Source organism: Bradyrhizobium sp. SYSU BS000235, from assembly GCF_049747295.1.
Classification (GTDB): Bacteria; Pseudomonadota; Alphaproteobacteria; order Rhizobiales; family Xanthobacteraceae; genus Afipia.
In genome coordinates, this window is the sequence record NZ_JBMHJM010000001.1 from 3690888 (window position 1) to 3748558 (window position 57671).

51 protein-coding genes (2 of these 51 cut by a window edge) are annotated in these 57671 nt (G+C 60.3%); 33 read left to right on the top strand and 18 right to left on the bottom strand.

The genetic code is table 11. The annotated features are described in order from the left end of the window. The 3 genes in view from ACP0KA_RS17195 to ACP0KA_RS17205 are tightly spaced (at most 35 nt apart) and all read right to left on the bottom strand, a layout consistent with a single transcriptional unit that may run on beyond the window. Nucleotides 1-261: the start of a Gfo/Idh/MocA family protein gene (locus ACP0KA_RS17195; RefSeq protein ID WP_424629947.1), read on the bottom strand. Its footprint begins 729 nt before the window's first position; 261 of the gene's 990 nt are visible here — the first part of the coding sequence; it begins with the start codon at nt 259-261; the stop codon falls past the left edge of the window. 35 nt (nt 262-296) lie between these two features. Then, nucleotides 297-1172, bottom strand: coding sequence for a polysaccharide deacetylase family protein (locus tag ACP0KA_RS17200; protein WP_424629948.1), 876 nt, complete (start codon nt 1170-1172; stop codon nt 297-299). Between the two features lie 24 nt (nt 1173-1196). After that, the gene (locus ACP0KA_RS17205; RefSeq protein ID WP_424629949.1) at nt 1197-2300 is read right to left on the bottom strand and encodes an LLM class flavin-dependent oxidoreductase; all 1104 of its coding nucleotides are present in this window, start codon (nt 2298-2300) and stop codon (nt 1197-1199) included. Between the two features lie 106 nt (nt 2301-2406). On the opposite strand from ACP0KA_RS17205, the gene ACP0KA_RS17210 reads away from it, so the two are divergent. The 12 genes from ACP0KA_RS17210 (at nt 2407) to ACP0KA_RS17265 (ending at nt 15384) form a co-directional block, all read left to right on the top strand. Beyond that, on the top strand, nt 2407-3348 hold the full coding sequence (locus tag ACP0KA_RS17210; protein WP_424629950.1) for a LysR family transcriptional regulator: 942 nt from the start codon (nt 2407-2409) through the stop codon (nt 3346-3348). 298 nt (nt 3349-3646) lie between these two features. Continuing rightward, nucleotides 3647-4528, top strand: a complete 882-nt coding sequence (locus tag ACP0KA_RS17215; protein ID WP_424629951.1) for an FAD binding domain-containing protein — start codon at nt 3647-3649, stop codon at nt 4526-4528. After that, complete coding sequence (locus ACP0KA_RS17220; RefSeq protein ID WP_424629952.1) at nt 4525-5010, top strand: (2Fe-2S)-binding protein; 486 nt, start codon at nt 4525-4527, stop codon at nt 5008-5010. The genes ACP0KA_RS17215 and ACP0KA_RS17220 overlap by 4 nt, the downstream gene beginning before the upstream one ends. Then, the gene (locus tag ACP0KA_RS17225; RefSeq protein ID WP_424629953.1) at nt 5007-7397 is read left to right on the top strand and encodes a xanthine dehydrogenase family protein molybdopterin-binding subunit; all 2391 of its coding nucleotides are present in this window, start codon (nt 5007-5009) and stop codon (nt 7395-7397) included. Before ACP0KA_RS17220 ends, ACP0KA_RS17225 begins: the two co-directional genes overlap by 4 nt. A 46-nt stretch (nt 7398-7443) precedes the next feature. Beyond that, a complete protein-coding gene (locus tag ACP0KA_RS17230; RefSeq protein ID WP_424629954.1) occupies nt 7444-8694 on the top strand; it encodes an ABC transporter substrate-binding protein in 1251 nt (416 codons plus the stop codon). Nucleotides 8695-8745: 51 nt separating this feature from the next. Next, complete coding sequence (locus ACP0KA_RS17235; RefSeq protein ID WP_424629955.1) at nt 8746-9630, top strand: branched-chain amino acid ABC transporter permease; 885 nt, start codon at nt 8746-8748, stop codon at nt 9628-9630. Nucleotides 9631-9645: 15 nt separating this feature from the next. Further along, the gene (locus ACP0KA_RS17240; protein WP_424629956.1) at nt 9646-10632 is read left to right on the top strand and encodes a branched-chain amino acid ABC transporter permease; all 987 of its coding nucleotides are present in this window, start codon (nt 9646-9648) and stop codon (nt 10630-10632) included. Continuing rightward, nucleotides 10629-11399: an ABC transporter ATP-binding protein gene (locus tag ACP0KA_RS17245; RefSeq protein WP_424629957.1), complete on the top strand. Its 771-nt coding sequence runs from the start codon at nt 10629-10631 to the stop codon at nt 11397-11399. Before ACP0KA_RS17240 ends, ACP0KA_RS17245 begins: the two co-directional genes overlap by 4 nt. Before the next feature lie 4 nt (nt 11400-11403). Next, on the top strand, nt 11404-12108 hold the full coding sequence (locus ACP0KA_RS17250; protein ID WP_424629958.1) for an ABC transporter ATP-binding protein: 705 nt from the start codon (nt 11404-11406) through the stop codon (nt 12106-12108). A gap of 229 nt (nt 12109-12337) precedes the next feature. Then, nucleotides 12338-13288: a cyclase family protein gene (locus ACP0KA_RS17255; protein WP_424629959.1), complete on the top strand. Its 951-nt coding sequence runs from the start codon at nt 12338-12340 to the stop codon at nt 13286-13288. 18 nt (nt 13289-13306) lie between these two features. Beyond that, on the top strand, nt 13307-14614 hold the full coding sequence (gene hisD / locus ACP0KA_RS17260; protein ID WP_424629960.1) for a histidinol dehydrogenase: 1308 nt from the start codon (nt 13307-13309) through the stop codon (nt 14612-14614). After that, complete coding sequence (locus tag ACP0KA_RS17265) at nt 14611-15384, top strand: SDR family NAD(P)-dependent oxidoreductase (protein ID WP_424629961.1); 774 nt, start codon at nt 14611-14613, stop codon at nt 15382-15384. The genes hisD and ACP0KA_RS17265 overlap by 4 nt, the downstream gene beginning before the upstream one ends. Nucleotides 15385-15435: 51 nt before the next feature. On the opposite strand, the gene ACP0KA_RS17270 is transcribed toward ACP0KA_RS17265, so the two are convergent. Next, nucleotides 15436-16314 carry a DMT family transporter gene (locus ACP0KA_RS17270; protein WP_424629962.1) on the bottom strand — a complete coding sequence of 293 codons (879 nt, stop codon included), beginning with the start codon at nt 16312-16314 and terminating at the stop codon, nt 15436-15438. 285 nt (nt 16315-16599) lie between these two features. Beyond that, nucleotides 16600-18123, bottom strand: coding sequence for an ABC transporter substrate-binding protein (locus ACP0KA_RS17275; RefSeq protein WP_424631640.1), 1524 nt, complete (start codon nt 18121-18123; stop codon nt 16600-16602). A gap of 497 nt (nt 18124-18620) precedes the next feature. Between ACP0KA_RS17275 and ACP0KA_RS17280 the strand changes: the two genes are divergently transcribed. From ACP0KA_RS17280 to ACP0KA_RS17305, 6 genes are all read left to right on the top strand, one after another. Further along, entirely contained in the window at nt 18621-19751 is a 1131-nt protein-coding gene (locus ACP0KA_RS17280) for a M20/M25/M40 family metallo-hydrolase (protein ID WP_424631641.1), read from the top strand. Between the two features lie 230 nt (nt 19752-19981). Further along, entirely contained in the window at nt 19982-20923 is a 942-nt protein-coding gene (locus tag ACP0KA_RS17285) for an ABC transporter permease (protein WP_424629963.1), read from the top strand. Nucleotides 20924-20928: 5 nt separating this feature from the next. Further along, nucleotides 20929-21816 (top strand): ABC transporter permease, encoded by an 888-nt coding sequence (locus tag ACP0KA_RS17290; RefSeq protein ID WP_424631642.1) that lies wholly within the window; start codon nt 20929-20931, stop codon nt 21814-21816. Nucleotides 21817-21821: 5 nt separating this feature from the next. Beyond that, nucleotides 21822-23498: an ABC transporter ATP-binding protein gene (locus ACP0KA_RS17295; protein WP_424631643.1), complete on the top strand. Its 1677-nt coding sequence runs from the start codon at nt 21822-21824 to the stop codon at nt 23496-23498. An 18-nt stretch (nt 23499-23516) separates the two neighbouring features. After that, on the top strand, nt 23517-25037 hold the full coding sequence (locus ACP0KA_RS17300; RefSeq protein ID WP_424629964.1) for a M81 family metallopeptidase: 1521 nt from the start codon (nt 23517-23519) through the stop codon (nt 25035-25037). 25 nt (nt 25038-25062) lie between these two features. Then, nucleotides 25063-26229, top strand: coding sequence for a M20 aminoacylase family protein (locus ACP0KA_RS17305; protein ID WP_424629965.1), 1167 nt, complete (start codon nt 25063-25065; stop codon nt 26227-26229). A gap of 29 nt (nt 26230-26258) precedes the next feature. Here the strand turns inward: ACP0KA_RS17305 and ACP0KA_RS17310 are convergent, their stop codons facing one another. The 3 genes from ACP0KA_RS17310 to ACP0KA_RS17320 form a co-directional block, all read right to left on the bottom strand. Further along, nucleotides 26259-27116, bottom strand: a complete 858-nt coding sequence (locus ACP0KA_RS17310; protein ID WP_424629966.1) for an alpha/beta hydrolase — start codon at nt 27114-27116, stop codon at nt 26259-26261. Nucleotides 27117-27223: 107 nt separating this feature from the next. Then, nucleotides 27224-28459: an MFS transporter gene (locus ACP0KA_RS17315; protein ID WP_424629967.1), complete on the bottom strand. Its 1236-nt coding sequence runs from the start codon at nt 28457-28459 to the stop codon at nt 27224-27226. An 81-nt stretch (nt 28460-28540) separates the two neighbouring features. After that, entirely contained in the window at nt 28541-29242 is a 702-nt protein-coding gene (locus ACP0KA_RS17320; protein ID WP_424629968.1) for a GntR family transcriptional regulator, read from the bottom strand. Nucleotides 29243-29424: 182 nt separating this feature from the next. Here ACP0KA_RS17320 and ACP0KA_RS17325 point away from each other — a divergent pair, with 182 nt between their 5' ends. From ACP0KA_RS17325 to ACP0KA_RS17335, 3 genes are all read left to right on the top strand, one after another. Continuing rightward, nucleotides 29425-30507, top strand: coding sequence for a tartrate dehydrogenase (locus tag ACP0KA_RS17325; RefSeq protein ID WP_424629969.1), 1083 nt, complete (start codon nt 29425-29427; stop codon nt 30505-30507). A gap of 17 nt (nt 30508-30524) precedes the next feature. Continuing rightward, on the top strand, nt 30525-31514 hold the full coding sequence (locus tag ACP0KA_RS17330; RefSeq protein WP_424629970.1) for a tripartite tricarboxylate transporter substrate binding protein BugD: 990 nt from the start codon (nt 30525-30527) through the stop codon (nt 31512-31514). 101 nt (nt 31515-31615) lie between these two features. Next, on the top strand, nt 31616-32005 hold the full coding sequence (locus ACP0KA_RS17335) for a carboxymuconolactone decarboxylase family protein (RefSeq protein WP_424629971.1): 390 nt from the start codon (nt 31616-31618) through the stop codon (nt 32003-32005). A gap of 65 nt (nt 32006-32070) precedes the next feature. Here ACP0KA_RS17335 and ACP0KA_RS17340 read toward each other — a convergent pair whose 3' ends face one another. From ACP0KA_RS17340 to ACP0KA_RS17360, 5 genes are all read right to left on the bottom strand, one after another. Further along, nucleotides 32071-32778, bottom strand: a complete 708-nt coding sequence (locus tag ACP0KA_RS17340) for an ABC transporter ATP-binding protein (RefSeq protein ID WP_424629972.1) — start codon at nt 32776-32778, stop codon at nt 32071-32073. After that, a complete protein-coding gene (locus ACP0KA_RS17345) occupies nt 32765-33508 on the bottom strand; it encodes an ABC transporter ATP-binding protein (protein ID WP_424629973.1) in 744 nt (247 codons plus the stop codon). Before ACP0KA_RS17345 ends, ACP0KA_RS17340 begins: the two co-directional genes overlap by 14 nt. Then, nucleotides 33505-34434 carry a branched-chain amino acid ABC transporter permease gene (locus ACP0KA_RS17350; protein ID WP_424629974.1) on the bottom strand — a complete coding sequence of 310 codons (930 nt, stop codon included), beginning with the start codon at nt 34432-34434 and terminating at the stop codon, nt 33505-33507. Before ACP0KA_RS17350 ends, ACP0KA_RS17345 begins: the two co-directional genes overlap by 4 nt. Before the next feature lies 1 nt (nt 34435). After that, nucleotides 34436-35290: a branched-chain amino acid ABC transporter permease gene (locus tag ACP0KA_RS17355; protein ID WP_424629975.1), complete on the bottom strand. Its 855-nt coding sequence runs from the start codon at nt 35288-35290 to the stop codon at nt 34436-34438. A gap of 101 nt (nt 35291-35391) precedes the next feature. Beyond that, entirely contained in the window at nt 35392-36612 is a 1221-nt protein-coding gene (locus ACP0KA_RS17360) for an ABC transporter substrate-binding protein (protein ID WP_424629976.1), read from the bottom strand. A 123-nt stretch (nt 36613-36735) separates the two neighbouring features. Between ACP0KA_RS17360 and ACP0KA_RS17365 the strand changes: the two genes are divergently transcribed. The 3 genes from ACP0KA_RS17365 (at nt 36736) to ACP0KA_RS17375 (ending at nt 39924) form a co-directional block, all read left to right on the top strand. Further along, nucleotides 36736-36900, top strand: coding sequence for a hypothetical protein (locus ACP0KA_RS17365; protein ID WP_424629977.1), 165 nt, complete (start codon nt 36736-36738; stop codon nt 36898-36900). Between the two features lie 106 nt (nt 36901-37006). Continuing rightward, nucleotides 37007-38026, top strand: a complete 1020-nt coding sequence (locus ACP0KA_RS17370; protein WP_424629978.1) for a TRAP transporter substrate-binding protein — start codon at nt 37007-37009, stop codon at nt 38024-38026. Between the two features lie 41 nt (nt 38027-38067). Then, entirely contained in the window at nt 38068-39924 is a 1857-nt protein-coding gene (locus ACP0KA_RS17375) for a TRAP transporter large permease subunit (protein ID WP_424631644.1), read from the top strand. Between the two features lie 24 nt (nt 39925-39948). On the opposite strand, the gene ACP0KA_RS17380 is transcribed toward ACP0KA_RS17375, so the two are convergent. After that, a complete protein-coding gene (locus ACP0KA_RS17380; protein WP_424629979.1) occupies nt 39949-41358 on the bottom strand; it encodes a PLP-dependent aminotransferase family protein in 1410 nt (469 codons plus the stop codon). Nucleotides 41359-41504: 146 nt separating this feature from the next. Here ACP0KA_RS17380 and ACP0KA_RS17385 point away from each other — a divergent pair, with 146 nt between their 5' ends. The 3 genes from ACP0KA_RS17385 (at nt 41505) to ACP0KA_RS17395 (ending at nt 45171) form a co-directional block, all read left to right on the top strand. Next, nucleotides 41505-42788, top strand: a complete 1284-nt coding sequence (locus ACP0KA_RS17385; RefSeq protein ID WP_424629980.1) for a hydroxymethylglutaryl-CoA reductase, degradative — start codon at nt 41505-41507, stop codon at nt 42786-42788. A gap of 47 nt (nt 42789-42835) precedes the next feature. Next, a complete protein-coding gene (locus ACP0KA_RS17390) occupies nt 42836-44056 on the top strand; it encodes an ABC transporter substrate-binding protein (RefSeq protein WP_424629981.1) in 1221 nt (406 codons plus the stop codon). A gap of 341 nt (nt 44057-44397) precedes the next feature. After that, nucleotides 44398-45171 (top strand): ferredoxin--NADP reductase, encoded by a 774-nt coding sequence (locus tag ACP0KA_RS17395; protein ID WP_424629982.1) that lies wholly within the window; start codon nt 44398-44400, stop codon nt 45169-45171. Between the two features lie 90 nt (nt 45172-45261). Here ACP0KA_RS17395 and ACP0KA_RS17400 read toward each other — a convergent pair whose 3' ends face one another. After that, nucleotides 45262-48414: a multidrug efflux RND transporter permease subunit gene (locus tag ACP0KA_RS17400; RefSeq protein ID WP_424629983.1), complete on the bottom strand. Its 3153-nt coding sequence runs from the start codon at nt 48412-48414 to the stop codon at nt 45262-45264. Beyond that, nucleotides 48415-49560, bottom strand: coding sequence for an efflux RND transporter periplasmic adaptor subunit (locus ACP0KA_RS17405; protein ID WP_424629984.1), 1146 nt, complete (start codon nt 49558-49560; stop codon nt 48415-48417). A 117-nt stretch (nt 49561-49677) separates the two neighbouring features. On the opposite strand from ACP0KA_RS17405, the gene ACP0KA_RS17410 reads away from it, so the two are divergent. Together ACP0KA_RS17410 and ACP0KA_RS17415 are read left to right on the top strand one after the other, a co-directional pair. Further along, the gene (locus ACP0KA_RS17410) at nt 49678-50169 is read left to right on the top strand and encodes a MarR family winged helix-turn-helix transcriptional regulator (RefSeq protein WP_424629985.1); all 492 of its coding nucleotides are present in this window, start codon (nt 49678-49680) and stop codon (nt 50167-50169) included. 207 nt (nt 50170-50376) lie between these two features. Further along, nucleotides 50377-52002 (top strand): inorganic phosphate transporter, encoded by a 1626-nt coding sequence (locus ACP0KA_RS17415; protein WP_424629986.1) that lies wholly within the window; start codon nt 50377-50379, stop codon nt 52000-52002. Between the two features lie 249 nt (nt 52003-52251). Here the strand turns inward: ACP0KA_RS17415 and ACP0KA_RS17420 are convergent, their stop codons facing one another. After that, complete coding sequence (locus tag ACP0KA_RS17420) at nt 52252-52887, bottom strand: hypothetical protein (RefSeq protein ID WP_424629987.1); 636 nt, start codon at nt 52885-52887, stop codon at nt 52252-52254. 256 nt (nt 52888-53143) lie between these two features. On the opposite strand from ACP0KA_RS17420, the gene ACP0KA_RS17425 reads away from it, so the two are divergent. Continuing rightward, nucleotides 53144-53905 (top strand): hypothetical protein, encoded by a 762-nt coding sequence (locus ACP0KA_RS17425; RefSeq protein WP_424629988.1) that lies wholly within the window; start codon nt 53144-53146, stop codon nt 53903-53905. Nucleotides 53906-53990: 85 nt separating this feature from the next. On the opposite strand, the gene ACP0KA_RS17430 is transcribed toward ACP0KA_RS17425, so the two are convergent. Next, the gene (locus tag ACP0KA_RS17430; RefSeq protein ID WP_424629989.1) at nt 53991-55151 is read right to left on the bottom strand and encodes a patatin-like phospholipase family protein; all 1161 of its coding nucleotides are present in this window, start codon (nt 55149-55151) and stop codon (nt 53991-53993) included. A 282-nt stretch (nt 55152-55433) separates the two neighbouring features. Here ACP0KA_RS17430 and ACP0KA_RS17435 point away from each other — a divergent pair, with 282 nt between their 5' ends. The 3 genes from ACP0KA_RS17435 to ACP0KA_RS17445 form a co-directional block, all read left to right on the top strand. Beyond that, a complete protein-coding gene (locus tag ACP0KA_RS17435; protein ID WP_424629990.1) occupies nt 55434-56216 on the top strand; it encodes a 3-hydroxybutyrate dehydrogenase in 783 nt (260 codons plus the stop codon). Between the two features lie 13 nt (nt 56217-56229). After that, entirely contained in the window at nt 56230-57003 is a 774-nt protein-coding gene (locus ACP0KA_RS17440; RefSeq protein WP_424629991.1) for an acetoacetate decarboxylase, read from the top strand. Between the two features lie 140 nt (nt 57004-57143). After that, a protein-coding gene (locus ACP0KA_RS17445) for a transporter (RefSeq protein ID WP_424629992.1) crosses the window boundary here: on the top strand, nt 57144-57671 show its 5' portion. 474 nt of this gene lie beyond the right edge of the window; only the first 528 of its 1002 coding nucleotides appear in the window; the start codon lies at nt 57144-57146; the stop codon falls past the right edge of the window.

A 57671-nucleotide genomic window follows, 5' to 3' on the forward strand; every position in this document is an offset into this window, starting at 1 on the left:
GTGGCGTCCGGCTTTCGCCGCAGCTTCGATCTGTCCCGCGTGGTGATCTTGCGGGGTGCACAGGATGACAGCCTCGATGTCCTGACGCGCCAGCGCGTCTTCGAAGTTCGGCGCGGTCTCGAGGCCAAGTTCTGCAGCCTTGGCGCGCATCGGTTCGAGAGGATCGATGCCTAGCACAGGCTTGATGACGTCGCTTGAGGCGAGGCTGCGGGCAATGATTTGTCCCCACCAGCCCAGCCCGACGATAGCGGCCCGGATCATGTACTCATACTCCACAGAAAGATTAGAACTTGAGATCAGACCTTGGCCATCTGGCCGCGATACCAATCGCCGATCTCGCTCGCAGTCATCAGCGCAACGCCCTCATGGCTGACGACGTAGTCGAGAAGTTGTTCGAGATACTTGATCCGGTGCGGGACGCCCGTGATGTAGGGGTGGATCGAGATCGCCATCACGCGGGCGTTGTCGTTGCCTTCGAGATAGAGCCGGTCGAACTGATCCATGCTCCGTCGCAGGAATTGATCCGACGGCATGTGGTGCAGGGCATGCACGACGATATCGTTGGTCTCGACGGTATAAGGAATGGTGGTGATCGTGCCGTGCGGCGTCGCGATGTCCTGCGGGAGATCGTCGATCACCCAGTCCGCGACATATTCAACGCCGTTGAGACGCAGCAGATCGAGCGTCTCTTCGGTCTCGGTGAGGCCGGGGCTTTCCCATGACCGTACGGGCTTGCCTGCGAACTTCGCGATGGTATCGATGGCGCGTTTGATGGCGTCGCCCTGATTTTCCACCTTGTGCATGGGGCCCTGCAGGAAGCCGTGTCCCATGAACTCGAAACCCGCCTCCCGGGCGGCCTCCGCGACACGTGGATAGGAGTTGCAGACGTTGCCGTTGATGGCGAGTGTAGTCGGAATGTTTCTGTCGGTCAGCGCCTTCATCTGACGCCAGAAGCCGGCGCGCATTCCGTATTCATGCCACGACCAGTTCGGCACGTCGGGCAGCAGCGGCTGTCCCATCGGCGGACTAAGCACGGTGCGCGGCATGTTGTTTTCGATCCGCCATTCCTCGACATTGAGGATGACCCAGACGGCAAGCTTTTTGCCGCCTGGAAGCGTCAACTTGGGACGATCGATCAGGGCTTGATAGGGAACGCGATCAGAGAGAGCCACGGGAAATTCCTGTTGTTCTTGTCGTTACTCTGCGGCTTTCTGCTGAGGCGAACTGGCATTAACCAGCGGCAGAACCTTTTCTGCCGCCAGAATCATGGATTTGCGTCCAAGATCCCGGTCTTTCCAATCCTTGCCGGCGTAAAGCAGCGTGCCAAATGTGCCGACTTCTTCCTGGAAGGCAAGTATCTGATCTGCGACGCTGTCCGGCGTTCCGTAGATGATCAGCTTTTCGCAGATCATATCCAACGTCACTTCGTCGTCAGGCTGATCGCGGCGCGTCTTGAACAGTTCGATGCGTCCGTTCTTTTTCAGTTTTGTGAACAGCGAGCGGTAGTAGTTCACATAAGGACCATTCGGGTCCAGCGCATAGGCTTTGGCGGTGGCGGCATCGTCCGCCACGAACACGCTTTTGGCGACGCGCCAGTTGGCGGGGTCCGCAGCGCGGTTGCCGCGTTCACAGCCTTCGACATATTTCGGCCAGTGGCTCTTCACCCATGCGGGCATCAGGAAGTTCGCCGAGATCGGGTCCCAGCCGCGGATGGCTGCTTCAGTGACGCCCTTGGAGAAGGGCGCGACGGCGGTGACGACAATCGGGGGATGCGGGCGCTGCAACGGCCGAGGAATGTAGCCCTGGCCGATCTCCGGCATCTGCGTCCGCTCGGTCGACACCGTCCAGTATTTGCCCTGCAGGTTATAGGGCGGCTCGCCCGACCAGATGTTGAGCACGTGATTGATGGCCTCGACGAACATCTCATTGCGGTTGGCATCGAGGTTGCCGAACAGTTCCGCGTCCGACAGCAATCCGCCGGGGCTGATGCCGAAAATGAATCGCCCGTCCAGCATGTGATCGAGCATCGCGATATTGGCGGCGATGGCAGCCGGATGTTGGTTCGGCATGTTCACCGTGCCGGTTCCAAGCTTGATCTGCTTGGTGGCCGCGGCAATCCAGGCGAGGAAGGTCACGCAGGACGTGATGTTCTCGGCTTTGTCGGTGACGTGTTCGCCGACATAGGCCTCGGAGAAACCCAGCTCGTCCGCCAGCAAAAAGGCTTCGCGATCTTCCGCCAGGGTCTGGCGCCAGTCCTTATCGAGAGGGTGGATCGGCATGGTGAAGAAGCCAAGTTTCATAATGTATTTCCCACGGTAAGAGCTTGTTGCCCCAAGACTAGCGATTGTGAGCTATTAGAAAAATGATTATTCCTACTTGTTCGCATTATAAAAGTTGATGGGAAAAATGGTCTCGCTGCGCCAGATCAATTCGTTCGTCGCCGTGTATGAGGAGGGCTCGTTCACCGCCGCGGCCGCGCGGGAAGGGGCGACGCAGTCCGGGATCTCCCAGCACATCAAGCAGCTGGAGTCCGAACTCGCGGTGCTGCTGTTCGAGCGCAATGGGAGAGACGTCGAGCCGACACTGGCGGGCAAGACCTATTATCGTGAATGCGTCGAGGTGCTGAAGAAACTCGAAGCCGCGCACCAAAGCGTCGCCGTCAATCGGATTCACGGTGCTATCCGGGTCGGCCTGATGCCGACCTTTACCCGGTCGATCCTGGCGTCGGCTTTGGACAGGTTTCTCAATTCCGCGCCGGGGTCGGAGATCAGCGTCACCGAGGCCTACTCCGGTGTTCTCACCGACATGATCCTGAAAGGGGACCTGGACTTTGCGGTGGTACCCGCTTTCGAGGGCGCGGTCGGCATATCGCACCGTCTTCTCGCGCGGGATCGGGAGATGCTTGTCCGTGCCAGGAAGGGCAGGCGAAGCCGCCAGGACTTAACGCCGGTGCGGTTGGCTGAAGCCGGGCCGCTGAAGGTGGTGCTTCCGGGCCTCCAGAACACACGCCGCCGCAACATCGAGACCTACTTCGCCACCAACGGCGTCACCGTCGCGCAAAGGCTGGAGCTCGACGCCATGATGGGCACGCTGCAATTTGTCGCAGCGAGCGATTGGGTTGCCATTCTTCCGTTCCTGATGATGGTGTCTGACTTCGACAGTGGTGAGTTCGACGTCAGGCCGCTGGAAGATCCGCCTTTCTTTTCCGAGTTCGTTTTGATTGAACCCGCGCGCAAGGTGATGTCGCCGGCCGCAGCGCTCTTTGCCGACATCCTGAAAACCGAAGCGGAGCAGGCGCAACGGATCTTTCGCGAGCGCTTTGGTGCATCTGGCATGGCCCGAAAGTAGGGTCTTTAAAAAAAAGACCGATGGGTCTCTTTTCATGTTGCAGTGCGACAAATTTCAAATTGGTAATTTGTCGCAGAGCAATCATGCGGATAATTTGCTTTGAATCCCTGCGAGTTGCGCGGTGCGGGCAATGCGGCAAAGCGTTCATTTGTCATTCGTGATTCATTCATCGTGTTGGCGCTTGGAGCCGAAACACGAAATAATCGTTCGATAAACAAGCTTGACCTTTTGAGGCCGGCACCGTCTAATCCGCGCCGAAGCCCTGAGAGTGAAAACGAGGCGAGGGAGGCCTGCCGGAATGAAAGCTGCGGCTTTCAGCTATACGCGTGCATCGAGCGTGACCGACGCTTTGAACTTGCTTGCACAGTATGGCGATGACGCGAAGGTTCTGTCCGGCGGGCAGAGCCTGATGCCGGCATTGAACCTGCGGCTCTCTTCCCCTGCCTGGATTGTCGATATCGGTGCGATCCCGGAATTGCGGGGTGTCTCGGTCGCCGGCCAGATCCTGCGGATCGGCGCGCTGACGCGCCACGTCGACATCCTCAAATCGTCCGAGATTGCTCAGCATGCGCCGCTTCTGAACGAGGCGATGGCGCATGTCGCGCATCCGGCTATTCGCAACAAGGGCACGCTCGGCGGAAATCTGGCGCACGCCGATCCTGCTTCCGAAATGCCCGCCTGCGCCATCGCGCTCGATGCAACGATCGTGGTTCAGGGCCAATCCGGCGAGCGGCGCATCCCTGCAACGGATTTCTTCACCGGGATTTACGAGACGGTTCTTGCGCCCGGTGAGCTGCTGGTCGCAGTCGAGTTGCCAGTGAAACGGCCGCACTCCGCGCACTTCTTTCATGAATACGCACGGCGAAAAGGCGATTACGCCATGGTTGGCCTCGCGGCAGCCGCCGTCCTTGATGGAGATCAATTTGCCGAGCTTCGCCTCGGCTTCTTTGCAGTTGGCGAGAAGCCGTTGTTGGCGACAGCGTCAAAGCATCTCATCGGCAAGCCGGTCACGGCCGCCGTGCTGGCGGAAGCGCAGTCTGCACTCGATGACGAGCTTGATCCGCAGGAGGATCAGCAAGCAACCGCCGGCATGCGCCGTTATCTTGCACGTCAGCTGATGGCGCGATGCGTTGCCGATCTGCTGGGCCGTCCGGAACTCAATGCGGGAACGGCCGCATGACAGCTCCGGTGGCGATCTCGCTCACGGTGAACGGCGAGCGCGTGGATACGCATGTGCTTCCACGGCTCAATCTTGCGGATTTCCTGCGCGAGCAGTTGAGTCTCACGGGCACCCATGTCGGTTGCGAACACGGCGTGTGCGGCGCGTGTACCGTCCGCGTCAACGGCGACATCGTGCGCGCCTGCCTGTTGCTGGCCGTGCAGACTGAGAACGCCACCGTGGAGACCATCGAAGGTTTGTCCGACAGCGGCGAGATTGCAGACCTTCAGGCGGCGTTTCGAGAGCGCAACGCGCTGCAGTGCGGCTACTGCACACCCGGGATGTTGATGGCGGCGCAGGATATCCTGGCGCAGGACCTCGATGCGGATCGCGACCAGATTCGCGAGCATCTGTCGGGCAACTACTGCCGCTGCACCGGCTATCATGCGATTGTCGACGCTGTGGAAGCGACGGCGAAGGCGAGAAAGGAGTTGCGGCGATGAGCAATTCCGATCGCACACCGGGCCTGTCAGTCTTGGACCGTCCGAATTCCTACATCGGCAAGACGGTTCCCCGGCCCAATCTCGAGCGGCTGACACAGGGACGTGGTGAATACGTAACCGACTTGGTGCTTCCGCGGATGGCGCATGTCGTTTATCTGCGTTCTCCCTATGCGCATGCGAAGATCCTCGGCATCGACGCGACTGAAGCAAAGGCGATGCCGGGCGTCATCGCGGTGGTGACCGGCGCGGAACTCGCCAAGGTGATCTCACCGTGGGTTGGTGTCCTGTCGCATCTGAAGGGACTGAAGTCCGCGCCGCAGCACGCCATCGCCATCGATCGTGCGTGCTGGCAGGGTGAGGCGGTGGCCGCCATCATCGCGACAACCCGTGCGCTGGCTGAAGACGCGGCTGAACGGGTCATCGTCGATTACGAAGAACTCGCGCCGGTCACGGACATGCGCACCGCGCTCGATCCCGAGACGCCGGTGATCCATGACGGTCTTGGCGACAATCTCGCCTTCGAGCGCAGCCTCGATGCAGGCGCCGTCGATCAGGCGTTCGCGGATTCGGACGAGGTGATCGAAACGGAGTTCGTCTTCGGTCGCCACACTGGCGTGACGCTCGAACCGCGCGCCGTGCTTGCGGATTGGAATCCCGGCAACGGGCGCCTGACGGTCTATCTCGGCACCCAGGCGCCGCACATGGTGCAGAACCTCGTTGCCAAGCATCTGGAGCTCGACGAAGCTCAGGTTCGAGTGCTCTGTAAGGATGTCGGCGGATCGTTCGGCATCAAGGTCCATATCTATGCCGACGAAATGGCGACCTGCGCGCTGTCGAAATTGCTGCGCCGTCCCATCAAGTTCGTTGCGGACCGCGTTGAGAGCTTCAACACCGACATCCATGCGCGCGATCACGTCTGCAAGGGCCGCATCGGCGTCAGCAAGGATGGCACGATCAACGCATTCGAGATCGATGACCTGACCGGTATCGGTCCGTATTCGATGTATCCGCGCACCAGCGCGATCGAGGCCAATCAGGTCGTCAATCTGGTGGGCGGTCAATATACGACGCCGAACTATCGCGCCCGCACCCGCGTTGTGTTCCAGAACAAGAACGTCACGTGTCAGTATCGCGCCGTCGGTCATCCGATCGCCTGTTCGGTCACCGAAGGGCTGGTGGATCTGGCCGCGCGGCGGATCGGCATGGACCCGATCGAAATTCGCCGCCGCAATTTGATCCGCGACGATGCCTATCCCTGCGGTTCGCCGTCAGGTTTGAAATTCGAGGCGCTCTCACATCACGCATCTCTCGACAAGCTGATATCCATGATGGATTACGGCGCGCTGCGCGCCGAGCAGGCGGAATTGCGCAAGCGCGGCATCTATCGCGGGATCGGAATTGCCAGCTTCATCGAAGTGACCAATCCGAGCGCTGCATTCTACGGTGTCGGTGGCGCGCGGATTTCGTCACAGGATGGCGTTGCAGTCCGGATGGATTCCACCGGCCGCGTCATTTGCCAGACCAGCCTCACCGAGCAGGGCCAGGGTTCGGAATCGCTGACGGCACAGATCGTCGGCAGCGTACTCGGCGTCTCGATGGAGCGTGTGCGCGTTATCCTGGGCGATACCGACAACACACCTTACGGCGGCGGCACCTGGGCCTCGCGCGGCGCGGGCATCGGCGGTGAAGCGGCGCTGCAGGCCGCCAAGGTTTTGCGCAGAAACATTCTCGATGTGGCCGCGGCTATCCTGCAATCGAAGCCCGAAGCACTGGACATCGTCGACAACTCTGTCGTCGATCTCGAGGGTGGCCAGCAGCGCATCGAATTGAACGAACTGGCGCGGATCGTTTACTTCAGGCCCGACACGCTGCCGCCCGGTTTCCAACCTGAAATGATGGCGACGCGTCACTATGTGCCGCGTGACTACGGATTCGCTTTCACCAACGGTATTCAGGCCTCATGGCTCGAAGTTGATGTGCAGTCGGGCTTCGTCAAGTTGCTCAAGCATTGGGTGGTGGAAGATTGCGGCACAGTCATCAACCCACAGCTCGTGGATGAACAAATCCGCGGCGGCGTGGTACAGGGATTGGGCGCCGCGCTCTATGAACACTGCATTTACGACGAGCGCGGGCAGCTGACCAACGCCAACATGGCGGATTACCTGGTGCCGATGGCCGGCGAGATGCCGGATATCGCGGTGGGCCATGTCATTTCCCCTACGCTCGAATCAGAGTTAGGTGCGAAGGGAGCTGGAGAGGCGGGGACGGCTGGCGCTGCTGCGGTGGTGACCAACGGCGTCAACGATGCGCTATCGCCATTCGGCGTCGAAATCACGGAAATCCCGTTGACACCACGGGTCATTCTAACTGCGCTCGGGCGCATCTGAGCGAAGTTTCACAGGACAACAAGCGATCACTTACGGAGGAAGATGTATGACTAAAAGAAACGGTTCTAAGCTTATCTCGCGCCGCCGCCTGCTGACGACCGCCAGCGCCGGTGCTGTCCTTGCGGCATCGCCGTTCCGCATCAATCTGCTTCAGGCGCAGGAAGCCACCATCAAGGTTGGTTTCCCTGTTCCGCTGACGGGCCCATACGGCACCGAAGCGCAGGATCAGGTGCGCGCTGCGGAAGTCGCGATTGCCGAATTCAACGAAAACGGCGGTTTGAAGGGCCGCAAGGCTGAGCTGCTCGTCCGCGACGACAAGCTCAATCCGGGCGAAGCCGCGACCCGCACGCTTGAACTGATCGAAAAGGAAAAGGTCAGCTTCGTCGTCGGCAGCCTCTCGGCCGCCGTGCAGCTCGCGGTGAACAACATCACCAAAGAGCGCAAGGTCATTTTCAATTCGATCAGCCAGTCCGACACCATCAACGAAGCTTCGGACTTCAGCCGCTACACCTTCCATGAAGCGCTCAACCCGCACCTCACCGCAGGCGCGGTTGGCCGCTACGCTTTCCCGAAGTTCGGCAAGAAGGTTGCGTTCCTCACCGCTGACTACGCCTACGGCCACGAAATGGTCCGCGGCTTCCAGGCGGCAGGCAAGGCCTTCGGCGTAGAAACGCTGGTCGACATCCGTCACCCGCTCGGCATGACTGACTTCTCGGCGCTGTTGCCGCGCATCCAGGCACTCAAGCCGGACATTCTCTGCATCAGCAACTTCGGCCGCGACCAGCAGATCGCGCTGAAGCAGGCCACCGACTTCGGCATGAAGAAGTCGATGAAGATCGTCGCGCCGATCCTGCTCTACACCGGCCGCATCGCAGCCGGCGCGCAGGCGTTCGATGGCGTCATCGGCGGTACCTCGTACTATTGGGGGATGGAAGACAAGGTGGCCTCGGCGAAGGCGTTCAACGACCGCTTCCGCAAGATGCACAACGGCAAGGTTCCGTCGGACTACGGTGCACTCGGCTACGGTGGCGTGCGGACGCTGCTGGAAGGCGCGAAGGCGGCCGGCAGCCTCGACGCGGACAAGGTGATCGAAGCGGTGGAAGCCCTGAAGTACGACTACTACAAGGGCCCGCAGTACTATCGCAAATGCGATCACCAGTCGGTGCAGTCCGTCCTCATCATCGAGTCGAAGGCGACCCCGCAAAAGGGCGATGCCGACGTGTTCAACGTTATCGAGACCGAAGCTCCGAACGACGCCAATCTGCGTTCGTGCGAAGAGCTGGGTCACAAAGCCTAAAGCTGAAAAACGCGCGTCCCTTGCGGACGCGCGTTCCATTTGGAGATATCTATGGCCGGCCTGAGTTTTGATCTTATTGCACTGCAGCTGTTCACGGGGGTGGCGCTTGGTGCGATCTACGTGCTGTTTGCGATCGGCTTGTCGCTGATCTTCGGCATGTTGACCGTGGTGAACTTCGCACACGGTGCGTTTTATATGGTCGGAGCTTACGTCGGCCTTTTCCTCCTTTCTATGGGAGGTAATTTCTGGCTCTGTCTCGTCGGCGTTCCGCTGATCGTCGGCACCATCGGCCTCGTGGTCGAACGATTCCTGATCCGGCCGTTGTATGGACGGGGGATCGACTATCCTTTGCTGCTGACGTTCGGTCTCAGCTACGTGATGGTGGAGCTTGTACGTATCGCATTCGGCAAGACCGGTTATCCGTTCGATACTCCGGAATTGCTGCAAGGTGCCGTCAATATCGGCATCGGTTATTTCCCGCTTTATCGCTTGTTCGTCATCGGCGTGGCGGTGGCGGTGCTTCTCGGGCTCTGGCTGTTCCTTGAGCGCACCAGCTTCGGCCTCATCATCCGCGCCGGCGCCCGCGATCCGCAGATCGTGCGCGTGCTGGGCGTTAACGTTTCGCGGGTCTGGCTGTTCGTTTTCGGAATTGGCACCGGCATCGCGGGATTGGCGGGACTGCTCGCGGCGCCGCTGCAGGGTGTTATTCCGGAGATGGGATCGACCATTTTGGCTGAAGCCTTCGTCGTCACCGTGGTTGGCGGCATGGGTTCGATCGGTGGTGCGGTGATCGCAGGCCTTCTGGTGGGCGTGGTCGTCAGCATGACCTCGCTCTTCGCACCGGAAATGGCCAAGGTTTCAATCTTTGCCTTGATGGCAATTGTTCTCCTCATTCGTCCGCAAGGCTTTTTCGGCCGCGCCGGCCTGATGAGCTGAGGCGAGTATCTGACAATGAACGACGTCTCTCAGACTTTGACGCAGCCCGGCGCCGCGCAGGCCAACTGGTTCGAGTTCGCCAAGCGCCACCGCTCGCTGCTGGCCAGCATTTTTGTGCTGATCTTTCCGCTGATCATGCCATTCACCGCCTTGGCGGTGAACATCCTGATCTATGGGCTCTATGCGCTCGGCTTCAATCTGCTGTTCGGTTATCTGGGCCTGCTGTCGTTTGGGCACGCGGCTCTGTTCGGAACGGGGGCGTATCTCTGCGGCATCGCGATCGTGCACTTCGCGCTGCCATGGTACCTGGCTATCGTCATCGGTGTTCTCGGTGGCATCGTGATGGCCGCAGTCATCGGTGGCCTGGCCATTCGCACCCGCGGCATTTACTTCGCCATGGTGACGATGGCGCTTTCGCAGTGCGTTTACTACTTGTTCTACCAAGCGGTGGACTGGACCGGCGGTGAAAACGGCCTGCGCGGCATCAACGTGCGCGACATCAACATATTCGGGCTGAAGTTCGACTTTATCGACCCGATGACACGTTATTATGTCGTCGCGGCATTCGTCATTCTCGCCTTCTTCGTGCTGTCGCGCATTCTGGCGTCGCCATTCGGCGCCGTGATCGAGGCTGTGCGCGAAAACGAGGCGAGGGCACGAGCGTCAGGTTACAATGTGACGTTGACCCGTCTCGTGACCTTCATTCTGTCAGGCGCATTCTGCGGTCTTGCGGGCGCTCTGGCGGCCTTGCACCTCTCCATCGTTCCAATCGAGATCATGCACTACGAGACGTCGGGTATGGCCGTGATGATGTCACTGTTGGGTGGCATGGGCACGTTCTTCGGTCCGTTCGTCGGCGCTGCGGTGTACCTGCTTTTGGAAAACCTGGTCTCGCTGTGGACCGTGCATTGGCAGTTGATCGTCGGCGCGATCTTCGTGATCTGCGTCCTGTTCTTCCCAGCCGGAATCTGGGGAACCATTTTGAAGCGGATGAAGCAATGACGGCCTCGGCAAATCAGTCCTCGCAGGTGATCCTGCGAACCAACGGCGTGAGCAAGTCGTTCGGCAAGTTCAAGGCTCTGTCCAACGTCTCCGCGGAGTTCAACCGTGGAGCGATCACCTCGATCATTGGCCCGAACGGTGCCGGCAAGAGCACCTATTTCAACGTGTTGTCGGGTGCCTTTGCTCCGTCAGCCGGAAGGGTCGAATTCGAAGGGCGTGACGTGACCAACGTCCCACAGCATCAGTTCGCGCATATGGGCATCGCCAAGTCGTTCCAGATCACGAACGTCTTTCCGCTTCTGACGACGCGGGAAAACGTCCGCGTCGGTCTGCAGGCGTTTGTCTCGCGCTTCGACATGTGGCGCCCGCGCGCGAAGTTACCCGGGCTGGTCGAGAAGGCCGACGAACTGCTTGCGCTGGTCGGTCTTTGGGATCGGCGCGAACGGCTCGCCAAGGAACTGGCGCACGGCGAACAGCGTGCATTGGAAATCGGGATGGCGCTGGCCGCCAACCCTCGGCTGTTGCTGCTGGATGAGCCGACGGCGGGCATGAGCCCCGAAGAGACGCGCGTGATGATGGATCTCATCGTCAAGCTCGCAAAGGAGCGGACCGTCATTCTGGTGGAGCACAAAATGAAACTGGTGATGGGAATCAGTGATCGCATCCTGGTTCTTCATCACGGGGAATTGCTTGCGCAAGGTACACCGGCCGAAGTACGTCAGAACGACCAGGTCAAGCGCGTCTATCTTGGCCAGCGGGAGCATTGAAGCAATGTTGCGCGTCGAAAACCTCAATGCCTGGTACGGTGCCAGCCATGTGCTCCAGGACATCAGCTTCGAAGTCAAACAGGGCGAGATCGTCTGTCTGATCGGCCGCAACGGTGCCGGCAAGACCACGACATTGCGCTCCATCATCGGCCTGCTCGACAAGACGAGCGGGAAGGTGGAGTTCAAAGGACAGCAGGTGCTGGGCCAGCCCGCCCACATTCGCTTTGGTCTCGGACTTGCATACGTGCCCGAAGAGCGCCGCATCGTACAGGGACTGACCGTGCGCGAGAACCTGCGCCTCGGTCTTGTCGCTTCGCCTGACAAGAAGAACGAAGCCCGGTTGATCGATGAGATCGCGGAAATCTTCCCGCGCCTGAAGGAGCGTCTCGATCAGGAAGCGGTCACGATGTCCGGCGGCGAGCAACAGATGCTGGCTATTGCACGCGCCACGATCGCGAAGCCAAGCCTCATCATGCTCGACGAACCGTCGGAAGGCATCATGCCGGTGCTTGTCGATGAAATGTTCGAGCTGTTCCGCAAGATGAAGTCGCAGGGCACGACCATTCTTCTGGTGGAACAGAACGTCGAATTGGCGCTCGGTATCGCCGACCGCGCCTATGTGCTGGATCAGGGCTCTATCGTTCACCATGACACCGCGACCGCGTTGCTTGCCGACGAGGAAGTCAAGGAGCGCTACTGCTCGGTCTGATAAAAAGGGGCGGTTAGTGTCCCGATTCCGAAGTTCGCCTCGTTTCGCATCAGTTTCGTTTGCGAACTTCGGAATCGAAGGACACTAGCGGTTATTAATCTAGTGTGGCTTGGGTTCAGAAGTCCGCATGCCAGACTCGCCGCAGGAATGATGCGGACTTCTGAACCGCCACACTAGCGCCGCCTTGCGCCGTTTAAGTTATCGTTCGATAAATACAGAAGGATCGAAAATGAAAGTCGACAGAGCTGCAATCTATGAGGCCGCCAAGAAGCTCTCCAACTGGGGACGCTGGGGCGCGGATGACCAGATCGGAACGCTCAACAATGTGTCGCCGGAAGACGTCATCAACGCTGGTAAGCTGATCAAGAAGGGCAAGGTGTTCGCCCTCGGCCTCGATCTGAAGCAGCCGATCCAGTCCGGTCTGTTCGGCGGCCGCTGGAATCCGATCCACACCATGCTGGCGACCGGCACCGACGCCGCAGCCGGCAACCAGGACGTTCCATCGCCATATCTGCGTTACGCGGATGATGCGATCAACATGCCTTGCCAGGCATCGACCCAATGGGACGCGCTCTGCCATATCTTCCTCGACGACAAGATGTATAATGGCTACGACGCGAAGCTGGTCGATGCGCGCGGCGCCAAGAAGCTCGGTATCGAGCACGTCCGCAACAAGATGGCCGGCCGCGGTGTCCTCTTGGACATCGCACGCTTCAAGGGCGTCGAGTCGCTCGATGACGGTTACGCGATCACCAATGCCGACCTCGATGCCTGCGCCAAGCAGCAGGGCGTCGAAATCCGCAAGGGCGACTTCGTCATCGTCCGCACCGGCCATCAGGAGCGTTGCCTGAAGAAGAAGGACTGGAGCGGGTATGCCGGCGGCGATGCGCCGGGTCTCGGCTTCGAGACCTGCTACTGGATCCGCGAACACGACATCGCCGCGATCTGCTCGGACACTTGGGGCTGCGAAGTTCGTCCGAACGAAACCAACGAAGCCAACCAGCCATGGCACTGGGTCGTAATTCCTGCAATCGGCATCTCAATGGGTGAAATCTTCTACCTTAAGGAGCTCGCCGAAGACTGCGCCCAGGATAAGGTCTACGAATTCTTCTTTACGGCTCCGCCGCTGCACCTGCCGGGTGCTGCCGGTTCGCCGATCAATCCTCAGGCCATCAAGTAATCGCGGAGAACAACAACAATGGCGAAATTTCTGAAGCGCGGCCGCGACGCCGCACAGCGGGCCGAGGACGACACCAAAGTCCGCAACACAGTGGAAGGCATTCTTGCCGACATTGAAAAGCGCGGCGATGCCGTGGTGCGCGAACTCTCGGTCAAGTTCGACCAGTGGGACCGCAAGGACTATCGGCTCACCGACGCCGAGATCAAGGACTGCGTGTCCCAGCTCTCGCAGCGGAACATCGACGACATCAAGTTCGCGCAGGAGCAGGTGCGTAACTTCGCGCAGCACCAGCGCGAGTCCATGAAGGACATCGAGGTTGAGACGCTGCCGGGCGTCGTGCTCGGCCACAAGAACATTCCGGTCAACTCCGTCGGCTGCTACGTCCCGGGCGGCAAGTATCCGCTGCTCGCGTCGGCGCATATGTCGGTGATCACCGCGAAGGTGGCGGGTGTTCCACGCATCATCACCTGTGCACCTCCGTTCCAGGGCAAGGCGGCCCCGGCCATCGTCGCCGCCCAGCATCTTGCCGGTGCCGACGTGATCTACTGTCTCGGCGGCATCCAGGCGGTCGGCGCGATGGCGCTCGGCACCGAGACGATCGCGCCGGTCGACATGCTTGTCGGCCCGGGCAATGCCTTCGTCGCTGAAGCCAAGCGTCAGCTCTATGGCCGCGTCGGTATCGACCTGTTCGCAGGACCGACCGAAACGCTGGTGATCGCGGACGAGACCGTGGACGGCGAAATGTGTGCGACGGATCTGCTGGGGCAGGCTGAACACGGCGCCAACTCTCCGGCAATCCTGCTGACCAACTCCGAGAAGCTCGCGCGCGACACCATGGCCGAGATCGAGCGGTTGCTGAAGATCCTGCCGACCGGTGCGACCGCCGCCAAGGCGTGGGAAGATTACGGCGAAGTCATCGTCTGCGATTCCGAAGAGGAGATGGTGAAGGAAGCCGACCGCATTGCCTCCGAGCACGTGCAGGTCATGACCCGCGATCCGGATTACTTCTTGAAGAACATGACCAACTACGGTGCATTGTTCCTCGGACCGCGTACAAACGTCGCTTACGGCGACAAGGTCATCGGCACCAACCACACGCTGCCGACCAACAAGGCGGCGCGTTACACCGGCGGTCTCTGGGTCGGCAAGTTCCTCAAGACCGTGACCTATCAGCGCGTGTTGACCGACGAGGCGTCCGCCAAGATCGGTGAATACTGCTCGCGGCTCTGCATGCTCGAAGGTTTCGCCGGCCATGCCGAGCAGGCCAACGTTCGCGTGCGCCGCTATGGTGGACGCAACGTGCCATACGCGAGCGCCGCAGAATGAGCGTACAGCCGCTACCGAAAACGCCGGCCTTCCGGCTCGACGGGCGGCGCGCTCTTGTCACGGGGGCGGGCCGGGGAATCGGTTTCGCCGCCGCGGCGGCGCTGGCGGAGGCGGGGGCGCATGTCACGCTTTGCGCCCGCACGGCCAACGAAATTGAGGAAGGGTCCGCGGCCTTGCGGGCCAAGAACTTCTCGTCCGACACGCTTGCACTCGACGTCACTGACGTCGCGGCGTTCCGCGCGGCGATCGACAGACGCGAAGCTTACGATATCTTCCTCAACAACGCCGGCACCAACAAGCCGAATCCCTTCACCGACGTGCCGGTGGAGGATTTCGATCTGGTCATGAACCTCAACGTTCGCGCGGCTTACTTCGCGGCACAGTCGATCGCCCGGCGGATGATCGCCGCCGGAAAACCCGGATCGATCATTAATATGTCCTCACAGATGGGGCACGTTGGCGGCGTGAACCGGTCGCTCTATTGCGCATCCAAATGGGCGATGGAGGGATTCTCGAAGGCCATGGCGATTGACCTTGCGCCGAAAGGTATCCGCGTCAACACGCTGGCCCCGACTTTCATCGAAACGCCGATGACAAAGCCGTTTTTCGAGAACGTAGCGTTCAAGGAAAGCGTTCTGTCGAAGATCAAGCTCGGGCGTCTTGGCACCGTTGAGGATCTGATGGGGGCGATCGTCTTCCTTGCCAGCGATGCGTCGTCATTGATGACGGGATCGTCGCTGGTGATGGACGGCGGCTGGACCGCCGACTGATAACATTGGAGCTTCGGTTCTGATCGGATCAGAACCGAAGCTCTCAATTTTTCACGCCTTGGCGTTCGCTAGAGGCGTACGCGTTTTCTTCAGGTTGAGCAGGTTGCCGGTCAGGATGAGCGCTGCACCAGCGACGGTGGCGAGGTCGATCCGCTCTGCGTAGAGCAGCCATCCGACTGTCGCGCTCAGCGGAACGCGCAGGAAATCCATCGGCACGACCACGGTGGCATCCGCAAAGCGCATCGCCTGCGCCATGCAATAGTGTGAATAGCTGCCGAAGAATGCAATCACGAGGATCCACGGCCAAAGATGAGCCGAAGGCCAATGCCACGTATAGAGGGCGGGCAGCAGGCCGATAGCCGATTGGATAATCAACATCCAGAACGTGATGGCGACACCGGAGTCGGTTCGGGTCAGTGATTTGATCATAACGACGGATGCGCCGAAGCCGACCGCCACGACGAGCATCAGCAATTGACCTGGATTGACCTGTGCGGTGCCGGGCTGGACGATGATCACCACGCCGACCAATCCAAGAGCGATGGCAAGAATCTTGAACGCATTCAGGCGCTCGCCGATGAAGGAGACCGCAAGCAGAGCGGTCCAGATCGGCATGGTGAATTCGATGGCGACCACCTGCGCGAGCGGAATGAGCGTCAATGCCAGAAACCAGCCGTACTGTGCGGCGTAGTGCACCGTGTTGCGGCTGATATGCAGCAGCGGGCGTGCCGTCTTCATGGCCGCAAAACCGCCATTCCACCGGATCAGCGGGTAGAGCATGACAAGGCCGATAGTCGAGCGCATCTCCATAAGTTGGAAAACAGAGAGCTCACGCGTGATCGCGCGGCCGGCAACCATCAGAACCAGCATCGACAGAAGCCAGCCGGACATCCAGGCAGCCGCCTTCACGTTGGAAGGAGGCAATGTCACGATTTGAGTCAATGGCGCACCTGTAACGTGGCGCACCGTAGAACGGACTGCGCAAACAGCGCGGCGATTGCTCCATCGGAGCAAAGCGGGAGAGCCACGCAGTATCTCGATAGAGCGCTGAACATATCCGTCGCCGATAGTCGGGCCCACATCAGGACCAATGGGTGAACGTTCAGGCCCTTCCGAAACGGAAACAGGCCCCTCATTGCTGAGGGGCCTGCTTACGAAATGTGCATGTTCTCCGCAACCGGAGGTTTTTCGTATCAGCTATCGCTTTTGAAGCGATCAGTCGGCCTTGTCGATGTTCCAGAACACCGGCGTCGCAGGGCCATCCAGCACGCCAGTCAGCTCCTTTCGCCAGGCGGAAGGTGTGACGTACTGACCCAGCGGCAGGTAGAACACCTGATCGTAGGTGTATTTCTGGATTTCGACGGCCAGCTTTTTCTGCTCTTCAGGCGACGTCGAACGGGCAAACGCATCGCGCATCTGCTCCATTTTGGCGTCTTCCGGCCAGCCGAACCAGCCGCCGTTCTTGCCCTTGCCGTTGAGGGTCACGTGAGCGATCGGATTCAGGATTTCCGGTCCGGCCCAGTTCGTGAAGAACATATTCCAGCCGCCGTCCTTCGGTGGCTTCTGGCTCGCGCGACGGGTCACAACAGTTTGCCAATCGGTCGACTGCAGGTCGACCTTGAAGCCGGCCTCGCGCAGCAACTGAGCGGCCACAATCGGTTGAGCCTTGAGGGTGATGACGTCTGTCGGCCCCATGATGACGACGGGCGTGCCATCGTAACCGGATGCGGCCAACAGCTTCTTAGCTTCCGCCATCCCGTTGCCCTTGACCAGCGATTCTGAGCCGACATCAGTTTCGAACGGACCGCCGCAGCCGAAAACCGCGCCGCAAACCTTGTAGTATTTCGGATTGCCGACAAGCGCGTCGAGCACGTCCTTCTGACGCATCGCCATCAGGGCCGCCCGCCGCACCTTCAAATTGTCGAAGGGCGGATAAAGGAAATTCATCCGGCCAAGAGTCTGGTAGCCGAGATCGCTCAGGACCTTGATCTGGATATCTTTGTCATTTTCGAGCATCGGGAGAAGATCGAAAGATGGATGCTCCATGAAGTCGATGTCGCCGGACTGCAGCGCGTTCATTGCGGTTTGCGCATCGGGCATCGTCACCCATTCGACGCGATCGACCTTGACGACCTTACCGCCCGAGGTCCAGTTCGCGGGCTCCTTGCGTGGAACATAGTCCGTGTTCTTGACATAGACGGCTTTCACGCCGGGCTGGAATTCGGACTGCACGAACTTGAATGGACCGGAGCCGATTTGCTCAGGGATAGCTTGGCCTTTAGGCGTTTCTGCGAGACGCTTCGGCATCATGAACGGAACGAGCGACGATGGCTTGCCGATCGATTCCAGAACGAGACCGTAGGGCTCCTTGAGCTTGAGCGTGATGGTCTTCGCATCGGTCGCCACCAGGCTCGCGGTGAAGTCCATGAGCTTCTGGCCCATGCCGTCGCTTGCGCCCCATCGCTTCAGCGAGGCCACGCAGTCTTCCGCGGTGACGGGTTTTCCGTCATGCCATTTCAGACCGTCGCGAAGCGTAAATGTATAAGTGAGTTTGTCGTCGGAGACTTTCCAGTCCGCCATCTGCGGCTGGATCTTGAAGTTGGAGTCGGTGGCCAGCAGCGTGTCGTAAACCATATAGCCATGGTCACGCGTAATGTACGCCGTGGTAATGAGCGGATCGATCACGCGCAGATCGGAGTGCATGACAGCGGTGATCGTCTTGGTCTTGGCCAGCGCCATTGTTGGAAGCACTGCTGCAGCGGCGAGAAGAACGCCGGGCAGAACCCGTTTGAGCAGCGCTGTGGAAGACCATCCACGCGAATTAACCGCCATCATGTCTCTCCTGACTTTAAACCGATCATCACGCGATGATTGCTTGTGCATTCCGATGGATAATTAGGCGTCGTTCGACGAATTAAACCTTTGTGAGCTTGTTGATTTTTGAGAGTTGCATCAAGTGATCGAGCCGTCAACGTGGTTTTCGTTTTGACTTCACGGCCGAACTTGCATCAGATGCGTTGTCCGCATGTCGTGATGCGGTGAGAACAAGAAACGCTAGTGTCCCGATTCCGAAGTTCGCATTATTTTCGCTGCACCTTCGGTTGCGAACTTCGGAATCGAAGGACACTAGCAAATTATTGATCTAGTGTGGCTTTGGTTCAGAAGTCCGCATTCCAGACTCGCTGCACGAACGACGCGGACTTCTGAACCGCCACACTAGGAAGGAATATCCCTTGATCAATGCCGCTTCACTCCCGTTCGACGTTGAAACGATGTTGCAGGGCCTGCGCCCATGGATCGAATGCGAAAGCCCGACATGGGATGCCGCTGCCGTCGATCGCATGCTCGCACTTGCAGCACGCGACATGGCCATCGCAGGAGCCTCGATCGAATTCATTGCAGGTCGCCAGGGCTTCGGCGGGTGTGTCCGCGCGCGGTTTCCTCATCCACGGCAGGGCGAACCCGGCATTCTGATCGCGGGTCATATGGATACGGTGCATCCGGTCGGCACGCTGCAGAAGCTGCCGTGGCGCCGCGAGGGCAACAAGTGCTACGGGCCCGGCATTCTCGACATGAAGGGCGGCAATTTCATTTCGCTCGAAGCCATTCGCCAACTGCAAAAGGCCGCGGTTGCGACGCCGTTGCCGATTACCGTTCTGTTCACGCCGGATGAAGAAGTCGGTACGCCGAGCACCCGCGACATTATCGAAGCTGAAGCCGCGCGTAACAAGTATGTCCTCGTCCCCGAACCTGCCTTCAAGAACGCCGGTGTGACGACCGGCCGCTATGCGATTGCCCGGTTCAATCTGGAAGCGGTCGGCAAGCCGAGCCATGCGGGCGCCACGCTCGCCGCCGGACGATCGGCCATTCGCGAGATGGCGCGGCAGATCCTGACCATCGACGGCATGACCAGCGAAGATTGCACCTTCAGCGTCGGCATCGTTCACGGCGGACAATGGGTGAACTGCGTGTCGTCGGTTTGTCGTGGCGAAGCGCTCAGCATGGCGAAGCGTCAGGAGGATCTCGACCGCGGCGTCGAGCGCATGCTCGCGCTGTCCGGTACCTCCAACGATGTCACGTTCAACGTGACGCGCGGTGTGACGCGTCCGGTGTGGGAGCCGAGCGCCGGCACCATGGCTCTTTATGAGAAGGCACGTGCGATCGGAAAGTCCCTCGGTCTCGACCTGATCCAGGGCAGCTCGGGCGGTGGTTCCGATGGCAACTTCACCGGTGCGATGGGAATCCCGACTCTCGACAGTCTGGGTGTTCGCGGGGCCGACTACCACACGCTCAACGAACACATCGAGGTCGATAGCCTTGTTGAACGTGGCCGCCTGATGGCCGGTCTTCTGGCCACGCTTGATTAAGCTGGCCGATTAAGGGGAAACCAACAAACCGGCCCGCGGGCCGGTCTGTGCGCCGCATGTCTGGCATCTGCGCCCTACGAAATTGGGGCGCTGGCATGGGTTTTGCTCACAATCTGGCGGAGTTCGCAAATTAAGAGCAGGTGCTAAGGTGAGCGAAGACGGGCAGAGTCAAATTCATTGGCCTTGGCTAATAGCTGTTCCTATTGTGGGCGAATAAACGAAGAGGTCCAATGTTCGGATATCTTGTCCGCCGCGTACTTGCAGCCATCCCCGTCATGGGCGTGGTTGCGGTGTTTGTGTTCCTGTTGTTGCGTCTGACACCAGGAGATCCCGCAGCCATTATCGCCGGCGATAATGCGACAGCCGAACAGCTTGAAAAAATACGCATCTCGCTCGGGTTGAACGAGCCGATCTATACCCAGTTCATCACTTGGATCGGCAAGGTGCTGCATGGCGATTTCGGGGCTTCGCTGATTTCCAACGTCCCCGTGATGACCATGATCAGTCACCGCATCGAGCCGACGATCAGCATCGCGCTGTCGACGATTACGCTTGCGATTATCGTCGCGGTGCCGCTCGGCGTCATTGCCGCGTGGAAGCACGGCACCTGGATCGATCGTTTTGTGATGGGCCTTTCGGTTATCGGATTTTCCGTGCCTGTGTTCGTCGTCGGCTATGTCCTGATTCAGGTTTTTGCCATCGATCTGCGATGGGTGCCGGTGCAGGGTTTCCGCAGCATCACGCGCGGGTTTGGGCCGTTCTTCGAGCGCGCGATCCTGCCGACGCTTGCGCTCTCATTCATCTATATCGCGCTGATCGCGCGCATGACGCGGGCGTCAATGCTGGATGTGCTCGGCGAAGACTATGTGCGGACCGCGCGGGCGAAAGGCATCGCGGAGCGTGCGGTACTGTTGAAGCACGCGCTGCGGAATGCAGCCGTTCCGATCATCACGGTGATCGGCACCGGATTCGCACTTTTGATCTCCGGTGTTGTGGTGACGGAGAGTGTCTTCAATTTACCGGGTATCGGGCGATTGACGGTGGATGCGGTGTTGGCGCGTGACTATCCCGTCATTCAAGCGATGATCCTTTTGACGAGCGGGCTTTACGTTGCGATCAATCTCCTGATCGACGTCGCCTATACAATCCTTGATCCGAGGATCCGTTACTGATGGCGATGGAATCCCTTGAACAGTCCGCGATCGCCTTTGAAACCCGGAAACCGGGCTCAAAGCTCAAGCATTTGACGTCCAACCCCATTATTGCCGTCGCGGCCATCTGTCTGGCAGTGGTGATTGCTTCAGCGATCTTCGCACCATGGCTTGCGCCGCATGATCCGCAGCAGCTTGCGCCTGCGTTGCGGCTGAAGCCGCCCAGCGAGACGTTCCCGCTCGGCACGGATGCGTATGGCCGGGATCTGCTGTCCCGCGTTCTCTACGGCGGCCGGATCTCGCTGGTCATTGGTTTAGGGTCTGCCATCATCAGCATCGCGATCGGCTTGCTGATTGGGCTTGTGTCCGGCTTCTTCAAATGGGTCGACGCCATCGTCATGCGGATCATGGATGGTTTGATGGCGATCCCGAGCATCCTGCTTGCGATTGCAGTGGTCTCGCTGTCGGGGGCAAGCCTCAAGACGGTGATGACTGCAATCGTTATTCCGGAGATTCCGCGCGTCGTCCGTCTTGTGCGCTCCGTGGTTCTCTCTGCCCGCGAGGAGCCCTATGTGGAGGCGGCCATCGCCATGGGATCGAGCCTGCCGAAAATCCTGTGGCGCCATGTGATGCCGAACACCATCGCGCCGCTGATCGTGCAGGGGACTTACATCTGCGCGTCGGCGATCTTGATCGAAGCCATTCTGTCGTTCCTTGGCGCAGGCATCAGCCCCGAAATCGCGACGTGGGGCAACATCATGGCTGAGGGCAGGGCTTACTTTCAAATCAAACCGTCTCTGATCTTCTGGCCGGGATTGCTGTTGTCGATTTCCATCCTGTCCATCAACCTGATTGGTGACGCAACACGCGATGCGCTCGATCCGCGCATGAAGCAGCGGGAGAGCGGCAAGTGAGTGAAGTGTCTGGGACGGGGGACGTCGCTCTCGATATCCGCAACCTCGCTGTCGCACTGGGCAAAAAACCCGGCAGCCGGCGCATTCTCGACGATATTTCGCTGCAGGTGCGCGCCGGCGAGACGGTTTGCCTCGTCGGTGAAAGCGGATCGGGCAAGTCCGTCACCTCTCTGACCACGATGGGTCTGCTGCCGAAGAAAACGCTGTTTCCCGTCGGTGGCAGTATCAAGCTCGCGGGCGAGGAAATTCTCACCGCGAGCGACCGGCGTCTGCGTCATCTGCGCGCGACCACCATGGCGATGATCTTTCAGGAGCCGATGACGGCGCTGAATCCCGTCGTCCACGTCGGCCGCCAGATCGATGAAGTCCTGCGGACGCACACCTCGTTCGGTGCGCGGGAGAGGCGGCGCCGCATTCTGGACATGATGGAGCAGGTGCATTTGCCGGATGTGGAGCGCATCTTTGCATCCTATCCGCATCGGCTGTCCGGCGGTCAGCGCCAGCGCATCATGATTGCGATGGCGCTGATCCTGGAACCCAAGCTGCTCATCGCGGACGAGCCGACGACGGCGTTGGACGTGACGACGCAAAAGCAGATCCTGTCGCTGATCCGCGATCTGCAAAAGGATCACGGCACGGCAGTGCTCTTCATCACCCACGATATGGGCGTGGTTGCCGAGATTGCCGATCAGGTCGCGGTGATGCGGCACGGGCACATTGTCGAAAGCGGGACGCTCAAAGCGATCCTGGAAAAGCCGGCGCAGGATTACACGCGCAATCTCTTGTCCTCAGTGCCGAGTCTCGTTCCGCGTCCGCCGCGTCCGGAAGCCGATGCACCGGTGGTGCTGGATACGACCGAACTCGGGATGGTCTATCGCGAGAAGTCCATGTTCGGCGGCGGTCGTGAGGTCAAGGCGGCACAAGACGTGACGCTGACACTTCGCAAGGGGCGGACGCTGGGTATTGTCGGCGAAAGCGGTTCGGGTAAGTCGACCGTCGCGCGCTGCATCGTCCGGCTGATCGATCCGACATCGGGCGCGGTCCGGCTGATGGGACATGAAATCTCGTTCCTGTCACGCCGTTTGCTGCAGCCGCATCGCAAGCGCATCCAGATGATCTTCCAGGATCCGTATCGCTCGCTCAATCCACGCGTGACGGTCGGCGAAACCATCGCGGAAGGGCCGATCAATTTCGGCACGCCGCGCAAGGATGCGCTGAAGCGGGCCGGGGAGTTGCTCGAATTGGTCGATCTGCCGGCCGATGCCGTGTCGCGCTATCCGCACCAGTTCTCCGGCGGACAACGGCAGCGCATCGCCATTGCGCGCGCGCTGGCGATGGACCCGGACGTGCTGGTGGCTGACGAGGCCGTATCCGCACTCGACGTGTCCGTCCAGGCGCAGGTGCTTGATCTGTTGGACGATGTGCAGAAGCGTCTGGGCATCGCCATTCTGTTCATCACCCATGATCTGCGTGTGGCAGCGCAGATCTGTGACGACGTCATGGTGATGCAACATGGCAAGATCGTCGAACAGGGGCCAGCGGCGGCTATTCTGACCAATCCGCAGCAGGCCTATACGCGACAATTGTTGGAAGCAGCTCCCGGCAGGGACTGGGACTTTGCCAATTTCCGGCCTATTGTCGGCGCTTCCCTGCCGCAAGAACCATCTGCTCCCACGATGTGAATTCAGGCAAATAGAACGATGACCCGCATCGCTATTGGTGGATTTCTCCACGAGACCAATACATTTGCGCCGACGAAGGCGACGTACCAGGATTTCGTAAACGGCGGCGGCTGGCCCGCGATGTCCAGGGGCCCGGAGCTGCTCAAGGCGACGCACAATATCAATGTCGGCATGTCCGGCTTTGTCGCCGAGGCTGAGAAGGCCGGCTGGGAGCTGGTGCCGACCGTTTGGTGCGGTGCAAGTCCTTCGGCGCATGTGCGTGAAGACGCCTATGAGCGTGTCGCGGCGATGATTGTCGATGGCATTGCTGCGGCAGGCGATCTCGACGGCGTCTATCTCGATCTGCATGGCGCGATGGTGACTGAACATCTCGACGACGGCGAGGGCGAAATTCTGGCGCGGGTGCGCCGGGTCATCGGCAAGGATCTGCCGCTGGTGATCAGTCTCGATCTCCACGCCAACGTCACGCCGGCCATGATGGAGCACGCGGATGCGCTGATCGCCTACCGCACCTATCCACATATCGACATGGCCGACACCGGCCGCGCGGCTGCGCGCCATATGGGGTTATTGTTGGGATCGCATCAGCGTTTTGCGAAAGCTTTCCGGCAACTGCCGTTCCTGATTCCGATCAGCTGGCAATGCACCGACATCGAGCCCTGCAAGAGCATCTACCTCAAGCTGGCAGCGCTTGAGTCCGATGATGTGCCGACGCTCTCTTTCGCGCCGGGCTTTCCAGCGGCGGACTTCCCTGATTGCGCACCAGCGATCTTCGCGTACGGAAAAACGCAGGCAGATGCTGATGCGGCGGCCAACACGATTGCAGCGCTCATTGCGTCCCATGAGACGGAATTCGACGGGCGGATTTTTACGCCGGATGAAGGCGTGCGCCACGCCATGAGTGTTGCGGCGCGTGCAACCAAGCCTGTCGTCATTGCCGACACGCAGGACAATCCCGGCGCGGGCGGCGATTCGGATACCACCGGCATGCTGCGCGCGTTGCTTGCCAACGGCGCGACGAAAGCTGCGATCGGCGTCATCGTCGATCCGGTATCGGCGGATGCCGCACACGCGGCGGGGCAGGGTAAGACGATCACGCTCGCATTGGGCGGAAAGTCCGGCATTCCGGGCGATGCGCCGTTTCAAGGTGACTTCGTTGTCGAAACCCTGTCGGATGGCCGCTTCATTGCACCGGGGCCTTATTTCGGCGGCAGCCAGATGGATCTCGGTCCGTCGGCGTGCCTGCGCATTGGTGATGTTCGGGTTGTCGTCGGATCGCGCAAGGCGCAACTTGCCGATCAGGCGATGTTCCGTTTCGTCGGGATCGAGCCGACCGAGCAATCGATCCTCGTCAACAAGAGCTCGGTGCATTTCCGGGCCGACTTTGATCCGATCGCGGAGGAGATCATCGTCTGCGCCGCGCCCGGAGCGATGCCGGCCGACACCGCGGCTTTGCCGTGGACGCGGCTACGCGCGGATATGCGTATCAAGCCGAATGGTCCGACATTCGGTGACTTCAGCAAACCCTCAAAAACTTGAAACTCAAAACTGGATTGCTTAACCCATGCCCAATATCGAATTGATCGACAGCTACGCCGACGAACTCACCGCCATTCGCCGTGACATTCACGCGCATCCTGAGATCGGTTTCGAAGAACATCGGACATCGGGCATCGTGGCCGAGAAGCTTCAGCAGTGGGGCATTGAGGTGCATCGCGGTCTCGGCGGCACCGGTGTTGTCGGCCTGTTGAAGGGCAAGGGCAACGGCACCAAGCGCGTCGGCCTTCGCGCCGACATGGACGCGCTGCCGATGGAAGAGAATACCAACGTGAAATGGCGCTCGACGATTCCGAACCGCTTCCATGGTTGCGGCCATGACGGCCACACCACCATTCTGCTCGGCACCGCGCGTTATCTGGCCGAAACGCGCAATTTCGACGGAACCGTCGCCTTCATCTTCCAGCCGGCGGAAGAAGGTCTCGGCGGCGCCCGCGCCATGCTGAAGGATGGTTTGTTCGAAAAGTTTCCCTGCGATGAAGTGTACGGAATGCACAACGCGCCAGATCTCGATCCTCGTCAGGTTGCGATCTTTCCGGGGCCCGGCATGGCGGGTGCGGATTTCTTCGACATCACCATCACGGGCTATGGCAGCCACGGCGCGATGCCGGAGCGGTCAAAGGACCCGGTTGTGATCGCCATGACGCTGGGGCAAGCGCTGCAGTCGATCGTCAGCCGCAACGTCGATCCGCTGCAGTCGGCGGTGCTGTCGATCACGCAGATCCACGCGGGCTCCGCCTACAACGTGATTCCCAACGAGGCGAAGCTCGCGGGCACCGTGCGTGCGTTCTCGGATCAGGTGCGCAATCAGATCCGTGATCGCATGCGCACCATCGCTGCGGGGATCGCGGCGGCATTCCAGGTCGAAATCAATGTCGATATCCGCGACATCTTCTCGGTGCTGATCAATCACGAAGAGCATTCGGCCGCGGTGGCCGATGTCGCGCGCGAGATCGTCGGCAACGAGAACGTGCTGACCGCCTCGCGGCCCAAGATGGGCAGCGAGGATTTCGCCGACATGCTGCTTGCCGTGCCGGGCGCTTATCTCTGGCTCGGTCACGAAGGCTCCGTGCCTGTGCACAATCCGGGCTTCATTCTCGACGATGCCATCTTGCCGGTGGGCGCCAGCCTGTTCTCGCGGATCATCGAGACCCGGCTGCCGCTCGTGGCTTGATCGATTAACGCTAAACCCGGCGCTCGCGATCAGCGGGCGCCGGTGACCTGTTCCGCCAACTGCCGCGCCAGCGTCGTCATCCGGCCCGACGGTGAACTCAGCGTTTCCATGATCGTGAAGTGGTTCGCGCCCGGGATCTCCTCATAGACGACCGGCAGACCATGCCGGGCGCGATGGGCCGCAAAGTCCGCGGACTGTTTTCGCAGCAGAGGCAGTTCTCCACTTCCAACAACGATAGCGACAGGCTTGTTCGCGCCGCCCGGCTGTTTCATGGGCGAATTACGGTCCGCCATGGCTTTGTCGAGGCGAAGTTTCTCGTTGAGATAAGTGTATTGGATCGGCTCCAGATCGTAGATGCCGCTGATCAGGAGCCCGGCCTTGATGCGTGGATGGGCCAGCATCATGGACGACAGATGTCCGCCGGCCGACCAGCCTGACACGATCATCCGGTCGGGGTCGCCGCCGAGAGCAGTCAGTTCAGTGGCGAGATAATCGATGCTGGTGCGAACTTCGCTGACGATGTCGTCAAGTGTGGCATCGGGGGCAAGAGTATAGCCAACGAAGGCGACATTGATGCCGTGTGCCATCGGGCCTGCGGCGCAGAAGGTGAAAGTCTCTTTCGCGCGCGCCTGCCAGTAACCTCCATGAATAAAGACGAGCGTGGGGCCTTTGGCGCCGGCATTTAGAAAGTCGATGCGGTTGCGCTCGCGTGGGCCGTAGCGAAGATCGAGATGTTGCGGATAGGCCGCCCGCACCTCGGCCGACTGCAATTCCCACCCGGCCAGCATCGCGGGGGAATCCTTGACCGCAAGACTGTTGTTGAAACCGGCGTCGCGATCGTCCTGGGAGAGAGAGCGCCAGTCCGGCGCGTCGATGGGCGCACTCATGAGATCGCTCCAAGCAAGCGTGTGACTTTGTCGGATGATCGCAGTTGCCGCACCTCGCCGCAACGGGTGTCCGATCCCGAAGTTCACCCGATTTTTCCAGCGTGTGTCTACTCGCGCAGCGCAGGGATCACCAGAAACGGGATCATGCCCAGGATGACGCTGACCAGCGAAAAGGTCAGCAGGGCGTCGTAGCTGCCGGTGAGATCATGGATCAGGCCGCCGCACCACGAGCCCAGAGCCGTGCCCAGCCCGCTGCCGATCATGATCGTTCCGAAAATAGTGCCGACGCGCTTGCCGCGAAAGATCTTCATGGCGGTTGCGCTGATCAGCGGACCACGGGAACCGAGCATGCTGCCGAAGCAGACGACGAAGCCGGTCAGCAGCCAGATGTTGGGATGCCGCTGCAGCAGCCAGAGCAGGCCGATGCCGATGATCGAGATGGCATAGCTCAGCAACACCGAACGCCGCCGTCCGATCACGCCATCGAGCCAGGTGACGGAGAGCATGCCGAACAGAACGACAACCCCGCTGAAGCCCCACGCGGTCGCCGCTTGAAGGGGCTCGAACCCGGCGTCCACCAGATAGGCGACAACCTGCGTGGAAATGGAGAACATGCCAACGGAGGTGAAGAAGAATGTCGAGAACAGCGCCCAGAAGGCGTGATGGCGCATGGCGCCGAGCAGCGTCCAGCCTTCGTCGATCAGGTCCTCGGCCACGGTCCTGCGGAGGGTTGGCGACCCGGCGGAGAACAGTTTCCAGGGCAACAGCAGCAGCGGCACCAGTAAGACCAATGTCGTGCAGCCGAAGATTTCGTAGACTTTCTGCCAGCCCAGTCTATCGATCAGCCATTGTGACAGCGGCAACAGGATCAGGACGCCGGCGCCCATGGCTGAATAGACCACGGCCATGGCGGTCGAGAGTTTAGGGCCGAACCAGCGGCCGAGCATGATCGAATTGGATACGTTGCCGAGACAGGCTGCCCCCAATCCGACGCAAATCCCGAGGCTCACCTGAAACTGCCAGAGCCTTTGCGAGTAGGAGGCGGCGAGAAAGGCGCTGCCCAGCAGGAACAGTCCCAATGCATAAACAATGCGTGGGCCGGCATGATCGAACAGCCGCCCGACGAACGGGGCGGCAAGTCCGGTGGTCAGCGCGGCCAGGGAGTAGATCGAAATGACCTGGGCGCGATCCCAGCCGAACCCCTGCGAGATTGGCAGGAGAAATACCGTGAAGGTTTCATTTAAGCCCCGCCCGAGCATGGCGAACACGAAGCATATAGCGAGCACGTAAAGCGCAATGGTGACGTGCTTTTTCGCGTAGCTCTCTTGGGACATCTGATCCATAAGATCATGAACCCCAATTCCGATGCAAAGAGCAGGTGCAGTTTGCGAATGCGCCTATGCAGTCAGGTCGGGCTCGTGCCGTCAGAGATGCTTCATGCCGAATTGCTCCAGCAGGGGCAGCAGTTCGTCGCGGGCTCGCCGCCTGTGGAGTTGGGCATGGTTGCATGCCAGCGCCGCGTCGCCGCTCTTGATGGCTCCGACGATCGATTGATGTTCCTTGATGGATTTGGTCGGCTTGGCCCGCAGCCGGAGCGTCATCATGCGCGCGCGGTGGGACTGGTCCATGATGGTGTGGACGAGCCGGGCGAGGCGCGCATTGCCGCTGCGGTCGATCAGAAGCCGATGGAAGCGGTCATCGGCGCGCGCCCAGACGTCGAGTTCCTCACGCTGCAGGGCTGTCTTCATCTCGGCATTGATGGCTTCGAGTTCGGCAACGATCGGACGCCGCATGTGCGTGTCCATTGCCGCGATCAACTCGGCGGCCATGCCCTCGAGCGCGATGATGACGTCATAGACCTCGCGCATGTCGTCCGGCGACAACGCGAGCACGACGACGCCGCGCTTGGGGAGAATGCGGACCAGCCCTTCTTCCTGCAGCCGGATCAGCGCCTCGTGAACCGGGGTCCGGCTCATGCCGAGCCGCAGCGCGATTTCCTGTTCCGATCCCTGATAGCCGGGCGCAAAAACATTGTCGCGAATGGCGTCCTTCATCGCCCGATAGGCATCGGACACGAGCGAAGGAGTCTTGGGGATCAGCGAATCCGGCGATTTCAAGCGATTCATGCCTCACTCCTACCCGGATGCCGTCAAAGCGTAAATCGCCTGCGCGAGCCCTCGGGCGCTTGACATCCGTACATGCTTCCATGGAAGATCGCGCGCATCAAGGCCGCTGAGGCGGGATCGGGCAAAACCCGTTCTGCCTGACCGCGGGATTTCTGCTCTTTCGACTGATCGGACGGTTCAACGTGAAAACCTATCGAATTGCGGCCATTCCCGGCGATGGCATTGGCTCAGAAGTCATCTCCGCAGGCGTGGAGGCGCTGACCGCCTGCGCCAAGCGCGATGGCGGATTTGCCTTTACCTTCGACCATTTCGATTGGGGATCAGAGCGCTACAAGAAGACCGGTGCGTTCATGCCCGAGAATGGCCGCGACCTGATCAGGAACCACGACGCGATTCTGTTCGGCTCGGCCGGTGCGCCCGATGTGCCGGACCATGTGACGCTGTGGGGATTGCGGCTCGCGATCTGCCAGCCGTTCGACCAGTACGCCAATGTGCGCCCGACGCGCATCCTGCCGGGCATCACTAGCCCGCTTCGTAATGTCTCGGGTCCCGAACTCGACTGGGTCATCGTGCGCGAGAATTCGGAAGGCGAATATGCCGGCGTCGGTGGCCGGGTGCATCGCGGATTGCCCGAAGAGGTTGCGACCGATGTCTCGATGTTTACGCGGGCAGGCGTCGCGCGCGTCATGCGCTTCGCGTTCGGTTTGGCACGTTCGCGTCCACGCAAGTTCCTGACCGTTGTCACCAAGTCCAATGCACAACGGCATGCCATGGTGATGTGGGACGAGATCGCGGCTGAAGTGGCCACCGAATTCCCGGACGTCACCTGGGACAAGATGCTGGTCGACGCCATGACCATGCGCATGACGCTCAAGCCCGAGACGCTGGACACGATCGTCGCCACCAATCTGCATGCCGACATCCTGTCGGATCTTGCTGCGGCATTGGCCGGTTCGCTGGGCATTGCGCCGACCGCCAATCTCAATCCCGAGCGGCAGTTTCCGTCGATGTTCGAGCCGATCCATGGCTCGGCCTTCGACATCATCGGCAAGGGCATTGCCAATCCGATCGGCACATTCTGGTCGAGCGTGATGATGCTGGAACATCTCGGCGAAAAATCCGCCGCCAACCGCCTGATGCGCGTCATCGAACGCGTGACGGCGGACAAATCCCTGCACACGCCGGATCTCGGCGGCAAGGCGCGAACGGCAGACGTCACAAAGGCGGTGTGCGACGCGTTGGCTGGAGACAACCAAGAAAACTAGTTCGGAGGAGGAACGTGATGCGGAAGTGGTTTGTCGGACTCTCACTGACTGTTGCGGCAACGTTGTTATCCGTTGCCAATATCAAGCCGGCAACGGCGGATGACTTCCCGTCGCGTCCTATCACGCTGATCGTGCCGGCTGCCGCCGGTGGACCGACAGACGCCGTGTCCCGCCTGATTGCGGAATCGATGGGACGGACACTCGGCCAGCAGATCGTGGTCGAAAACGTCGGTGGTGCGGGCGGAACGATTGGCATGACGCGCGTCGCGAAGTCGCCAGCCGACGGCTACATGGTGACGGTCTGGCATATCGCGCAGGCGACCGCGCCGTCGCTCTATAATAATCTGCAATACGATGTGATCAGCGATTTCGATTCCATCGGCCGCATCGCCGATGTGCCGATGACGGTGGTCGGCAAGGCTGCCCTTGAAGTCAAGGACGCCAAGGAGCTGATTGCCTGGATCAAGCAGAAAAAGAACGACGTCACCTATGCGCATGCCGGCATCGGCTCGGCCTCGCATCTCTGCGCGCTGATGTTCATGAGCGCCATCGATACCCAGATGACCGGATTGTCGTATCGCGGCACTGGACCGGCAATGACGGACCTTCTCGGTGGTCAATTCGATGTGATGTGCGACCAGACCACGACCACCACGTCGCAGATCAAGGAAAGCAAGATCAAAGGCTATGCGGCGACGACGAAGGAGCGCCTCAAGGTGCTACCCAATTTGCCGACGCTCGATGAAGTCGGCCTGAAGGGCTTCGAAGTGACAGCCTGGCATGCCATGTGGGCGCCGAAAGGATTGCCGCCGGACGTCCACAAGAAGCTGAGCAATGCCCTGCAGGCTGCGTTGAAGGACCCAAAGGTGATCGAGCGTCTGGCGGCGCTTGGTACCGAACCGGTCAAACCGGAGCAGGCGACGCCGGAAGCACTTGCGGCGCATCTCAAGGCCGAAGTGGCCAAATGGGCACCGGTGATCAAGGCGGCGGGTGTCAAGGCAAACTGAGTTGTCATCCAGCAGATCAGCTAGCCGCACCCGCAATTGTCGGGTATGCGGACGGTGTTAAGGTACGGCCCGTCAACAGGGCTCAATGTTTGGAGAACGTCATGAGCGGCGAAAGCGAACAATTTAAAAAAGGTCTGGCTGTCCGACGGGACGTTCTGGGCGCGGAATACGTCGACGGCAGCATCGCCAAGGCCGACGATTTCATGATGGCGTTCCAGAACATCACCACCGAGTGGTGCTGGGGCTATGCCTGGACGCGTCCGGGTCTCGATCTCAAAACGCGCAGCATGCTCAATCTCGCCATGCTGACCGCACTGAGCAAGCCGTCCGAGCTGCGCCTGCACGTCAAGGGCGCTCTGAAGAACGGTGTCACGGTGGAAGAGATCAAGGAAATCCTGCTGCACGCCACCGTGTACAGCGGCATTCCGTCGGGTCTCGAAGCCTTCAAGGCTGCGCACGAAGTGCTGAAGGCCGAAGGCGCCCTGAAGTAAGAGCTGCTTGAGATTATAAAGGCGCGGCGGAAACGCCGCGCCTTATGTTTTGCGTCAGGATGGATTTACACGCCGAGATAAACTTGGCGGATGTGCTCGTCTCCGGCCAGGTCGCTCGACTTGCCCTCACGGATGGTGCGCCCGTGTTCGAGCACGTAAACCCGATCGGTGATGCGCAGTGTCGAGACGGCGTCCTGTTCGACAATCAGGATCGCCGTGCCATCCTTCCTGATCTGCTGGATCGAATCGAAGATCAGCCCCTTCAGCCGCGGCGCGATTCCGACCGACGGCTCGTCGAGCAGCAGCAGTTCGGGACGTCCCATCAATGCGCGCCCGATCGCCACCATCTGCTGTTCGCCGCCTGAGAGCGTGCTCGACTGTTGCCATTGCCGTTCCCGAAGCACGGGGAACAGCGTGAATACACGTTCGAGATCGGCATTGATCTCGGCGGTGTTCTTGCGCAGATAAGCTCCGAGCTGAAGGTTTTTCAGCACCGAGAGTTCGGAGAACAGCTTGCGTCCTTCCGGGCAGTGGCAGATACCGCGCGCCACCACATCGTAGGGCGCGACGCCGTCGAGCGACTGCCCCTTGAACATCAGCGTGCCCTGGGAGGGAATCGAGCGCGAGATGGCCTTCAGCAGCGTGGTCTTGCCCGCGCCGTTGGGACCGAGCACGCCGATTAGTTCGCCTTTCTCGACCTTGATCGAGACGGATTCGATGGCGAGCGCCTTGCCGTAGCTGGCGCGGAGGTTGGACACCTCAAGCAGGGGCATGGGCGTCCTCCGTCTTTCCGATATAGGCTTCGATCACCTTGGGGTTTTTGACGATTTCTGCGGGTGGCGCGATGTCGATGACCTCGCCGAAATTCATCGCAATCACGCGCGAGACCAGCGCCATGAATTCGCGCAGCTTGTGTTCGATCAGCAGGATCGTGAGGTGCTCCTCGCGATGCAGCCGCTTGATCAGTTGCGCAAGCGGTTCAATCTCGCTGCTGCCAAGGCCGGCGAAGGGTTCATCGAGCAGCAACAGATCGGGCCGTGTGGCCAGCGCACGCGCGATTTCGAGCCGGCGAAGGTCGCCGTAAGGCAATGTCTCCACCGGCTCGCGCTCGCGGCCGCCAAGTCCAACCTGTTCAAGCAGGTGCCGCGCCCGCTCTTCCTTGTCTGTATCATTGTGAGCCCGCGGCGAAAGGCATGCCACGAGCACGTTCTCGAGGAGGTTCATGCCGACGAACGGACGCGTCAGCTGAAACGTTCTCGCCATGCCGCGATTGACGACCTTGTACGGTGCGATGCCGGCGATCGGTTCACCGTTGAACTGGACCGTCCCCGAGGTGGGCGACATGAATCCAGTCAGCAGGTTGAACAGCGTGGTTTTGCCGGCGCCGTTGGGGCCGAGAATGCCGGTCAGTTCGCCTTTCTCCAGCGTGAAGGTTACGTTCTTGACGGCGGTGAGGCCGCCGAACCGCTTGGTGACGTCGTTGACTTCGAGAAGCGCTGTCATCGAAAACGCTCCGTCATGCGGCGCCAGAGCGGAGCGATCAGTCCGTTCGGCAGGAAGAACAGGATGAAGATGAGGGTCAGCGTGTAGATCCACAGCCGGTACTCGCCGAACCCGCGCAGCATCTCGGTCAGCAACGTCAGCAGGATCGCGGCCACGGCTGCGCCGTAGATCGAGCCGATGCCGCCGACATAGACCATGATGATGACCGTGATCGATACCACGACGGAGAACAGCGGCGGACTGACCTGGAGCTGGTAGTGCGCGTAGAGGGCGCCGCCGAGCCCCGCGAACGCCGCGCTGATCATTAGCGAGGCGATCTTGTAGAACGTGACGTTGATGCCCGCGGCCTGACAGGTGGCTTCATCGCCGCGGATCGCCCGCAGCAGCAGTCCCCAATGCGAGTGCGCCAGCAGCGTCAGCACGATCACCGTGACGACGAGGATCGCGAGCACAAACCAGTAGTAGTGCAGGGGCGAAGTCATCAGTGGATCGAGCCCGTACAGGCCTTCCTCGCCGCCGGTGTATTCCCAGAAGATCAGGCAAAGCCGCTGCAAAATCGCGGAGGCCGACAGCATCGCCAGCGCGAAATATGGCCCGCGCAGCCGCAGCGTTGGGAAGCCGACGAGCACGCTGAACAATACGGCGATCACAACCGCCATCGGCAGGCTGTACCACGGATTGGCGAACCAGACGGTGGCGAGAAAGCCCGCCGTATAGGCGCCCGCGCCGATGAAAAGCGAGTGTCCAAAGTTTTCGCGGCCGGTCAGGCCGGACATGAAATCCCAGCTCGACGCCCAGATTCCATAGATGACGCAGACGGTGAGGACGCCGGTGAGATAACTGCTCGCGATCAGCACCGGGGCCAGTGCGAGGATCGCCACCACGACGATGCCACCGGCGATATCGATCATTGAAATGGTGCGCATGTCAGAACGCCGCCCGCCGGCCGAGAATTCCGGACGGTCTGATCATGAGAGTGATGACAACCGCGACCAGCGACACCAGCTCGGTCCACGATGTGGAGATGAGATAGGCTACGATGGTCTCGGAATAGCCGAGGATGAGTGATGCGATGATGCTGCCCGGGATCGATCCGAGCCCGCCGACGATGACGATGGCAAAAGCCTTCACCATCGGCAGCAGCCCCATGGTCGGCTGCACGGTGAGGAACGGCGACACCAGAACGCCGGCAAGGGCCGCCGTGCCCGCCGAGATCGCCATCACGATCGAGAAAATGCGGTTGGTCGGAATGCCCATGTACTGCGCGGCTTCCGGGTCCTGCGACACTGCGAGAATGGCTGCGCCGAGCCGGGTGCGTTGAATGAATAGCCATAGGATCAGCAGCACCAGAACACCTGCGACAAGGGCCAGCAATCTTTGGCCACCGATATCGACGCCGCCGATCGAGACTTTGTCGGCCACGAAAGACGGCACGTTGCGGTATTCTGAACCGAAGATGATGAAGAGCGCCTGTTCGACCGCGAGCGAGACCGCCAGCGTGATCATCAGCACCGCGAGCTGCGAACTCCGCAGCGGGCGCACCAGAAACCGCTCCATCACCACGCCGAACAGTGCGACCAGCAGGACCGCGATCGGCGCTGCCAGGAACAGCGGTACGTTGAGCAGGGAGGTCAGCACATAGGCTGCATATGCGCCGAGCGCGTAGAATGAGCCGTGTGCAAGATTGAGGATGCGGGCGACCCCGAAGATGAGGGTGAAGCCCACCGCGAGCATCGCGTAGATCGCGCTCGAAACCGCGCCATAGATCAGAATTTGAAGCATGTCCGCCTGCTGTGCTCGCCCGGCCGGTGAAAACCGGGCATCGAAGCTCAGCGGCCGGTAAGGTGTTTACCGGCCGCGCATGGGCATCGCGACGATTAAGCTCAGTTGCTCATCCAGGGCGGGGGAATCATCTTCCCCGTCTCGGCTTCCTTCGGCCACACGACGACGCGCTGGCCATCCTTCTGCCACTGCACGAACAGCAGGTTTTGCAAGCCGGGGCCCGTCTTCACGTCGTGCATTTCGTCGAACACCATCTTGCCGGCAATGCCGGTGTGATCGGTCTTCTCCAGCTCCTTGATGACGGCGTCCGGCTCGATCGAGTTCGCACGCTTCACCGCATCCGCATAGACATAGACCGCGTCATAGGCGCCCACACCGGTGTAGACTGGAGCGGTGCCGTAGCGCTTCACGAATTCATCCCAGAACGGAATGGTCTTTTCCGTGAGAGCCGCGCGGATCGCGAACAGGCCAACGGTCTCTGCATTGGCCTTGCCGCCGACGCGGGTGAAGAAGTCCGCATCCTGGCTCTTCACGTCGATGCCGCCGATCGGAACGGGCACCTGTGCGTCATGCCACTGCTTGACGAAAATGTCCGAGGACGCATGAGACAGGATCACGATCAGATACTGCGCGCCGCTTTCCTTGACCTTGGCGAACAGCGGCGAGAAGTCGGAGGTGGAGGTGTCGAAGAACTCCGCCATGCGCACATCGGTGCCGCCATCGGTCGCGCCCTTCTTCAGGATCGGAACGAGGTCCTGCACCCACTTGGCGTTCTCGCCGACGATGGCGATCTTGGTGAGCTTCATCTCGCCTTTCAGCTTGCCGTTGATGAAGTCGACCAGCGCACGGGCCTGATGCGCGGCGTTAATCGGGAACGCGCGGAAGATGTACTTATAGTTGTTGTAGTCCGCCTTCACCTTCGCGGTAATCGCGGGCGATGCCGCGCCGACGCCGATGTAGATCGTTTTCGCCGCCGAGATGTGCGGCAACTGGGCGAGGGTGACGCCGCTGGTGTAGCCGCCGATCAGCACGTTCACCTTGTCGTCCGCGGTCAGCTTCTTGATCGCAGCAATGCCCTGTTCCGGGTTCTCGGTCTCGTCCGCGACCACCATCTCGAGCTTGCGTCCAAGCACGCCGCCCTTGCCGTTGATTTCCTCGATGGCGAGTTTGACGGCGTTCTGTGTATCGCGGCCGACCTGAAGCTGGATCGATGTCGGCACGCCGATCTTGATCGGTGCTTGCTGGGCAAATACTGGAGCGCTGGCGAGTGTCCCTGCGCTTACGATACTGGCAGCCGCCAGTAACCTCATAAATGAGTTCATCGACGTTCCTCCCTGAATGCATCTGGGTCGTTGCCCGATGCTTATTATTTGCGTTGACAGACTGCCTAAGGAGCCAAGAGCAAGTCAAGCAAAGATCGGATGAATGCGCCGAGGCGGCGCGTAATGTCGCACGCGTTGCCAGTGCTCCAGGAACGGCTCATCCATTGGGGAAAAATGCTGCGTCGCCACAGTGCGGCGTTTCAAACGCAATCGTTTTCGGGCGACGCCGCAAAGCAGCTGGCCGAGGTGGCTCATTATTATTTCGCTTCCGGCGCATCCAGCGGTTGATTATTACCAGAACAGGTGGTTTGACATGCATCGAAAGACGTTGATGCGCGGCATAGGCTTCTGATCAGGAAGCAACAAGAACAATGCCAATCAGGAGGAAAGCCCTATGACGATCTCACGTAGAACCTTGCTCAAAACCTCGGCAGCGGTCACCGCAATGGCAGGCGTCGGCGCGCCATTCGTGGCGCGTGCCCAGCAGGCCGAGTTCAATTACAAGTTTGCCAACAACCTTCCCGACACGCACCCGATCAACGTCCGGGGCCGGGAGATGGCAGCGGCGATCAAGAAGGAAACCAATGGCCGCGTCGACGTGCAGCTGTTTCCGAGCAGCCAGCTCGGCTCGGATACGGATACGCTGAGCCAGCTCCGTTCGGGCGGCGTGGAGTTCTTCACGCTGTCGGGCCTCATTCTCTCGACGCTGGTTCCGGCTGCCTCAATCAACGGCATCGGTTTCGCGTTCCCGGATTACCCGGCGGTGTGGAAAGCGATGGACGGCGACCTCGGCGCTTACATCCGCGGCCAGATCAGCAAGGCCAACCTCGTGGTGATGGAGAAGATCTGGGACAACGGCTTCCGCCAGACCACATCGTCCACCAAGCCGATCACAACGCCGGAAGATTATAAGGGCTTCAAAATCCGCGTGCCGGTGTCGCCGTTGTGGACCTCGATGTTCAAGGCGTTCGACGCATCGCCGGCCTCGATCAACTTCAATGAAGTCTATTCTGCGTTGCAGACCAAGATCGTCGAAGGGCAGGAGAACCCGCTGGCGCTGATCGCAACGGCCAAGCTTTACGAAGTGCAGAAGTACTGCTCGCTGACCAACCACATGTGGGACGGCTATTGGTTCCTCGCCAACCGCCGTGCATGGGAACGGATCCCGGCGGACATCCGCCCGATCGTTGAGCGGAACATCAATGCGGCCGGCATGAAGGCGCGCGAAGACACCGAGAAGCTCAACGCCAATCTGCAGACAGAGCTGACCACCAAGGGCTTCGTTTTCAACAAGCCGGATCTCAAGCCGTTCCGCGAGAAGCTGCGCCAGGCCGGCTTCTATGCCGAATGGAAGGCGAAATATGGTGAAGAAGCCTGGGCCATCCTCGAAAAGAACGCCGGCAAGCTGACGTAATCGTCATCATGAGCGAAGCCAGACTTGCGGGTGAGGTGGCGATGGGCGGGGACAGCGTTGCTGTTCCCCTGACGTCGCTTGGGCGGATCGAAGGCGTCCTCGGCCTTCTGGTCGAGATTCCGGCAGCGCTGCTAGTGGTCGCCGAGATCGTCATCCTCTTCGCCGGTGTGGTATCGCGCTATGTCTTTCATAGCCCGCTGATCTGGTCCGACGAGCTGGCCTCGATCCTCTTTCTTTGGCTCGCGATGTTCGGCGCGGTGGTTGCGTTCCGCCGCGCGGAGCATATGCGCATGACCGCTGTGGTCGCGAAGTGTTCACCACAGATGCGCGCGTTCTTGGAAGTGGTCGGTACCTGTGCTGCGCTCGCATTTCTGCTGATGATCGCCTTTCCCGCTTACGAATATGCGTATGAGGAAAGCTTCATCACCACGCCTGCGCTGCAGATTTCGAATTCCTGGCGCGCATCTGCGCTGCCGATTGGCATCGGCTTCATGGTGCTGTTCGCTGTGCTGCGGCTCGTCCGCGAGGCGGACAAGAAGCGCCTGCTGATGGCGGTGGTGACCGTCGGAGTCATTGTCACAGCCTTTTGGTTTATGCAGCCGGTGCTGCGGCCGCTCGGCAATCTCAACCTCGTCATCTTCTTTGTCGGGGTCGTCGCGCTGTGTGTCTTCGCCGGTGTGCCGATTGCTTTTGCGTTCGGACTATCGATCTTCAGCTATCTCGTACTGACGACGCATACACCGCCAATGGTGCTGGTCGGCCGCATGGACGAAGGCATGAGCCATTTGATCCTGTTGGCGGTGCCGCTGTTCGTCTTCCTTGGTTTGCTGATCGAGATGACGGGCATGGCGCGGGCCATGGTGGCGTTTCTCGCGAGCTTGCTCGGCCATGTGCGCGGCGGATTGCACTATGTTCTGATCGGAGCGATGTATCTCGTCTCCGGCATTTCCGGCTCGAAGGCCGCAGACATGGCAGCCATCGCTCCGGTGTTGTTCCCTGAAATGAAGGCACGCGGCGCCAAGCCCGGCGATCTCGTGGCCCTGCTGTCGGCCACCGGTGCGCAGACCGAAACCATTCCACCGAGCCTGGTGCTCATCACCATAGGCTCGGTCACGGGCGTCTCGATCGCGGCGCTGTTTACCGGCGGTCTGCTGCCAGGCTTGGTGTTGGCGGCGACATTGTCCGGACTGGTGTGGTGGCGCTATCGCGGTGAGGACCTCAGTCACGTCGAGCGCGCAACGCCGACGCAGATTCTTCGCACCTTCGTTATCGCGCTTCCGGCGCTCGCCTTGCCGTTCGTAATTCGCGCCGCGGTGGTGGAAGGCGTTGCGACCGCGACCGAAGTCTCCACCATCGGCATCGTATTCGCGATCTTCGCCGGTCTTCTGATCTATCGTCAGTTCGACTGGAGCAGGCTGCTGCCGATGCTGATCGACACGGCGTGCCTGTCGGGCGCGATTCTGCTGATCATCGGCACCGCCACCGGGATGGCATGGGGCCTGACGCAATCCGGATTCTCGCGTGCGCTGGCCACAATGATGACGGGGCTGCCGGGTGGACCGGCGATCTTTATCGCGGTCTCCATCATCGCCTTCATGATCCTCGGCAGCGTGCTCGAGGGCATTCCGGCCATCGTGCTGTTCGGCCCATTGCTCTTTCCGATCGCGCAGGCTGTCGGCGTGCATGAAGTGCACTACGCGATGATCGTTATCCTCGCCATGGGGATCGGCTTGTTCGCGCCTCCGTTCGGTGTCGGCTACTACGCCGCATGTGCCATCGGCCGCGTCGATCCTGCCGAGGGCATCAAGCCGATCTGGGGTTATATGCTGGCGCTGTTGATCGGGCTGATCGTCGTCGCGGCGTTCCCGTGGATCTCGATCGGATTCCTGCGTCAATAACAGGCATACGACACCGGACGTTGATTACGGTGTCTGCAGCTGTTCAGCCATGAAGGCTTCAAAGCGTGGATCGCCCACATGCGCAATGTTGACGCGCATGGCAGGTCGCGATGGTGATCCATCCGGGCTGAACGCCGAGCCCGGCGCCAGCAGGATGCTGCGCTCAGCGGCGGTGCGCGAAAGCTGCTTATCGTCGATGTGCTCGGGCAGTTCGCACCACATGTAGAAACCGCCGCGCGGCTGGCCGAACACCTGTAGCTTCTGCCGTGACAGGCTGTCGTAGGCGTGCCGCGTGGCGGCCTCGATGCGGCCGATCAGACGTTTGAGGTGGCCGCGGTAACGTCCGCTGGAAATAAGGTCGTAGATGATCTGCTCGATATAGCCCGAACTGTTGGCACGCGTGATCATCTTGAGATCGGCAAGGGCGCCCACGATATCGGCGCGTGCGGCGATGTATCCGGAGCGGAGGCTGGCAGACAGTGTCTTGGCGAAGGTGCCGACATAGATCACGCGGTCGAGTTGATCGAGCGCGGCAAGCCGGGGGCTTGTGACTGGAAGGACGTCGGCGAACGGATCGGAGTCCACGATCATCAGATTGTGCTCGGTCGCGATCCGCATCAAGCGATATGCCATCGGAAGCGTGATCGAACAGCCGGTCGGATTGTGCGCCAGGGACTGCGTGAAGAAAATGCGCGCGCCGATGCGGGCGGCTTGCGCTGCCAGATCGTCGAGGTCAGGGCCGTCAGGCGTGCGCCGAACGCCGACGAGTTGGGCCTTGGCGAGGCGCAGCTTGCCGAACAGTGGATAGTAGCCCGGATTGTCGACCAGCACCGGATCGCCGGGTTCGATGAAATGGCGCACGATCATGTCGAGCGCATCGTTGGCGCCTTGCGTCAGCAAGACCTGTCGCGGTTCAACGTTGATGGAGCGTTCCGCCAGCATCAGCGCGATGCGCTCGCGCAATAATGGAAGCCCAAAAGGACTGCCGTAGCTTTCGGGCAGGGTCCGCTTGCCGGGGCGGCTCACCGGTTTCAGGTATGGTCCGACTTCGGAGCCCTCCATCCACGCAGCAGGCGGGCGGCCATCACCTACGCGTACCTCGTAGCGCTTTTCCAGTTGCTCGCGCAGCAGCCACACGCTGTCCACCGCTCCCACTTTTGTGGGGGTGGTGCTCTCCGCGCGCTTGGGACGGTGCAGCGTGACGTAAAAGCCGGAACCCGGCCTACTCTCGATCTGCCCAGACGCCACCAGCCGCTCATAGGCCTCGACGATGGTGTTCTTCGAAACATCGAAAAGCTGCGAGGCGGTGCGGATCGATGACAGCCGCTCGCCGGGACGAATGAGCCCGCGTTCGATCCGCTCGATGATTGTGGCGACGACGGTTTCGACCCGGGAGCGGGAAGGACCGGTGTGGATCTGGTGAACTGTACCCATGAGGCGGATGGTACGGACCTTCCCGAAAATGTGCAAAGCGTTCCTTGTCCGTACCCTTCGCTTCAGACAGTTTCGCGACAGGACGGCCCGCAGAGGCTGGGTTTTGAAGCGCTTGATTCTGAAGAGCTTGGGTTCTGGAGACGCGTATGACTGAGCTAGGGCACGGGGCAAACCGCAGTTCGCGGATCGCCGGATTTCACCGCAAATCGCCGCAGGAACGGCTCGACCTCGTCGCTGCGTTTGCCGGGCTTGATCAGGGGACCGTCGATCACCTCGCCAACATGGGCAATCTGTCGCCGCAGCTGGCCGACAAGATGATCGAGAATGTCATCGGCACGATGAATATCCCGATCGGCATCGCCACCAATATGCGGGTGGACGGCGAAGACGTTCTCGTTCCGATGGCGACCGAAGAGAGTTCGGTGGTGGCAGCGGTCTGCAATGCCGCGCGCCAGAACTATGCCACGGGCTTCACAACCTCAGTCTCCGGCACGCTGATGATCGCGCAGGTGCAGGCTGTCGATGTGGCGGATCCGCACGCGGCGCGGCTACGTCTTCTCGACAAGCGCGATGAGATCAAGGGGATCTGCGACGCGTGCGATCCGCTGCTGGTCAAGCTCGGCGGCGGCTTTCGCGATCTCGAAGTGCGTCTGCTCGAAACGCTCGGCGGGACAATGGTTGTCACCCACCTGATCGTGGACACGCGCGACGCCATGGGTGCCAACGCCGTCAACACGATGGCCGAGAAGATCGCGCCGCATATCGCGACCTGGACCGGCGGGCGGGTGTTCCTGCGCATTCTGTCGAACCTTGCAGACAAGCGGGTTGCTCGTGCCCACACCGTGTGGAAGCTGGACGACATCGGCGGCGCCAGCGTGCGCGACGGCATCATCAGCGCCTATCAGTTCGCGGAGGCCGATCCCTATCGCGCGGCCACCCACAACAAAGGCATCATGAACGGCATCAGCGCCGTCATTCTCGCGACCGGCAATGACACGCGTGCAGTGGAAGCCGGTGCGCATGCCTATGCGGCGCGCAGCGGCCGTTACACCAGTCTGACGCGTTATGAGATCAACAAGGACGGCGATCTCAGCGCGTCGATCGAACTGCCGCTCGCTGTCGGCTTGATCGGCGGCGCGACCAAGATTCACCCCACGGCTCAGGCATGTCTCAAGGTTCTCGGCGTCACCACGGCTGAGCGGCTGGCGCGCGTCATCGCGGCCGTTGGGCTTGCGCAGAATTTCTCGGCGCTCAAGGCGCTGGCAACCGTCGGCATCCAGTCGGGTCACATGGCGCTGCATGCGCAGAACATCGCCATCATGGCCGGCGCCGTCGGCGATGAAGTCGATACGGTGGCGCGCGTGCTGGTCGAGCGCAAAACAGTCCGCATCGACGTGGCGCAGGAGGTTCTGGCCAAGCTGCGCGGCTAGAAGCGCTTTCAAGTCTTACAAACAGAAGAATTCAACGGGAGGACGACATGCTGTTCAAATCGAAAGGCCAATTGCTGGCGGGGGTTGCCGCACTGCTGCTGCTGGTCAGCCCTGTTCAGGCTGAAATTCCGAACAACACGATCAAGCTCGGCGTGCTGACGGACCTCAGCGGCTTCGCAGCCGACTCGACCGGCCCGGGATCGGTGGTCGCAGCCAAGCTCGCCATCGAGGATTTCAAAGCCGAGAAGCCCGACCTGAAGGTCGAGCTTATTCAGGCGGACCACCAGAACAAGGCCGACATCGGTGCCTCGCTCGCGCGACGTTGGGTGGACGTCGAGAAGGTCGATGCCATTCTCGATGTTCCATTTTCATCGGTTGCGCTCGCGGTACAGGAGGTGGTGCGCGGAACGAAGACCGCTTTTATCGCGTCAGGTCCCGGCACCTCGCTGCTGACCGGCGAGAAGTGCTCGCCGAACACTGTGCACTGGACCTACGACACCTGGGCGCTGGCGCACGGTACCGCGCTGGCCTTGCTGCGCGCCAAGAAGGACACGTGGTTCTTTGTCACCGCCGACTATGCATTCGGTCATGCGCTGGAGAAGGACGCCGCTGACGTCGTGAAGGCGGAGAACGGCAAGATCCTCGGCAGCGTACGTCATCCGACCGGCACGTCGGACTTCTCGTCCTTCCTGCTGCAGGCGCAGTCGAGCAAGGCGAAAATCGTCGCGCTCGCCAATGCGGTCGGCGATACGGTGAATTCCGTGAAGCAGGCCTCCGAGTTCGGTTTGCAGAAAGGCGGGCAGGAGCTTGCGGCGCTGCTCATGCAGGTCTCCGACGTCAACGCGATCGGACTGCAGGACGCGAAAGGTCTCTACCTGACCGAGGGATTCTACTGGGACACGAATGAGGGCACGCGGAAGTTTGCCGATCGCTTTGCTGCGCAGATGAACGGCAAGCGTCCGACGGCAAACCAGGCCGGGGTCTATGCAGGCGCCTTGCATTATTTGCGTGCGGCGGCCGCTGCGAACACATCCGATGGACAGGCCGTCGTTGCCAAGATGAAGGAGATGCCTTCAAAGGACCCGCTGTTCGGCGAGGGCCTCGTCCGACAGGACGGCCGCCACATCCACAATATGTATCTCTTCCAGGTGAAGACGCCGGCCGAGTCGAAGGGGCCATGGGACTTCTACAAGCTGGTGGAGACCATTCCGGCCAAGGAAGCCTTCCGCCCGATCGAGGAGGGCAACTGCCCCTTGGTCAAGAAATGAACCGAACCCCGTGGCCGGCAGGTCCCCGCCGGCCACGGACATAACCACAGCGACGGCATTTTCTTTCTCCCGCCGAGGGGTCGGCGGGAGAAAATTTCTCTCTCAGGGCCGAATTCTGGAATGCAGAGCGGTTCTAACGTGGAGGCATAACGCAAGCGCGGTATGTCATTGACCAGAAAAGAATATTCTACTATTTCAAGGCTCGTCATGAACGTAGCCAACGTCTGCGCCCACTAACGGGCAAATCAGCAAAATTCATTGGCTAGAGAAATTTTGCGTGAGGCATGATTGCCCGGCGTCCGGTCAACCATGCTGTCGCCAGTCGCGAGCATGGAACGGTAATGAGCAATTTCAATCAGGAACGTGTGCTGAGCGTCCATCACTGGACCGACAATCTGTTCAGCTTCACCACCACACGGGATTCATCGTTCCGTTTTCGCAATGGTGAGTTCACGATGATTGGCCTCAAGGTCAACGAGAAGCCGCTGCTGCGTGCTTACAGCGTTGCCAGCGCCAATTACGAAGAGAACCTCGAGTTCTTCTCGATCAAGGTTCAGGATGGTCCGCTGACCTCGCGTCTCCAGCACCTCAATGTGGGCGATGAAATCATCGTCAGCCGCAAGGCGACCGGCACTTTGGTGATCGACAACCTGAAGAGCGGGCGCAACCTTTACCTGATTGGCACTGGCACCGGCCTTGCGCCGTTCCTCAGCGTCATTAAGGACCCCGAGACCTATGAGCGTTTCGAGAAGGTGGTTTTGCTCCATGGCTGCCGCCGGGTTGCGGAACTCGCCTACGGTGAACTGATCACCGAGAAGCTTCCGCAGGACGAGATGATCGGTGAGATGGTGAGTTCGCAGCTCATCTACTATCCGACTGTGACGCGCGATCCATTCCGCAACCGCGGCCGGATCACCGACCTGATCAACTCCGGCAAGCTGTTTGAGGATATCTCGCTGCCGAGCCTCGAAGCCGACAAGGACCGCGTCATGATCTGCGGCAGCCCGGCGCTACTTCAGGACACCAAGGACCTGCTCGAGGAGCGTGGTTTCGTTGAAGGCAACCATGGTGAGCCGGCCGACTTCGTGGTCGAGAAGGCATTCGCCGAGCGCTGATCGCAGCTCATCATTACCTATAAAAAAATAGCGGCTGAGAATTCTCAGCCGCTATTTTTTTGCATCGATCAGATGAGGGTGCTGAGTGGACTATTCCGCCGCTTCCGACACCGGCTCCTGTGTGATGGCCGGCGGCTGGCCATGCGAGCCCTTGCCGCGTCCCTTGCCTGACAGGAAGTTCGAGAGCCTATCGAGATAGAGATAGACGATCGGCGTCGTGAACAGCGTGAGCGCCTGGCTGACGATCAGGCCGCCGACCATCGCGTAGCCGAGCGGCTGCCGGATTTCCGAACCGGTTCCGGTGCCGAGCATCAGCGGCACGCCGCCAAGCAAGGCCGCCATCGTCGTCATCATGATGGGACGGAAACGGATCAGCGCAGCTTTCCGGATCGCTTCTTCCGGCTCCAGGCCTTCGTCGCGCTCCGCCGCAATGGCGAAGTCGACGAGCATGATGCCGTTCTTCTTCACGATACCGATCAGCAGGATGATGCCGATCAGGCCGATCAGGCTGAAATCGAAGCCGAACAGCATCAGAGTTGCGAGCGCGCCGACGCCTGCGGAGGGCAGGGTCGAGATGATGGTGAGCGGATGGATGTAGCTCTCGTAGAGGATGCCGAGGATCAGATACACGACGATCAGCGCAGCGAGAATGAGCAGCGGCACGGTGCCCAGCGACTGCTGGAATGCCTGCGCCGTTCCCTGGAAGCTGCCATTGACCGTTGCCGGCACGCCGAGTTCGGTCACCGCCTGCTGAATGGCATTGGTTGCCTGGCCGAGCGCAACGCCCTGTGCCAGGTTGAAGCTGATCGTCGTCGCCGGGAATTGCCCCTGGTGGCTGATCGACAACGGCCGCACGGGAACGGTCGTCCACTTCACGAAGGTCGACAGCGGTACCTGATCGCCGGTGGTTGGCGATTTGACGTAAATCTTGTTTAGCGTGTCCACGTCGCCTTGCAGCTCAGGCAGGATTTCCAGAATCACGTGGTAGCTGTTCACCTGCGTGAAGTACTGCGCGACCTGACGCTGTCCGAAAGCATCGTTCAGCGTGTCATCGATCAGCTGCGGCTGGATGCCATAGCGTGACGCGGTGTCGCGATCGATCGTCAGCGTCAGCGTAGTGCCCGCTGTCTGCTGGTCGGTTGCGACGTCACGCAGTTCAGGCAACGTCTTCAGCTTTTCGAGGATCTTGGGCGCCCAGCTGTTCAATTCGTCGAGGTTGGCGTCCTGCAACGTGTATTCGAATTGCGTACGCGTTGCGCGGCCACCCAATCGCACGTCCTGTGCGGCCTGCATGAAGACGCGCGCGCCGACCAGCTTGTCGAACTGCGGCCGCAGGCGCGCGATGATCTGTTGCGCACTGACGTTGCGCTCGTCACGCGGCTTCAGCGTGATGTACATGCGTCCGTTGTTCAGTGCATTGCCGCCGCCACCGATCGCCATGGCGATGCTGGCCACCGCAGGATCCTTCTGAATGATCCCGCCGATTTCCGCCTGAAGGCGCGACATTTCCTTGAACGAAATGTCCTGTCCGCCTTCGGTGATGCCGGTGATCAGACCCACGTCCTGCTGCGGGAAGAAGCCCTTTGGAATGATCATGAACAGGTAGCAGGACAGCGCGACGGTGGCGAAGAACGTGCACAACGTCACGAAGCGCCAGCGCAGCACAAGATCGAGCCCACGCTGATAGATGGCGAGCATGCCGTCGAAGAAACGTTCGCTCATCTGATAGAGCTTGCCGTGATGAACCTCGCCGGTGTGCGCCTTCAGAAAGCGCGACGCCATCATCGGGGTCAGTGTCAGCGACACGATCAGCGACACGAAGATCGTCATGGCCAGCGTGATGGCGAACTCGCGGAACAGGCGGCCGATGATACCGCCCATCAGCAGCAGCGGAATGAGCACAGCCACCAGCGAAATACTGATCGACACAATGGTGAAGCCGATTTCGCCGGCGCCTTTGAGCGCGGCCGCGAACGGTTCTTCACCTTCCTCGATGTAACGGCTGATGTTTTCGAGCACGACGATGGCGTCGTCGACCACGAAGCCGACAGAGATCGTCAGCGCCATCAGCGACAGGTTGTCGAGGGTATAGCCGAACGCCCACATCAGGGCGCACGCGCCCAGCAGTGCGAGCGGAACAGTGATGCTCGGAATAATCGTGGCCCAGACGCTGCGCAGGAAGACGAAGATCACCATGACCACCAGGGCGATGGTCAACAGCAGGGTGAACTGGACGTCCTCGACGGCCGCACGAATGGTTTGCGTCCGGTCGCTGATGACATTGACCTTGATGGCAGGAGGAATTGCCGCAACAAGGCGCGGCAGCTTCGCCTTGATCTTGTCGACGGTGTCGATGACGTTGGCGCCGGGCTGCTTGAAGATAACGAGGAACACGCCGCGCTTGCCGTTCGCCCATGCCGCCTGCTTGGCGTCTTCGGGACCTGACACCGCCCGGCCGATGTCGCGGATGCGTAATGGACCGCCATTGCGATAGGCGATGATCACGTCGTTCCAGTCCTTGGATTTCGGCAACTGGTCGTTGGCGTAGATCGTGTAGCTGCGCGTATTGCCGTCGACGTTCCCCTTCGGGCTGTCGACGGTGGTGATCGCGATCTGGGCGCGGACATCCTCAAGAGAGATGCCCTTGGCGACGAGTTTCGCCGGATCGATCTGAATGCGGATCGCCGGCTTTTGCTGACCGCCGATGGTGACCTGAGCAACGCCGGAAATCTGGCTGATCTGCTGCGCCAATTGGGTGTCAGCGTAATCGTCGACATCAATCAGCGGGAGTGTATCGGAGGTCACCGACATTAGCAGAATGGGCGAGTCCGCCGGGTTCACTTTGCGATAAGTCGGCGGGTTTGGAAGCGTCTTCGGTAGCTGACCGCCTGCGGCGTTGATCGCGCCTTGCACGTCGTTGGCGGCGCCATCGATGTTGCGGTTGAGATCAAACTGAATGGTGATCGATGTCGACCCCAGCGAACTCGTCGAGGTCATCTGCGCCACGCCGGGAATTTGCGCGAACTGCCGTTCCAGCGGTTGCGCAACGGAGGACGCCATGGTTTCCGGGCTTGCGCCAGGAAGGCTGGTAGAAACCTGAATCGTCGGGAAGTCGACCTGCGGCAGCGGCGCCACCGGCAGCAGCGGATAAGCGACAAGACCCACAAAGAGAATCCCCGCCATCAGCAGGGAGGTTGCGATGGGAAACCGGATAAAGGGAGCTGAAATGCCGCCGTTGCTCATTTAGTCCGCCTTCACCGTGGTCTGTCCGGAACTTGCGACAGTGGTCGTCAGCAAGGAACCCGGCTGAACGCGGTACTGACCGCTGACGATCACATGCTCGCCGAGCTTCAATCCACCCTCGACGAGAGTATGGCCATCCGTGGATTGTCCAACTTTGACCTCACGAAACTCGGCCTTGTTGCCGTCTCCTACGGCATAAACGTAGAGCCCCTTCATGCCATGCTGGATGGCATCATCCGGGATCACGACCGCGTCTTTGACGGTGTTGACGAGAAGGCGCGTCGAAACCGAAAGGCCTGGCCACAAGGCATGATCCTTGTTGGCAAACTCGGCCTTCAGGCGGATGGTTCCGCTGGTGGTATCGACCTGATTGTTAATCAGCGACAGGGTTCCCTCAGAGAGCACCTTGCGTCCGTCCGTCGTCAGTGCCGTGACCTTCAATTCGTGTTGGCTGAGCGCCTGCTTGATTTCCGGCAACTGGTTTTCAGGTGCGGTGAAGATCACCGAGATCGGCTCGATCTGAGCAATGGTAACAATCCCGGTCTGCGTTGCCGCATTGACGATGTTGCCGACGTCGACCTGACGAATGCCGGTTACGCCTGAGATTGGGGCCCTGATGCTCGCGTAATCGAGCTGCGTGCGTGCATTGAAGATCGACGCGTCGTCAGCCGCGAGTTGCGCCGTGATCTGCTGAACATTCGCCGTCTGCGTATCGACGGTCTGCTTGGTCGCAAATTCGCCGAGCTTGGTGGAGCGTTGCAAATCGAGCTTGGCGTTGCCAAGGCTCGCTTCATCCTGATTCTTTTTCGCGATCGCTTGGTCGAGCACGGCCTGGAAGGGGCGGGGGTCGATCTGGGCAATCAGGTCGCCCTTCTGGACGATCTGGCCTTCCTTGAAGTTGATCGTATCGATTTGTCCGTCCACGCGGGTTCGTACGGTGACGGTGTTGAAACCCTGCACGGTTCCAAGCCCGGTGAGGTAGACCGGGAAGTCGGCTTTCGAAACCTGTGCAACCGTGACCGGCACGCTCTGCGCGGCAGCCTTCGGCTTCTCGTCCTTGTGCTTGGGCCAAACAGCATAGCCGCCGACAGCCACAACAGCTGCCAAGCCGAGATAACCCAAAAAAGAAATGCGACCCTTTGCCATGCCTAACCCAATTGCTTTTCGGACAACCGATCCAATATGTCGTTTATAGTTGATAAGCGTGCAAATAGTATGCAGGCTCACCATTAATTGTTTGAAAGGTCTCGGGACGGCCAGATCATGAGCCTGGATCTCAAACGGCAGTTTGTTGCGCAACTCATTGAAAGTTCTAGACTCTTGCGCAACTACATCGATCAACGTGCCAAAGCGCGCGGGACCACGCGTGCCCAGTGGATTGTACTCTTCCGATTGCGGCAGCAGGAGGGGTTATCGCAGGTCGATCTCGCAGATGTGCTTGAGCTTCAGCCGATTTCGCTGGTCCGGCTGCTGGACCGTCTTGTGGAATCGGAGCTGCTGGAACGAAAACCCGACCCCCATGACCGGCGTGCCAACCGGCTGTTCCTGACACCGAAGGGCCGCCAACTGGTCGACGATCTCGACAGCCTGCGTGACGCGATCGCCACGGATGTCCTGCACGATGTGCCTGATGATGCCATTGAATCAGGGATGGAGACGCTTGTCGCCATCAAGGCGCACGTCAAGTCCGGGACGGAGCCTGCCCCCGAAGCCGAGCAACATCCCAAGGTCCGCCGCGGCCGGGCAAAAGCCTGAAGCTTCCTGGAAGACACGCGATCTACAACATGTCGGGACACGAGACTTCTGTCGTCCCGCGATGATCGCTCAGCGGACATGTCGCGTGGCAAGAACCGCACACTCGCTTTCGGCAGTGCACCAGCCATACAGCTGCAGCGGTGGTGTCATTCAACCTTTAAGGTAAACAGTCATTAAAGGCGCCTCTCATTTATAAAGGGGGCGTTAATGAGTGATATTGCGATTAATCAAGGGGCCGACGGCGGGATTATTGAACCTGCGTCCAAACCTAACCTCGACAAAGGCTTCAACCCTTTGACGATGCTGATCTTCTTCGGCGTTCTCGCAGCGGGACTGCTGTTTGTCGCCTACAGCATCTACGAAGACGTCGAAGCCACCGGCGTGAAGACCACGACGTTTCTTCCCTATATTTTGCTCTTCGTTGCCCTGCTGATCGCCCTCGGCTTTGAATTCGTCAACGGCTTCCACGACACCGCGAACGCGGTTGCGACTGTGATTTATACGCACTCGCTTCCGGCTGAAGTCGCCGTGATGTGGTCCGGCTTCTTCAACTTCCTCGGCGTTCTCGTCTCATCCGGCGCGGTCGCATTCGGCATCGTCTCGTTGCTGCCAGTGGAGTTGATCCTGCAGGTCGGCAGCAGCGCCGGCTTTGCCATGGTGTTTGCGCTATTGATCGCGGCCATCGTCTGGAACCTCGGCACCTGGTACTTCGGCCTGCCGGCCTCCAGCTCGCACACGCTGATCGGTTCGATCATCGGTGTCGGTGTTGCCAACGCCATCATGCGCGGCCGCGACGGCACCTCGGGCGTTGACTGGAGCAAAGCGACCGAAATCGGTTATGCACTGCTGCTGTCGCCGCTGGTCGGCTTCGTCTGTGCTGCAGTCCTGCTGGTGGTGCTCAAGTTCGTCATACGTAACCCGGCACTTTACGCTGCGCCCGATGGTCAGAAGGCGCCCCCGCTCTGGATCCGCGGCCTTCTGATCCTGACCTGCACCGGCGTCAGCTTCGCGCATGGTTCGAACGACGGTCAGAAGGGCATGGGTCTCATCATGCTGATCCTGATCGGCACTGTGCCGACGGCTTACGCTCTGAACCGCACGCTGCCTGCTCAAATGGTGCAGCAGTTCCAGCAGACCTCGGAAGCGGCTTCGAAAGTGATCGCCGCCAAGGGCGCTGGCCATAGCATCATCGGCGATCCGCGTCCGGCTGTAACGCAGTATGTCTCCCTGCACACGCTGAACGAAGGCACTTACCCGTCGCTGGCCGTGCTGGTGAAGGACGTCGGCGATCAGGTGCAGAAGTACGGTTCGCTCAACAAGGTGCCTGCCGAGGCCGTCGGCAACACTCGTAACGATATGTACCTGACGTCCGAAGCGCTGCGTTTCCTGATGAAGGACAAGGAAAGCGAGCTCAACAAGGAAGAGGTCGCCACCCTGAACGCATACAAGGGCTCGCTCGATGCCGCCACGAAGTTCATCCCGACCTGGGTGAAGATCGCGGTTGCTCTCGCGCTCGGCCTCGGCACCATGATCGGTTGGAAGCGCATCGTCGTGACGGTCGGCGAGAAGATCGGCAAGACCCACCTGACCTATGCGCAGGGCGCGTCGGCTGAACTCGTTGCCGCGGCGACGATCGGTGCCGCCGACATGTTCGGCCTGCCGGTCTCGACTACGCACGTGCTGTCATCCGGTGTCGCCGGAACCATGGCGGCCAGCGGCTCGGGCCTGCAGATGTCGACCATCCGCAACATGGTGATGGCCTGGGTACTGACGCTTCCGGCGGCGATCGCGCTGTCGGCTGGCCTGTACGTCCTGTTCTCGCACCTGTTCTGATTGGGCGAGGGCGCACACGTCGCGTCCCTTGTTCACAGTCAGTCTATCGACACAATGCCCGCGCCAATGGCGCGGGCATTTGCTTTTGCCTCGCTGTCAGCTGTCGGCTCTCTCGCTGCTGTGAGCTGTCGCCATCGACGCTCATGGCATCGCACGTTGAGCGTCATGCATGTCGGTTGAAGAGATTTTTGGGAACGAGAGGGCCCGACATGGGCCTTGCCGATCACGTCGGCGATCGAGGGCCAGACTTTATCGCTGGGCCTGCTGAAGAGGCTTCCTCGGCGTCGGCTTATGCTGCGGCGGTTGGAAAAGATCGTGCACGGTCGTTGTGATTTTCGCCCATCCGCACGACAGAGCATCGGCCTTGCATACCGGTTCCTTGTGAGCACGGGAGGCAGCCGCAGGACGAGGTTTCGGTGTCGGCAAGGCAGCAACCGAGGCAACGCCCTTTGGTGGCGAGAGGATAGCCTTCGGCAGCTCAATGGGTGCGGGCGCCGGCTGTGTCACCGCAGCGACAATCGTCTCATGCCCGCGATCTCCCAGATAGCCAAGATACTCCTGATCCATCCTCTTCAATTCTTCCGGCGTCGGGTTGGGACCGGCGATATCGAAGCTGCGGTTCTGCATGAAGTCGAAATAGGTGTAGCCGCCACCCGGCTTGCGGCGGCCCGCGAACTTGGCGTCGCAGCCTGAAAGAATCTTCGCCTTGTCCTGCTTGCTGAGGCCCGGCTGCTCCGCGCTGGTGGCGCAGTCCTCATAATCCTTTGGCGCGTAAATCTTCCACCATTCAGCGCGTGATTGCGTCGGAGACAACGCAAGGCACAGGGCGAAAAGCGCCGTCAATGACGCGATCGTACGCGATTGAATCACTGGTGGAACCCTCATGCGCTGCATCGTATTTCCGACACTGAGTCCCTGCAACTGTCTGATTTTCCCCTGTGGATTGCGGGACATAGCGGGGACCGCCCTGTTGGGAACACGTTTGGGCGCACCGATTCTTGATTGTTGAGTCGTTTGGGATCCGGAGGCATGCTGACATTTTCAGGCGGGGGCAACTTCCGCGAGAACAGCGCACCGGAACCTGCAAGTAGAACTTTCGCGCGAGATTACCCACGGATCGTCACGATTGTATGAGGCCTTGATGACCTCGGCTCAGGTTTTTCTGATTTCGTTTGCAGCAATGAGTGCCGGAATTGCGTTCGGCAGATTGCTTCGCTCCTCTGTCCCGAACGGGAAGCTCGACGCAGACTCCAAGGAAGTCATCAAACTGGGGACAGGACTTGTCGGCACGCTGGCAGCATTGGTGCTCGGCCTGATGACGGCATCCGCCAAGACTTCCTACGACACGCAGAACACGAATATCAGAACGCTCGCAGCGCAACTGATCCTCGTCGATCAGTTGATGGTGCAGTATGGCCCCGAAGCAGACGACCTTCGCCGCTTCACGCGGGAAGCCGCCAATACAATGGTCGACAGGATCTGGCGGGAGGGAGCGACTTCGTCCTCGAAGATTTCGGCATTTTCGTCGAGTCATGTTGGAGGAAAATTCTATTCCGCGATCGATGCATTGTCTCCGAAGAATGACGAGCAACGGGCCTTGAAGTCGCGGATTATCGACACCAGCTTCGAAATCGCGCGTGTGCGGCTCGCCATCTTCACGCGTCTCGACAGTTCGATCCCGATACCATTTCTCGTTGTCCTGATGATCTGGGTGACGGTGATCTTCACGAGCTTTGGTCTGTTCGCCGAGCAGAGTACGTTGGTATTTGCGGCGCTGTTGGTGTTCGCACTATCGGTTTCGAGTAGTCTGTTTCTTATCTTGGAATTGACGCATCCGTTTGCGGGCCTGATGCAAATACCGAGCGAATATCTCAAGGATGTGCTTCCCGCGCTGAGCTCCTGACGGCGCTCAAACATACATCGCGATCCCCCTTCAGACAGCTTTGTCTGGAGGGAATGATTGTGAGGCGCAGGTTTAAGGAGTGATCTCAATAATCCCTTTCGCGATGCACGTCATGCACCACGATTCCCATGCCGTCTTCGGGTATCGCCAGCCAGTCGCGGCGCTTCAGCGTGCGGCGGGTGTCCTCTAAGCCGCTGGCCCAATGCTCGCGCATCGAGGTCGCCGAAAACTCGTGATCCTTTGAATCGCCTTCGTAGGATTTTTGCTGATAGATCATCTGCAGGATCGTGATCTCGGGCAGATCTGCGAACTTGTTGCGCAGCATACGCTCATGATCGGAGAGCTGATCATCCGGGATCTTCACGAGCGCTTTGTAGAAATCAGCCTTCAGGTTGTTCATGCGCTTGTAGACGTCGGTGTTGTAGCGCGTGCGCGAGGAATACATGATGTCTTTATGGCGGGCCATGACTTCCTGGATGTCACGCGGCAGCACGCCGCGCGCATTGAACAGGTCCACCTGAAACACCAGCGAATTCATTTTATCTTCCTGGTCGAGCAAGTGCTGCAGCGGGGTGTTGGAGACGATGCCGCCGTCCCAGAAGTGATCGGTGCCGATCTTCACCATGGGCAAAGCCGGCGGCAGCGCGCCGCTCGCCATGATGTGTTCGGGTTCGATGATTTCTTTCTTGTTGTCGAAGTAGAGGAAGTTGCCGGTCAGCACGTTCACGGCGCCGACGGCGAAGTGCATCTTCCGCGAATTGATCAGGTCGAAGTCAACCAGCTCGAGCAGTGTCTCGCGTAGCGGCGCGGTGTCGTAATAGCTCGTCGCAGTCTTCGCGCCGGCCGGGCTGAACCACGGATTGACCTCGTGCGGCTTGAAGAAGCCGGGTTGACCGAGTGTCGTGGTGAGGAACGAACTCGTGAGATTGCGCGCTTTGCGATAGACGTCGCCATCCGGCGTGTAGTGCCACACCTTGCGGCTGGTGATGCGATCCCAGAAGGTGCGCAGCCGTTCGAGGCGCCGCTCCGGTGGGTTGCCGGCGATGATCGCGGAATTGATCGCGCCGATCGAAACACCGCACACCCAGTCCGGCTCCATGCCGTCTTCGTGCAGTGCCTGGTAGACGCCGGCCTGGTAGGCGCCGAGCGCGCCGCCGCCCTGCAAAACAAGGGCGACGCGGTCGCAGCGGTCCGGCCGCCATCCGCGGCTTGCGAAGGTGTCGATCTCAGGTGTACGCGCGTCCATGACTTTTGCCCCACTGATCTTTGGTCTTCCGGTATCCGGTTGAGCCTCAGATTCCAGACAGGCAATGACGCTGTCGTGACAAAGGCCACGGGCGATGCGGTCGGCAGCTCATCTTCATGGCGATGATTAAAGTATTTGGACGCTTGTCATCGGTGTGAAGGAATTGTCTCACATCGCTGTCAAAGAGCCCCGCTAGCTGTCGTGCATCAACGTTACCGCTCCTTAACCGCGCTGCCGGTTGCGGAGATCGGTCCCGATCCCCGGCAGCCCAGAGTGGTCAGCATGTTGTCCGGAAAATCCGCCATCGTCACAGGCTCAACCAGCGGCATCGGCCTTGGTATTGCGCGCGGCCTTGCCGCCAGCGGCGCCAACATCATGCTGAATGGTTTTGGCAACGCCGACGAGATCGAAGCGATCCGCTCGGACCTCGCGGGAGAGCACAATATCAAGGTGCTCTACAGCCCCGCCGACATGACCAAACCGCAGGATATCGCCGACATGGTCGAACAGGCGGAAAGCGAATTCGGCTCCGTCGACATCATGGTCAACAACGCAGGGATTCAATATGTCGCGCCGATCGAGGAATTCCCGATTGAGAAGTGGGATGCGATCCTCGCGATCAACCTGTCGAGCGCGTTCCACACTACACGGCTGGCGCTGCCTGCGATGAAGAAGAATGCGTGGGGCCGCGTCGTGAATATCGCTTCGGCCCATGCGCTGGTGGCTTCGCCGTTCAAGTCAGCCTACGTATCCGCCAAACACGGCATCGCCGGTCTCACCAAGACGGCGGCGCTTGAAGTCGCCGAACACGGCATCACCGTCAACGCGGTATGCCCCGGCTACGTGATGACGCCGCTGGTCGAGAAGCAGATTCCGGAGCAGGCCAAGGCGCGCGGCATCACGGAGCAGCAGGTGATCTCCGATGTACTGCTCGCGGCCCAACCCAACAAGCGTTTCGTCACCGTGGAAGAACTGGCTGGGGTGGTGACGTTCCTCTGCACTGACAACGCGAAATCCATCACCGGCATCACGCTGCCTGTCGACGGCGGCTGGACCGCTCACTGAAAGGAAAAGCCCGATGCGCAAGGAAGACGTTCTAAGACTTCCCTCGATGCCGGCCGCCGGTCCCAGCTATCCGGCGGGGCCGTACCGTTTCATCGATCGCGAGTTTCTCGTCATCACTTATGAAACCGATCCGGATCTGATCCGCGCCGGCCTGCCTGAGCCGCTGGAGCCGATCGATCAGCCCATCGTGCACTATGAGTGGATCAAGATGCCGGATTCGTCCGGCTTCGGTTGCTATACGGAGTCGGGTCTTGTCATTCCCGCCCGGCTGCACGGCGAGGAGGTCAATTTCGTCTCCCAGATGTATCTCGATGATGATCCGCCGATTGCCGCGGGCCGCGAGATCTGGGGCTTCCCGAAGAAGTACGCGCATCCGAAACTGGACATCGTGAAGGACACGCTCACCGGCACGCTGGAATATGCCGGGCAGCAGGTGGCCGTGGGCACCATGGCCTACAAGCACGGTGCGATGGCGCATAACGGCGACGAGACGCTCAAGACACTGTCGAAGACCCAGATCAACCTCAAGCTGATCCCCGGCGTCGATGGCCGTGCCGAGGTCGCCCAACTGGTCGCGATCAATCTCACGGACATCACCGTGAAGGGCTCTTGGTTCGGGCCGGGCCGCCTGCACCTGGTTCCGCACGTGAATGCGCCGGTGGCTGATTTCCCGGTTCGACGCGTGATTGGCGCGAAGCATTTCGTGGCCGACCTGACGCTGCCCTATGGCCGCGTGGTGCACGACTACAACAAGGAGGCGGGGGATCTCGCCGAAGCCGCCGAATAAGGCCGGCTGACATCCGGCTGTAATAGAAGTGTCGTCATATCGGCCGGTATCCGGGTGGTATGGCGGCATGACTACCCGACGTGTCACGAGTCTTGGTTTGTCTGGGGCAGGCTGTGCAAGCGGAAGCATCGAGTACGAACGTGCCAGGCGGACATTCGGCGTCTTCCGCCGTCATTCCAGGCCTTGTCTGGGCATTCCGCATTCACGCCGATGGCCGGTCTGAACCGCTTGATGCCGAAAAGCCGATCGATGTCCGTGGCGATGGCCTGCTGTGGCTTCACTTCAATCTGGCAGATATCCGCGCCGAGCAGTGGGTTGCCGCGTCAACGCTAGATCTGCCGGGACCGGCAAAGGCGCTGTTTCTGTCGAAGGACAATTTCCAGCAGATGCACACCGCCGATGACACCGTTTACGGCGTCATCAGCGATCTCTTGCGCGCGATCGACCGCGTCACTGAAGAAACCGGCTATATGCGGTTCGTCATGACCGAGCGGCTCCTGGTCAGCGGCCGTCATCAGGCGCTGTGCGCTGTGGATGCCACGCGCCGCGTGCTGGAAAGCGGGCAGCGCATCGGGAGCGCAGCGGAACTGTTCGAGACCATCGTCGAGTATGTCGCCGAGACCATGGAGCGCATCGCCGATCGGGTCGAGCAGGATCTCGACACCATC

Bases quoted from the DNA above. Each gene is read 5' to 3' on its own strand.
- ACP0KA_RS17205 (WP_424629949.1), bottom strand. From the start codon at position 2,300: ATGAAACTTGGCTTCTTCACCATGCCGATCCACCCTCTCGATAAGGAC.
- ACP0KA_RS17210 (WP_424629950.1), top strand. From the start codon at position 2,407: ATGGTCTCGCTGCGCCAGATCAATTCGTTCGTCGCCGTGTATGAGGAG.
- ACP0KA_RS17215 (WP_424629951.1), top strand. From the start codon at position 3,647: ATGAAAGCTGCGGCTTTCAGCTATACGCGTGCATCGAGCGTGACCGAC.
- ACP0KA_RS17220 (WP_424629952.1), top strand. From the start codon at position 4,525: ATGACAGCTCCGGTGGCGATCTCGCTCACGGTGAACGGCGAGCGCGTG.
- ACP0KA_RS17225 (WP_424629953.1), top strand. From the start codon at position 5,007: ATGAGCAATTCCGATCGCACACCGGGCCTGTCAGTCTTGGACCGTCCG.
- ACP0KA_RS17230 (WP_424629954.1), top strand. From the start codon at position 7,444: ATGACTAAAAGAAACGGTTCTAAGCTTATCTCGCGCCGCCGCCTGCTG.
- ACP0KA_RS17235 (WP_424629955.1), top strand. From the start codon at position 8,746: ATGGCCGGCCTGAGTTTTGATCTTATTGCACTGCAGCTGTTCACGGGG.
- ACP0KA_RS17240 (WP_424629956.1), top strand. From the start codon at position 9,646: ATGAACGACGTCTCTCAGACTTTGACGCAGCCCGGCGCCGCGCAGGCC.
- ACP0KA_RS17245 (WP_424629957.1), top strand. From the start codon at position 10,629: ATGACGGCCTCGGCAAATCAGTCCTCGCAGGTGATCCTGCGAACCAAC.
- ACP0KA_RS17250 (WP_424629958.1), top strand. From the start codon at position 11,404: ATGTTGCGCGTCGAAAACCTCAATGCCTGGTACGGTGCCAGCCATGTG.
- ACP0KA_RS17255 (WP_424629959.1), top strand. From the start codon at position 12,338: ATGAAAGTCGACAGAGCTGCAATCTATGAGGCCGCCAAGAAGCTCTCC.
- hisD (WP_424629960.1), top strand. From the start codon at position 13,307: ATGGCGAAATTTCTGAAGCGCGGCCGCGACGCCGCACAGCGGGCCGAG.
- ACP0KA_RS17265 (WP_424629961.1), top strand. From the start codon at position 14,611: ATGAGCGTACAGCCGCTACCGAAAACGCCGGCCTTCCGGCTCGACGGG.
- ACP0KA_RS17275 (WP_424631640.1), bottom strand. From the start codon at position 18,123: ATGGCGCTGGCCAAGACCAAGACGATCACCGCTGTCATGCACTCCGAT.
- ACP0KA_RS17285 (WP_424629963.1), top strand. From the start codon at position 19,982: ATGTTCGGATATCTTGTCCGCCGCGTACTTGCAGCCATCCCCGTCATG.
- ACP0KA_RS17290 (WP_424631642.1), top strand. From the start codon at position 20,929: ATGGAATCCCTTGAACAGTCCGCGATCGCCTTTGAAACCCGGAAACCG.
- ACP0KA_RS17300 (WP_424629964.1), top strand. From the start codon at position 23,517: ATGACCCGCATCGCTATTGGTGGATTTCTCCACGAGACCAATACATTT.
- ACP0KA_RS17305 (WP_424629965.1), top strand. From the start codon at position 25,063: ATGCCCAATATCGAATTGATCGACAGCTACGCCGACGAACTCACCGCC.
- ACP0KA_RS17310 (WP_424629966.1), bottom strand. From the start codon at position 27,116: ATGAGTGCGCCCATCGACGCGCCGGACTGGCGCTCTCTCTCCCAGGAC.
- ACP0KA_RS17315 (WP_424629967.1), bottom strand. From the start codon at position 28,459: ATGGATCAGATGTCCCAAGAGAGCTACGCGAAAAAGCACGTCACCATT.
- ACP0KA_RS17320 (WP_424629968.1), bottom strand. From the start codon at position 29,242: ATGAATCGCTTGAAATCGCCGGATTCGCTGATCCCCAAGACTCCTTCG.
- ACP0KA_RS17330 (WP_424629970.1), top strand. From the start codon at position 30,525: ATGCGGAAGTGGTTTGTCGGACTCTCACTGACTGTTGCGGCAACGTTG.
- ACP0KA_RS17335 (WP_424629971.1), top strand. From the start codon at position 31,616: ATGAGCGGCGAAAGCGAACAATTTAAAAAAGGTCTGGCTGTCCGACGG.
- ACP0KA_RS17340 (WP_424629972.1), bottom strand. From the start codon at position 32,778: ATGCCCCTGCTTGAGGTGTCCAACCTCCGCGCCAGCTACGGCAAGGCG.
- ACP0KA_RS17345 (WP_424629973.1), bottom strand. From the start codon at position 33,508: ATGACAGCGCTTCTCGAAGTCAACGACGTCACCAAGCGGTTCGGCGGC.
- ACP0KA_RS17350 (WP_424629974.1), bottom strand. From the start codon at position 34,434: ATGCGCACCATTTCAATGATCGATATCGCCGGTGGCATCGTCGTGGTG.
- ACP0KA_RS17355 (WP_424629975.1), bottom strand. From the start codon at position 35,290: ATGCTTCAAATTCTGATCTATGGCGCGGTTTCGAGCGCGATCTACGCG.
- ACP0KA_RS17360 (WP_424629976.1), bottom strand. From the start codon at position 36,612: ATGAACTCATTTATGAGGTTACTGGCGGCTGCCAGTATCGTAAGCGCA.
- ACP0KA_RS17365 (WP_424629977.1), top strand. From the start codon at position 36,736: ATGTCGCACGCGTTGCCAGTGCTCCAGGAACGGCTCATCCATTGGGGA.
- ACP0KA_RS17370 (WP_424629978.1), top strand. From the start codon at position 37,007: ATGACGATCTCACGTAGAACCTTGCTCAAAACCTCGGCAGCGGTCACC.
- ACP0KA_RS17375 (WP_424631644.1), top strand. From the start codon at position 38,068: ATGGGCGGGGACAGCGTTGCTGTTCCCCTGACGTCGCTTGGGCGGATC.
- ACP0KA_RS17380 (WP_424629979.1), bottom strand. From the start codon at position 41,358: ATGGGTACAGTTCACCAGATCCACACCGGTCCTTCCCGCTCCCGGGTC.
- ACP0KA_RS17385 (WP_424629980.1), top strand. From the start codon at position 41,505: ATGACTGAGCTAGGGCACGGGGCAAACCGCAGTTCGCGGATCGCCGGA.
- ACP0KA_RS17390 (WP_424629981.1), top strand. From the start codon at position 42,836: ATGCTGTTCAAATCGAAAGGCCAATTGCTGGCGGGGGTTGCCGCACTG.
- ACP0KA_RS17395 (WP_424629982.1), top strand. From the start codon at position 44,398: ATGAGCAATTTCAATCAGGAACGTGTGCTGAGCGTCCATCACTGGACC.
- ACP0KA_RS17400 (WP_424629983.1), bottom strand. From the start codon at position 48,414: ATGAGCAACGGCGGCATTTCAGCTCCCTTTATCCGGTTTCCCATCGCA.
- ACP0KA_RS17405 (WP_424629984.1), bottom strand. From the start codon at position 49,560: ATGGCAAAGGGTCGCATTTCTTTTTTGGGTTATCTCGGCTTGGCAGCT.
- ACP0KA_RS17410 (WP_424629985.1), top strand. From the start codon at position 49,678: ATGAGCCTGGATCTCAAACGGCAGTTTGTTGCGCAACTCATTGAAAGT.
- ACP0KA_RS17415 (WP_424629986.1), top strand. From the start codon at position 50,377: ATGAGTGATATTGCGATTAATCAAGGGGCCGACGGCGGGATTATTGAA.
- ACP0KA_RS17420 (WP_424629987.1), bottom strand. From the start codon at position 52,887: ATGAGGGTTCCACCAGTGATTCAATCGCGTACGATCGCGTCATTGACG.
- ACP0KA_RS17425 (WP_424629988.1), top strand. From the start codon at position 53,144: ATGACCTCGGCTCAGGTTTTTCTGATTTCGTTTGCAGCAATGAGTGCC.
- ACP0KA_RS17430 (WP_424629989.1), bottom strand. From the start codon at position 55,151: ATGGACGCGCGTACACCTGAGATCGACACCTTCGCAAGCCGCGGATGG.
- ACP0KA_RS17435 (WP_424629990.1), top strand. From the start codon at position 55,434: ATGTTGTCCGGAAAATCCGCCATCGTCACAGGCTCAACCAGCGGCATC.
- ACP0KA_RS17440 (WP_424629991.1), top strand. From the start codon at position 56,230: ATGCGCAAGGAAGACGTTCTAAGACTTCCCTCGATGCCGGCCGCCGGT.